The sequence below is a fragment of the Paraburkholderia youngii genome (assembly GCF_013366925.1).
GTDB lineage: Bacteria > Pseudomonadota > Gammaproteobacteria > Burkholderiales > Burkholderiaceae > Paraburkholderia > Paraburkholderia youngii.
The window spans coordinates 747,941-805,611 of record NZ_JAALDK010000003.1; the positions used below are offsets into that span (position 1 = coordinate 747,941).

The following is a 57,671-nucleotide window of genomic DNA, read 5'->3' on the forward strand; positions in this document are numbered from 1 at the left end:
CTTGAGCATGCCGGCCATATCGAGGATCGCCTGCTCGAATACGACCGTGCGATCGCTGAGATCGCGCGTGAGGACGCGCGTAGCAAGAGGCTGATGCAGTTGCGCGGCATCGGCCCAACCACGGCAAGTGCGCTGCTCGCCAGTATTGGTGCCGGGCACGACTTCAGAAACGGCCGACAGGTGGCAGCCTGGATCGGACTTACGCCCGGTCAATATAGCAGCGGCGGTAAGGCGCGGCTGGGCAGCATTACGAAAGCAGGTGACGCCTATCTGCGCGGCCTGCTGGTCAACGGTGCCCGCGCTGTCATTGCTAACCTCGGCGAGAAACAGGATCGCTTCAGCCGATGGGCCCGAACCCTAGTCGAGCGCCGGGGCTACTGGCGGGCAGCCATCGCGATAGCCGCAAAGAACGCGAGATTGGCGTGGGCTGTGCTGAAATATGGTGATGACTTCAAGCTCGAACCAGTGGCAGACTGACTCCGATTCGAGGCTGTCGGCCAACCTGCAACGGGAAACGGGCGCAGACATCATGAGCACATAGAAACGATCACTTTGCACTGCCAGCGGTGATGTGAAGCGGGTTGGACCCGCGCGGAGCGTACCTGAATAACACGGCGGGGATATCCATTCCCGGCTAGAGAATGAGGCCTCTGCGCGCGTCTTTCATCAGGGTCCGGACCATTGGTCCAACATGACCGGTTGTAGAACCGCAGTCCTTCACCTTCTCACACGCACCAGCGCGGCATTGCAGCATGTATCAACAGCGAACCTCGATTGAGCTTGTGCTCAACGGGGAAGCCCTTGTAGCGTGTTAGGAACTTCGATTGAGACCTGGTATCCTGGCGGGATGAAAACAACCGACCGCAAAGGGTATCCGACTGATGTGTCGGATGAGGAATGGAGTTTCGCGGCGCCGTATCTGACGCTGATGGACGTTGACGCGCCCCAGCGCAAATACGAACTGCGCGACATGTTTGATGCATTGCGCTGGATGGCTCGTGCCGGCGCGCCGTGGAGGATGCTGCCCAATGATTTCCCGCCGTGGGAGCTGGTGTATCAGCAGACTCAACGCTGGTTGCAGGCTGGCTGCTTTGAGAGCATGGTGAGTGACCTGCGCTCGGTGATACGCGTGGCACAGGGCCGTCGGGGACAGCCCAGCGCGGTCATCCTCGATGGCCGCACGATACAGTCGACCTGCGAGAGCGGCCCGCGTGCGGGTTATGACGGTTATAAGCGCAAGCGCGGTAGTAAGGTACATATTGCAGTAGACACGCTGGGACAGTTGCTGGCGGTGCACGTGACCCCAGCCAATGAACAGGAGCGCGCACAGGTAGCGGAGCTTGCGCGGCAGGTCCAGCAGGTAACGGGACGAACGGTCAAGGTGGCATTTGCCGATCAGGGATACACGGGCAAAGAGCCAGCGCAGGCTGCGTTCGACGAGGGCATTGACCTTCAGGTGATCAAACTCGAAGAAACGAAAAAGGGTTTCGTTCTGCTCCCCCGCCGGTGGGTGGTCGCGCGCAGCTTTGGCTGGCTCAACCGTTTCCGGCGTCTCGCACGTGACTATGAACGGCTCCCCGAAACTCTCGCTGGGCTTCATTTCGTCGTCTTCGCAATGCTTATGCTTGTCCACGCCGTGTCAGTACTTCAAAGTTCCTAACACGCTCTAGCATCGGGCCGTGAACAGGACGATAAGTTTCTCCTTGGCGTACCAGCACCCCTGATGCTCTAGCTTGTTCTTGCACTGAGCGAATCACACATCCAGATTCGCCCCTAAGGGGAATCGAGACGGTTCACTTCCTCAGTCGCCTTCCGTTGCTTCCCGCGGCGACGGTCCGCATTCACTGTGCAGACTTCTACCCCACGAGCTTGTCGACTTTTTTTCACGATCATGAGCTACCTCAAGTACTACTGCCCGTAGATGTGCGACTGATGCAATTGGAACACCCGCTCGCACTACGGTGCGACGGTACTGCCAAGGCCTGCGAGAAGTTGGTGCAGGCGGACAGCGTACAGGCGGTGGCTGCCTTCTACGATCTGGGCTGGCAGACGTGGACCATGGCAGTTCTCGCACCAAACCCGGTGGCGCGGCACATGCAGCACCACCCGGTACTCGAACGGCGGGAGATCGCGGACGCACCGAACCGTCGTCTCATGGATCTGCCGGCACCACGCTCCACACTGCTCGCGATACATAACCTTGCTTCACCGGCTTCAGTTACAGCGATAGCGTCTGGCCTTCACCTTGCGGCCATTCCACGCGCCCCAACGATAACCCGTCCAGCACGCCAGTGCCTGCAGTGCCATGCGATCGAACAACCCCGCCTCCTGCGCTCCTTAAACTCAGGTCTCAGGCTACGCAATCGCTCCCTAAAGCTCCACGGCTTCCTTCGATGAACCTTTTATCTTCAAAGGTTTGAAGCAAGTCGCGCGTTCCGGCTCAGCCAGCGCTCAGGTCAGTAATCGGGCCGAAAGCAGTCCTCAGTCGGCGACCGGTGAACGCGAGCGACGCATGCGTGGCTTCCGCGATCCTGAACGCACGCAGACTTTCTCATCGAGCTTCGGTTCGATCTCACAGCACTTCACGCTCAAGCGACATCTGCTACGCGCCTCACCCTACCGCAAACAGCTCGGGGAACGTTTCGCCGCATAGCTGCGTTTCACAGAGATCACCCAAGTTCCGTCCGTTTTCTGAACAAGCGCTTTCCCTCCCCGCTATTGCGTCGCGAGCAATTTAACGTGACAGTGCTCCTTGAGGCTACCTACATAGAACGTATCCTGCGCGCCGCAGTAGCGCTGGACATTCGCACTCGAGTTCATCGTGCACTTCCTGCTCGTGCTTGGCGCGTTCGAGCGCGACGAACTGTGCCATGGTCATCACGAACCCCCTCCTGGGCGGATTTGGCTTCCATGGCCTTCAGGCGCTTCGGCATCGTCTGCAGATCGTGGCGCAACCAGATACTACGGACGCCTTGGGGCGAGGCGGAGAGGACATGCCGCTTGAGGACATCACTCGCTCGTAATGCTGCGATCATCGCCGTCACGAGTGAAGCGTCGCGCCCGGTACACTCGAGCTCAACGAGATCCCCATTGGGCAGCGTCGCCGACAGGCCCGCCAGCGATGCCGGGCGCGGCGAAGGACGAGAAGGTTCACGCTGTGGCGTCGATTCCGATGCGGGTGGCACAGCTCCCCTTGGGACCAACGCCGGGGCCGCGTCGTCGATTGTGACGACTGTCGCGAATGCCGATGGTGCTTGCCCAAGATCGGCATTTGCGACAGCAGTACATTCACGCTGCTCTTCCAGGCGCACCCACTTGTGCAACTGATTCGCATTCACCCCGGCCTTCAGCGACAAGCCAGCCAGCGATGCGCCAGGCAGGCGGCAGGCCTCGATCAGCTTGCGCTTGCCCTCCGGGTTGGATCCATGCTTGCCATCAGCACATGTCCGGATCACCCGCAGGGGGAAAAAGTCAAAGTCAGTGTCGGTCATTATCTGCGTCCGCAATCCAAGTCTGCGGGCGCAGCTTGCATCTTCCCGACTACGGAGGCTAGGTGCGCCTTATTTCGCGCTTACTTTACACCTTATATCGTCGCGCCCGGTTTATCAGGCTTTCTTTCAAGTGGTGGCGACGCTGGTAATCGACTGCTTCCGTATATCCAGACTGTCAAACGAGCCAGATGAACTCTAGGCCTTCGATGCAATCTGCTGTCCGGGTTCTAGTTGAACTCTCGGGCTCGAACGTGTGGTGCGTGGGGTGATTCAGGATCTCCTGGCCACGGTCTAACCTAGCGGGGCGGGAAAACGCTGGCTCAGAAAGCGGACGGAACTTCGTGACGTCTGCCAAACGCCGCCACGCGGTGAAGCGTGCCGCGAGCTGTTTGCGGTAGAGCGAGGCGCGTAGCAGATGTCGCTTGAGCTCAAAGTGCTGACGGATGGGACCGAAGCTTGATAAGAAAGTCTGCGCGCGTTCAGGATCGCGGAAGCCACGCATGCGTCGCTCGCGTTCACGGTCGGCTAATTACCATTTTCGGCCCGGCTATTGAGCCGCGCGCTGTCTTTGACAAAGACGTGCTTGACGTAAGCCGGTTCGGGAATCTCGGCAGGCCAAACGGTCATCCCGGCCGCCGCTCGTTTTACCGTCAACTTGGTGGAATCACCCTTGGACAGTATCGAAGCGCTGCATTATCTAGCGCCACTCGGCGACATAGCGCCATCGTGATACAGGTCAAACGCGTGACTGAGCTTGACGGACGCTATCGGACTTTCGCCGATCACCGCTGGAGCAAGCAAAGGCTTACCGGTCCAAGTCAATCCCAATTCCCTGGAGCAATATCTGTAGGAGCGGAAAAATCGATTACCCGGTCGCGAAATGTGAATCGCCGGCAGATACTTCTTACAATGCATTGCGCCAGCCATCCTTAGCGCGCTCAAAGTCGCCCGCGCGGCAAGAGAAATGCGTGCGAACTCGCTGACGACCACTCGTAACTTCATTTCATCAGGCGATTGCCAGCATCCTTCTACTCGACGATCAGCCCATGCCGGATCGCGTATCCAATCAACTCGGCGTTGTTGGACAGCCCGAGTTTGCGCATTAATCGCATCTTGTGTGTACTGATAGTTTTCGCACTGAGCGTACATGTCTCGGCGATTTCATTGATGCTCCTGCCCGCCCCGAGCATCTGCAGCACCTGGAATTCGCGATCCGACAGTACTTTATGAGGAGGCACGTCGTCGCGCTGAGTATCGAAGACCATTGCATCGACAAGCTCCGGGTCGAGGAAACGCCCGCCCTCCGCGAGCTTGCGGATCGCTGCGAGCAGCACTTCCGGGTCACTGTCCTTGGTCAGATACCCCGTCGCTCCCGCGCGCAGTGCGCGGGACGCAACTTGAGGCTCATCGTGAATGCTCAGTACGAGCGCCGGCAATGAAGGATGTTCCGCCCGTACTCTGCGAATCAGGACGATACCGCTGATGCCTGGCATCGTCGTGTCGAGCAACAAAAGGGCGACTACCCGCGAGCGCAACCCATCGATCACTTCTGACCCCTGTGCCGCTTCCGCCACAACGACGATATCGCTCGTAGTAGCTATGATTTGTCTGAGTCCACCACGGACGATTGCATGATCGTCTGCGATGAGTATCCTGATCATGTTCGAAGTCCGCCATCGAGCGGAATGTGAATTGAAACCATGGTGCCCGCGCCCGGCGCACTTTCGATTGAAAGCGATCCGCCAATCAGCCGCGCGCGTTCGTTCATGCCGAGCAGGCCATATGAATAGTCGCCCCTCACGACTTGCTGGTCGAAGCCGCGGCCATCGTCACGCACCTGCAGCAGGAGCTTCGCCGCCGTCGAAACAAGCGTCACCTCGACATGTGTGGCGTCGGCATGCCGCGCGACGTTCGTCAGCGACGCCTGTGCGATGCGGAACAAGGCCGTGGCATGTGAATCGGACAGCGAGGGTTCTCCGCCTTCGATGCGCAATTCACACACAATAGCATTCCGGAGGTTGAACTCGTCGACAAGCCATTCAAGGGCAGACGCAATTCCGAAGTTGAGCGCGGCGGGCCGCAAATGGCTCGCGACATTTCGCACCATCGAGATCGTGCCTTCGACTAGTTGGCGCATATCGTCGGCTTTTTTTGACGCTTCCGCGTCGTACGCTATACGCATTTTGAGCAGGGACACGTCCATCTTAAGCGCAGTCAGCAATTGCCCCAGTTCGTCGTGAATTTCCATCGCAATGCGCCTTCTTTCTTCTTCGCGAATCGCCTCCATATACGCGGACAGTTCGCGCTGCTCCTCGCGCGATTCGACGAGTTCCTGCTCCATTTGCTTGCGCCCAGTGATGTCGTTCAGGCCAACATAGATCGCCGGAGAATCGTCGTAAGTCGCAACGCGTGCCGTCACCATCGCCCAGAATCGTGTACCGTCAAGACGCCGCAATTTGACTTCTGTATTGCGCAAGCCACCCTTCGTTTGTAGATGCTCGATCAGACGCTCATGCTCGCCACGTTCGGCATAGAAATCGTCGATATTGGCGGACGAGGCTTCTTCCATACCGAAGAGCTCACGCAGCGGCCGGTTTGTGTACAGGATGTGTCCGTCAGGCATCGACGTGATGCACAGCGGCACCGGACTCGTTTCGACAATCGCGCGAAAGCGAGCCTCGCTTTCCTTGAGACGAGCGTCTGCACGCCTCCGCTCGTCGATCTGCGCCAGCAAGCTCGTGTTGGCATGCGCGAGCTCTTCGGCGCGCAACGAGACGCGGTGCTCCAGATCGTCGCGCGCTGCCGATAGCACCGCTTCCGTCTTCTTTCGCACGGCTACTTCCGCGAGCAGCAGGTGGTTCTGCGCGAGCACCTGCTTGTGCATCATCCGCAGCTCAAGGTGCACGCCAACGCGAGCCAGCGTCTCATCGACACGTAACGGCTTGGTTACATAATCGACGCCGCCCACCAAAAAACCTTCGACGCGGTCCGCGTTGCCTGTGAGCGAGGTCATGAATATGACCGGGATGTCGCACGTGCGCTCATCGTGCTTGAGGCGTCGACAGGTCTCGAAGCCGTCGATGCCTGGCATCTCCACTTCGAGCAGGATCACGTCCGCCTGCGCAAAGACCGCACGCTCGACCGCTTCAGTACCATCGAGCGCCGTCAGCACCCGAATGCCGTGCGCCTCGAAGCTGTCGACAATCACACCAAGATTCCCCGGCGTATCGTCGACGATAAGAATCGTGCCCTTGTGCGCGACTAAAGCGGCCAAATCGGTCATGATGCGGTGTTTCCTTCGAGATACCGCTCAACGAGTTGCAAGATCGCTTTCCACTCACAGGTTCACGCGAACCGGCTCCTATCCCAAATATTCGCGCGAGTGCCGCCATGTGGGAGTCCAATATTTGGACCTCGATCCAGAGCCTAGCCTACGCGCCCTCGCCGACTTCAAGGTCCGCTGCGACAACGCGCACCGCTGCGTCAAATCCGCCGCACGCTCCACGAATTTTGCGCTTATGCTTGCATTTTCTCTCCCTACTCCGCTCGCGCCATCTGCGTGACTCTGCGCGGCACGGCCACTTCGTCGATCAGATCTGCCACTTCGCAGAGCGCGCGGAAGTCACAGTCGTCGATCCGATTCGCGTGATTCCGCCGCAAATCGCGAAGTGTTTCGCCAAGGCGCCTGAGCGCGCTGGGGCTACTGTCGCGCAATGGCCAGCAATGCATCAGATACGCAAGCGCCGTCAAGCTGCGCGTCTCGCACCAAGTGTCGAACAGTCGCAGACATATCGCGTCGATCTGCGAGACGACGTTCTCCCTCTCCGACAGATAGCCCATCATAATTCGTCAAGTCGACGTTGCATGTCTTCATGTCCATTATCGACTAGCAGACTTCCTACCGCATTCAGCGCTTACTGCAAAATCAGGGTATGAGATCCTGAATCACGCATCGGGAAATCCTGAGGCCATTAGCGCAGAAAGCCCGCCGATAGGTAAACCTTCAATTTCCGCCGCACAAGGGCGATCCGATTCAGGAAGTCCTGACGGCCGCAACCAGCGCTTCCTGAGACAACATTCGTCCGGCTCCGATTGGACGCGCGCTCCGATCGCCATACCATCGAATCATCGTAGATCGAGGGGAAAACCATGGCGGCCTACACATCGCTGCGCTCTCAACACGAAAAGCTCGTTGGCCCGACGCGCGATTACTGGGCGCTTGTCCGCCTGCTGGACCGCTTCGTTTCACGTGGGAACATGCCGCGCGCGCATACAGATGGATCGGCCGACCGGTGCGTGCTCGGTCTACCTCTCTCGCCATGCCAACGCCACGTGGCACGTCTTCTCACCGCCGCCTCATCGTTCAGCGAGCCGGGGAAAGAAATATGCACGACGATGCCTTGAGCATTCTGCCGAAGGAAATGACCCAACTTCGCGCGTGGCTCAGCGACTGGTACGACCAGGCATTCGCCGCGGGCTACATTCACCCGCCCTTCATTCTCGACGAAGTGACCGCCGACCGGTTGGAAGGCTACTTCAAGGCGGGCCTGACGCAGCCGAAGGCGCAATTTTGTTCTTCGGCGTCGTGCATTGAGCGCAAGCGATGATGTTCGAAGAACTCGGCTGGATGTGCTTGTCGACCGCGAGTGCCGGATGTCGACGTCCGAAGCGTGGTCACGGCTTTTCGTCCGGTAAGGCCTTGATCAAGCATGCCGCCTGGCTAATCATAGGCCTCACCATTGGCCGGTTCTCAGGGGCGCGATGCAAATTGCTCCGTATATCTTTCACCTTGCTCGCGTCGCTTCAGCACCCCGACTTCACTTCTAGCTAAAGTACTGTCATTAACAGCGCAAGCAGGGCGACTAAGCCTTTGGTCCCTGAAAAGTGCCGACAAAAACCGACGATTGCGAACCGAACCCGCGCCATTCACTCGCCGCCGCTCGAAACGGACGGGCCATAACTCGCTTGTTTAGAGCGTGTTAGGAACTTTGAAGTACTGACACGGCGTGGACAAGCATGAGCATTGCGAAGACGAAATGAAGCCCAGCGAGAGTTTCGGGGAGCCGTTCATAGTCACGTGCGAGACGCCGGAAACGGTTGAGCCAGCCAAAGCTGCGCGCGACCACCCACCGGCGGGGGAGCAGAACGAAACCCTTTTTCGTTTCTTCGAGTTTGATCACCTGAAGGTCAATGCCCTCGTCGAACGCAGCCTGCGCTGGCTCTTTGCCCGTGTATCCCTGATCGGCAAATGCCACCTTGACCGTTCGTCCCGTTACCTGCTGGACCTGCCGCGCAAGCTCCGCTACCTGTGCGCGCTCCTGTTCATTGGCTGGGGTCACGTGCACCGCCAGCAACTGTCCCAGCGTGTCTACTGCAATATGTACCTTACTACCGCGCTTGCGCTTATAACCGTCATAACCCGCACGCGGGCCGCTCTCGCAGGTCGACTGTATCGTGCGGCCATCGAGGATGACCGCGCTGGGCTGTCCCCGACGGCCCTGTGCCACGCGTATCACCGAGCGCAGGTCACTCACCATGCTCTCAAAGCAGCCAGCCTGCAACCAGCGTTGAGTCTGCTGATACACCAGCTCCCACGGCGGGAAATCATTGGGCAGCATCCTCCACGGCGCGCCGGCACGAGCCATCCAGCGCAATGCATCAAACATGTCGCGCAGTTCGTATTTGCGCTGGGGCGCGTCAACGTCCATCAGCGTCAGATACGGCGCCGCGAAACTCCATTCCTCATCCGACACATCAGTCGGATACCCTTTGCGGTCGGTTGTTTTCATCCCGCCAGGATACCAGGCCTCAATCGAAGTTCCTAACACGCTCTAGGCGAAACTGCAAGCGATCAACCAAATAGGCGAATAGGTGTACGGATCGCATGGCAGAGGAACATATTCCTGATGCGATTCTGTTGCGTGGAGCGGAATCGGCGTTTCGCGGGCAGCCAGGTCGCATGGAAGTGGGTGCGGGGCTAGTGCATGTCCGGCGCCGGAAAGCAAAGCCCGCAGGCAACTGACTAACGCGACATCATCAGCATCTCGACATTCCGCATCACCCAGACCGTGCCGAGGATCAGAAACGCAGCGGCTAGTATGGTGTAGCAGAGTGAAAGCACGTTCCATCCCTGCCCAGGCGAGAGGGTCAGATGTAGGAAGCACACAAGGTGCACGACGACTTGCAAAAAGCCGAGTACGGCGATCGCGATCATGGCCGTAGTTGCATCGATGGCATCGTACAGCCCGACACCGAATGCGCCGGCCGTAAGTAATACCGACAAAAAGAAGCCCGCGAGGTACCTAGTGAGGCTGCCATGCAACCCCGCGTGAGTCTGTGCATAATCCATTAGAGCATGCTCCCCAGATAGACGAAAGAAAACACGAAGATCCATACTACGTCGAGGAAGTGCCAGAATAGGCTCAGGCACGTTAGCCGCCGGACCTCCTGCTCACCAAGCTGAGGCACCCGCAGCACTTGGATCATCAGTACGAGCATCCACAGCAGGCCGAAGAAAACGTGAATTCCGTGCGCAGTGACGAGCGTAAAGAAGGCTGAGAGAAACGCGCTGCGCTGCGGACCCGCGCCTTCCGCGATCAGCTGCGAGAACTCGCAAAGTTCGAGCGCGAGGAACGACGCGCCAAGAATGAATGTGATCACGAGCCAACCGAGCACGACACCGCTCCTTGCCCGCGGCACACCCAACATCGCGAAACCATAGGTGATGCTAGAAAGCAACAGCACAGAGGTTCCCAGCGCCACGCCCGATAGATCGAAGAGATCGTGACCCGTAGGGCCACCGGCGAACTGGTGCCTCAGCACGCTGAACGTAGCAAAGAGCGCCGCGAACAGCATACAGTCGGTCATCAGATACACCCAGAAGCCGAACACCGAGTGCGATTGTGGATGATCTTGATAATCGACTTCTGAAAAATCTACGCCAACGGTTTTCTGTAACATCAGTAAGCCTCCTCGGCGACTGGACCGTTAATGCCCATCGGGACTCTGGTGCCAAACCGCCGTTCTTCGATCTCACGGACCATCGCCGCGGGAATGTAATATCCGTCGTTCTTGTCGAAGCTCTTTATGATGATCGTGAGGACGATCCCGATGAAACCTAGCAAAGCGAGCCACGCGATGTGCCATACGGCCGCGAAACCCAGCACCAAGCTGCACATCCCTGTGAAAAAACCCGCCGACGTATTGGATGGCATATGGATGTCCACGTACTTTGACGCCAGCCCAAGGCCGCGGCCCGCTTCTTTCATGTACGCGAAGGCGTCAATGTCCTCCACTTGCGGAATGAGAGCGAAGTTGTAGACCGCCGGCGGTGAGGAAGTTGCCCATTCGAGCGTGCGCCCATCCCATGGATCGCCTGTCATATCCTTGCACTCGGCCTCGTTGCGGTTCACGAATGCCATCACCCACAGCAGAACCTGTAACAGGATCCCCACCGCGATGATCGCTGCGCCGAGCGCCGCAACGATGAAGTATGGTTGCCATTCAGCCACATCATAGTGATTTGTGCGGCGCGTCGCGCCCATGAAGCCGAGCACATAAACAGGTACGAAGGCCACATAAAAGCCGACGAACCAGCACCAGAACGACGCCTTGCCGAGCTTGTCATCGGGCTTGACACCGAACACCTTCGGAAACCAGTACTGCAGGCCAGCTAAATAGCCAAACACCACACCGCCAATGATGGCGTTATGAAAATGAGCGACCAAGAAAAGCGAATTGTGCAGCACAAAGTCCGCGCCCGGGATCGCCATCATCACGCCGGTCATGCCACCGATAGAGAACGTCACCACGAAACCGATAGTCCAGAACACGGGCGCGGCGAATTGAACGCGCCCCCAATACATCGTGAATAGCCAATTGAAGATCTTGACGCCGGTTGGAATCGCGATAATCATTGTGGCGATGCCGAAAAATGCGTTGACGTCGGCGCCTGAGCCCATGGTAAAGAAGTGGTGCGCCCAAACAAGAAACGAAAGTAACATGATCGCGCACGATGCGTAGACCATCGTCCTGTAACCGAATAGCGGCTTCTTGCAGAAGGTAGCCATCACTTCCGAATAGATGCCGAAAGCGGGCAGCACCAGAATATACACTTCGGGGTGGCCCCACGCCCAAATCAGGTTCAAGTACAGCATGGCGTTGCCACCAAGTTCGTTCGTGAAGAAGTGCGTGCCAATATAACGATCGAGGCCGAGCAGCGCTACCGCGACCGTGAGAATGGGAAACGTCGCCATGATGAGGACATTCGAGCAGAGCGCCGTCCATGTGAACACGGGCATCTTCATGAGCGACATCCCCGGCGCGCGCATCTTGATGATTGTGACAAAGAAGTTCACGCCCGACATCAAGGTGCCGACACCCGAGAGCTGGATCGCCCATATATAGTAGTCCACTCCAACGCCAGGACTAAATTTCAGCTCGGAAAGCGGCGGATACGCGAGCCAGCCGACCTTCGCGAATTCGCCAGCTACGAGGGACAGATTGATCAACACCGCGCTGACTGCGGTCAACCAGAATGAAAGCGAGTTCAGGAACGGAAACGCCACGTCGCGCGCGCCGATCTGCAATGGCACGACGAGATTGAAGAAGCCTACCATGAGCGCCATCGCCATGAAGAAGATCATGATGACGCCATGCGCCGTGAAGATCTGGTCGAAGTGATCCGGCGGCAGATAGCCTGGCGAATTGAACGCGACGGCCTGTTGAAGGCGCATCATTACGGCGTCGGCAAAGCCGCGCACCAACATGAGCACGGCCACGATCATGTACATGACGCCGATGCGCTTGTGGTCCACGCTCGTGAGCCACTCGACCCAGAGGTACTTCCACTTACCTTGTAAGGTGACCAGCCAGAACACGCCGAGGACAACAAGCGCCATGAACACCGACGCCCCCATGATGATGGGCTGATCGAACGGCATCGCGTCTAATGTGAGTTTTCCGAACATGGCTGTTTACCCTTTGGTTACGCACGATGAGACAGTGAAATCCGCGACGTTGCCGTTGTTGTATTTGCCGACGATTTTGTCGAAAAGCCTCCGGTCGACCTTCGAAAAGTACTGCACGGGCGCGTTTGCCTGCGGCTGCGTGACCGTTGCGTACCGATCCATCGTAAGCTGGGTCGATGAAGCTTTTACCGTCTCCACCCACGCATCGAAGCCCTGCTGGCTCGTAGCCACCGTACGGAACTTCATGTCGGAGAAGCCTTTGCCGCTGTAATTCGACGAGAAGCCCGTGAAGTCGCCCGCTTCGTCGGCGATCAGGTGTAACCGGGTTTGCATGCCGGCCATCGCGTAGACTTGAGTGCCAAGTTGCGGGATGAAGAATGAGTTCATCACCGAGTCCGACGTGATGCGAAAATTGACCGGCGTGCTCACAGGCACCGCCAATTCGTTCAGTGTAGCGATGCCGAGGTCAGGATAGATAAAGAGCCATTTCCAGTCGACCGCGACGACTTCGACGTTGATGGGCATCACGTCTGATTCCAGGGGTTTATAAGGGTCGAGCTCATGCGTGGTACGCCACGTAAGGATGGCGAGGAACAGAATGATGGCAGCGGGTATGGCCCAGACCACCACTTCAATCGCCGTTGAGTGAACCCAGGTCGGGACGTAGCGTGCGCTGCGGTTCGACGCGCGGTAGCGCCACGCGAAGGTAAGCGTGAGGATAATAACGGGCACTACGATCAGCAGCATGGCCCATGTGGCCGAGGCGAGGAGTGATCTCTCCGCCGTGCCTACGCTACCCTTGGGACTCAGGACGAGAAACTTGGGGCTGCACCCAGCAAGGGAAACGAACAGCCAACCACCGATGGGGATTAACCACTCCTTAAAAGCTTTCCTATCTGTCATGCCCATCTTCTCCCAAGTTAACCACTGTACTAGGAGCGAAGCCAGCCGTTCACTGAACCGTCTGTCGCTTGAGATTCGCAACGTCTAGAACTTCACCCCGACGCCAATACCAATGACCACCGGATCGACATGCAAGGCGCCAATTGTCGAGCCGCTAAGCGATGCGTCAGTCTTCATCCATATCTTCTTGATGTCGGCGTTAACGAATAGACTCTTTGATGCCTGCACGTCAATCCCGACCTGCAGCGCAGGACCAAAGCTGTGATTCTTTATAGAGACGGGTACACCTCCCGCGTGCAATCCGTTGTTATAGAAGAGCGTGTAGTTGAGTCCGGCACCAACGTACGGTCGAACGCGTCCCCCATGATTAAAATGATATTGCAATAACAATGTCGGTGGCAGCACGTTAACGCCACCAAGGTCGCCGAGATTCGACGTCAGGTGATGACGTGAGGTACCAAGAATCAACTCCACGCCGATGCTGTCCCGTACCATATAAGTGAAATCGACCTCTGGGACCAGCGCGTTGCTTACGCCGACATCGAGCGCGGAAAGCGTGTCAGTGCTGCGAACTTGCGGTTCAATGCTTATCGCGCGGAGGCGTACCAACCAATCACCTGCGTAGTTTCCGACGACTGCACTGTCGGCGGCGTTAGCTGCGTGCGGTCCAAATGGTGACATAAGGAGTAGTGCAGCAGCCACATTGCGGAGTTGCTTTATCATTGTCATTACCTTTAGCCATTAACCTTCTGCAGTGTGTCCGAATTCGTGGCCGATAGCGTTGATCGCAATCAACTGATGTTTTACGCAGTGCTTGTGTGCGTTACCGCGTCGCAGGCCATATAAATTCTTGCACTTGTCCATCCGCGCTCCGAATTGCGCAATGCGTCCCGAAATGCTTTGCAGCCGTTCGTGAGATTGCGATATGCCGTGTGGCTCTCCGTAGCACTAAGAAGCCTTAACAAAATGATTGCTTTGGTCTGTTAAAGGAAGGTCTGCATAACCCGCATTTCGAGCGCTGACCTTCTATATTTTTCGCAGTGGCGGTGATGAAAATTTGTTGAGTCGTTAAGGCGCCTGCGGTTTACGCCGCTCCGTGCAGCGCTACTGAGGCGCAAGACACGGCGCCTCGGTTATCAAGCCTTGCGCAAAGCTCTACGCGCCATCCATAGATTGCTCAGAGCAAACAACGTCGTGATCTGGGCTGTGTTCTTCATCAAACCTCGATATCGGGTCTTCGTGTAGGCAAACTGCCGCTTGAGGACGCGGAACGGATGTTCGACCTTGGCGCGGACGCCGGCCTTCAGCCGCTCGATCTGATCGTATATCGCGTCCAAACGATCACTCAGATCCAGCTTTTTGCGCTTGCCTGGTCTCATCGCGATGTGCCAGCGCACCCCGCCAGTCTCGCGACGCTTTTCGATCCCCTGATATCCCGCATCAGCGTACACGTCCGTTTCCTGGCCGTGCAATAGCGCATGAGCCTCCGTAATGTCGTGGACGTTGGCCGCCGTGCCGATGACGGTGTGGACCAGGCCCGACTCTGCGTCCACGCCGATGTGCGCTTTCATTCCGAAGTACCAGTTACCGCTTTTCTGCGTCTGACGCATCTCGGGATCGCGCGTTCCGGAGTTGTTTTTCGTCGAACTGGGCGCCGGAATCAACGTGGCATCGACGACCGACCCGGTCTTGAGCATCAGGCCTTTGTCCACCAGGATTTCATTGACCATCGCGAGCATCTGCGCAGCCAGTCCATGCGCTTCGAGAAGGTGACGAAACCGTAGAATCGTGCTCTCGTCCGGCAAACGCGTCATGCCGCCGTCAAGTCCTGCGAAGTCACGATACAGCGGCACGTCATATAACGCTTCTTCCATCGCTGGATCGGACAGACCAAACCACTGTTGCATAACATGAATGCGCAGCATCGTCGCGATCGGGAACGGCGGCCGTCCAGTCTTGCCAGTCGGATAGTGCGGTTCGATCAGCGCAATGAGCTTCAACCAAGGCACAACGCGTCGCATCTCATCGAGAAATTCTCGCTTACGCGTGCGCTTCGTTGTCAGATCCAGGTCAAGTCCAAGTTGCGTCATCTGGGCTCTCCTCAACTCACTCCCTTCATCCCAAGATAGTTCACCGAAATCTCAATGCCAGGACTTTTGCAGACCTTCCTTAACGCCTCTAAGTAGCGCTATGAATGGCAAAATGCAGCGCGGAGGAGTCGATCGTCATCTTCTGGTCGACTAACCGCCGACGCTTCGCGAAAGGTCCGGCGCAATCGTCGCGCCGCTCCTAATGTCGATTCTTGCCTTCGCGCTTCGGTCTTGAGGATGCTATTGGAACAGCAACGCGGACGAAGCCAGCGATGTCGAGCAATTAGAGCGTGTTAGGAACTTCGATTGAGGCCTGGTATCCTGGCGGGATGAAAACAACCGACCGCAAAGGGTATCCGACTGATGTGTCGGATGAGGAATGGAGTTTCGCGGCGCCGTATCTGACGCTGATGGACGTTGACGCGCCCCAGCGCAAATACGAACTGCGCGACATGTTTGATGCATTGCGCTGGATGGCTCGTGCCGGCGCGCCGTGGAGGATGCTGCCCAATGATTTCCCGCCGTGGGAGTTGGTGTATCAGCAGACTCAACGCTGGTTGCAGGCTGGCTGCTTTGAGAGCATGGTGAGTGACCTGCGCTCGGTGATACGCGTGGCACAGGGCCGTCGGGGACAGCCCAGCGCGGTCATCCTCGATGGCCGCACGAGACAGGCGACCTGCGAGAGCGGCCCGCGTGCGGGTTATGACGGTTATAAGCGCAAGCGCGGTAGTAAGGTACATATTGCAGTAGACACGCTGGGACAGTTGCTGGCGGTGCACGTGACCCCAGCCAATGAACAGGAGCGCGCACAGGTAGCGGAGCTTGCGCGGCAGGTCCAGCAGGTAACGGGACGAACGGTCAAGGTGGCATTTGCCGATCAGGGATACACGGGCAAAGAGCCAGCGCAGGCTGCGTTCGACGAGGGCATTGACCTTCAGGTGATCAAACTCGAAGAAACGAAAAAGGGTTTCGTTCTGCTCCCCCGCCGGTGGGTGGTCGAGCGCAGCTTTGGCTGGCTCAACCGTTTCCGGCGTCTCGCACGTGACTATGAACGGCTCCCCGAAACTCTCGCTGGGCTTCATTTCGTCTTCGCAATGCTCATGCTTGTCCACGCCGTGTCAGTACTTCAAAGTTCCTAACACGCTACAAGGGCTTCCCCGTTGAGCACAAGCTCAATCGAGGTTCGCTGTTGATACATGCTGCAATGCCGCGCTGGTGCGTGTGAGAAGGTGAAGGACTGCGGTTCTACAACCGGTCATGTTGGACCAATGGTCCGGACCCTGATGAAAGACGCGCGCAGAGGCCTCATTCTCTAGCCGGGAATGGATATCCCCGCCGTGTTATTCAGGTACGCTCCGCGCGGGTCCAACCCGCTTCACATCACCGCTGGCAGTGCAAAGTGATCGTTTCTATGTGCTCATGATGTCTGCGCCCGTTTCCCGTTGCAGGTTGGCCGACAGCCTCGAATCGGAGTCAGTCTGCCACTGGTTCGAGCTTGAAGTCATCACCATATTTCAGCACAGCCCACGCCAATCTCGCGTTCTTTGCGGCTATCGCGATGGCTGCCCGCCAGTAGCCCCGGCGCTCGACTAGGGTTCGGGCCCATCGGCTGAAGCGATCCTGTTTCTCGCCGAGGTTAGCAATGACAGCGCGGGCACCGTTGACCAGCAGGCCGCGCAGATAGGCGTCACCTGCTTTCGTAATGCTGCCCAGCCGCGCCTTACCGCCGCTGCTATATTGACCGGGCGTAAGTCCGATCCAGGCTGCCACCTGTCGGCCGTTTCTGAAGTCGTGCCCGGCACCAATACTGGCGAGCAGCGCACTTGCCGTGGTTGGGCCGATGCCGCGCAACTGCATCAGCCTCTTGCTACGCGCGTCCTCACGCGCGATCTCAGCGATCGCACGGTCGTATTCGAGCAGGCGATCCTCGATATGGCCGGCATGCTCAAGCAGATCGCTGATACTGCGCTTTGCCCAGCCAGGCAATGTGTCCAGATGTTCCGTGATGTACCTGCGCAATTTGTCCGGGCTCTGTGGCAGCACCACGCCGAATTCCCAGAGCAGGCCTCGCAACCGGTTGTAGGTCGCTGTCCTCTCTTCGACGAAACCTTGTCGTGTCCGATGCAGGCAAAGCGTTGCCTGCTGATGTTCGTCCTTCAGCGGCACAAAACGCATGCTCGGGCGCGTCACCGCTTCGCAGATTGCAGCAGCATCCGCCGCGTCGTTCTTGCCGCGCTTGCCCGACATGCGATAAGGCGCGACAAGATTGGGCGCCATGAGCTTGACCGTATGGCCGTGCCGCTGGAACATGCGGGCCCAGTGATGCGCGCCGGAGCACGCTTCCATGCCAATGAGGCACGCAGGCAACTGTGCGATCAACGTCGCCAGCTGATCGCGCGGAACACGCGGCTTGATCAGCATCGCCTTACCGGTCTCGTCCACACCGTGAACGGCAAATACATTCTTGGCAAGATCGATTCCGACAGTGATAATAGCCATGGACTTCCCCTCTCGCTGGTGTCGATGAACGTTCGCAACTTCATCCTGGCACATTGATGCCGACTCGCGGCTTCCGCCGCAGCCTCGGGACGGGGAAGTCCCTTTCATTCTCTAGGGAGACCCAATACGCATGCTTTCCGGAGGGTTGAACTGCCCCTTTTAGCACTCAACACTGAGCCCAGCCCCGAACGGCCCCACCCCTCACCGGATGATGTCATAGCTGTAATCGGTCTTCGAGATGCCAATCGTGCTTGCATCGAGTGTCTCGAAGAATTCATCCAGCAGCGCTAATAGAACGCGTAATGCCCCCGCATACCCCCACGTCGGATAGCGGTGGTAATGGTGGCGGTCGAAAATCGGAAACACGAGTCGGACGAGCGGCGTACCAGTGTCGCGCTCCAAGTACTTTCCGTGTGTATTGCCGATCAGGAAATCCACTGGTTCCGTAAATAGCAGCGAGCGCAAGTGCCATAGATCGCGCTTTGGATAGACCTTGCATCCTTCACCATATGGCGACGCGTCCAGCAATGCCCTAACCTTTTCCGCCCACCCCTCGTTACCGTTCGTCGAGAGCACGTGCACCGGCTCCGCGCCCAACTCGAGCAGGAAGTTCGTGTAACCGAGCATCTGATCTGGATCGCCATAGAGCGCATACCGCTTGCCGTGCAGACTCGCCTGACTGTCTGCCATCGCATCAACTAGTTGCCCACGCTCCTTTTCAAGTTCAGCCGGGATTGGTCTTCCCGTCACGCGCGAAATCTCCATGAGGAAATGATCTGTACCTGAAACGCCGACAGGCGCATTCAGTGACACGACTTCGTGGCCATGATCGGCGAGGAACTTGCTGGTCTTCTCACAGCAATACTCCTGAAAGACGAACGTTGCCTTGGCGTTCAGCGCACGTTCGACCTCTTCTTTCGTAGTCCCGCCCTCGTACATCCGAAATTCGCCATCAGTCGGCGTGTTCCATGTTCCCGATGGATCGCAAATAATATTCACGCTTACGCCAAATAAATCGAAGATACGCCGAATCTCCTTCATGTTTCCGACCACGAAGCCGTCGAACCCTCCGATAAAGTTCACGCTCTCGTCAGGAACTCGCAAAAGTGGTGCAGTAGTGCCCGCCTTGCCGTCCCAAAAGTACTTCAGGATGCCCAGGAGCGCATTGTCGTAGCCGGTCACGTGGCTGCCGACAAACGCGGGCGTATGCGCGAACGGCACGTCGTAATCTTGTGGCACGCTGCCCTTCTGCTTGCTATTCTTGATGAACGCGTCGAGGTCGTCGCCAATCACCTCCGCCATGCAGGTCGTGGATACGGCGATCATGTCGGGCTTGTAGAGATTGTACGCATTCGCGAGACCGTCGATCATGTTGTTCAGACCACCGAACACGGCCGCGTCCTCTGTCATGGACGAACTGACGCACGACGTCGGCTCTTTAAAATGTCGCGAAAAATGCGAACGGTAATAGGCCACGCAGCCCTGCGAGCCATGCACGAAAGGCAGTGTCTTATGGAATCCGTTCGCGACGAATACGGCACCAAGAGGCTGACACGCCTTGGCTGGATTTATGGTCAGGGAGTCACGGGCGAAGTTCTTCAGTTTATAATCTTCTGTCTTCGTCCATTCGGCAACCCGCTTTATCGCCTCGTCGGAATGGTTGAACTCGAAGTTATCTTTCTTATTGCGAAGGAGCTCTTGATACTCCGGCTCGCGAAACAGCAGTTCGTGATCGAGAATTTTGTCGCTTGATTGGGGCATGATTCGCTCCTGTATTGATGTTCTATGCAACCGGCAATCGGCGCGGCCATGCCGCTAACAGCGCTCACGCCGCCTTCTTCCACGGTGCTTTCGACAGACTCCAGACAGGACTCGAGATCGCCATGTCCATGTCCCGCGCGAAGATAGCGAAGCCGTCGTAGCCATGATATGGGCCAGAATAATCCCAGCTGTGCATCTGGCGGAATGGGACGCCCATCTTCTGAAAGACGTATTTTTCCTTGATGCCGGAGCCGACGAGGTCTGGTCGCGTATGTTCGACAAACTTCTCGAATTCGTAGCCAGTCACGTCGTCGTAAATCAGAGTGCCTTCTTTTATGTGATGCGTTGTGCGCTGGTAGTCGTCATTGTGAGCAAACTCGTAGCCGGTACCGACAACTTCCATCCCAAGATCCTCGTACGCGCCTATTACGTGGCGTGGGCGAAGGCCACCTACAAATAGCATCACTTTTTTCCTCTGAAGCCGCGGCTTATATTTGGCTATGACGGCATCCATCAACGGACGGTATTTTGCGATCACCTTCTCGGCATTTTCCATAATGGTGTCGTCGAATCGGCTTGCAATCTCGCGCAAGCTTTTTTCGATCATTGTCGGGCCGAAAAAATTGTATTCGACCCACGGAGTGCCATACTTCTCCTCCATGTGCCGGCTGATGTAGTTCATCGAACGGTAGCAGTGAAGCAGGTTGAGCTTAGATCGCGGCGTATTCTCAAGTTCTGCGAGAGTGCCATCGCCTGACCACTGCGCGATGACCCGCAGGCCCATTTCCTCGAGGAGAATGCGGCTCGACCACGCATCACCGCCAATGTTGTAGTCGCCAATGATCGCGACATCGTACGGTGTGGACTCCAGCGCGGATCGCTGTCTCGGCTCGGCGCGGTCGAATACGCAGTCGCGAATCGCATCGTTTGCGAGGTGATGACCGAGTGACTGCGATACGCCTCGAAAGCCCTCACAGCGCACCGGTACGATCGTGTGCCCGCCGTACTGCGCGCTCTTCCTTTTAGATACTGCCTCAATATCGTCACCGATGAGGCCGATTGGGCATTCGGTTTGGACGGATATGCCCCTGTTCAGCGGAAACAGCTCCTGAATCTCGTCGACGATCTTATCGAGTTTCTTGTCACCGCCGAACACAATGTCCTTCTCTTGGAAGTCGGACGTGAATTGCATCGTGACAAACGCATCGATTCCTGTCGTCCCGACGTAGTAGTTGCGGCGCGATCCCCACGAGTACTGCCCGCATCCGACAGGTCCGTGACTGATGTGAATCATGTCCTTGATCGGCCCCCAGACGACGCCCTTCGAGCCCGCGTAAGCGCAGCCCCGAATCGTCATCACCCCCGGCAAAGACTTGATGTTTGACTTCACACCACAGTCAGGCTTGCCCTGTTCGAAGGAACCCAAATGCTTGGCCCGCCGTTTAGCCATTTTTTCAGGGTAAGCTCGCAGCACTTCGTCAATCAAGGCCTTATTAGCAGCTTTGCGTTCTTCAACCGTCGCGGTCATTGAATATCCTATAAGTGAAGACTGTCATTGGCGGAAACGGTAGCCGCGCGCCGCACGGCAACCGTCGTCCAGCACTCGTCAGGCGGTGAGCTCAGCGGCGGTCTTGCCGACTTGGGACTCATCGACTTGCACCATAATTCCTTTTTCCATCAATAAGTCTTCGAGCTGATCCATCGTGATCGGGGTTGGGATCACGCCATTGCCGCCGTTATGGTGAACCTTCTCCGCAAGCGCGCGATATTGCCCAGCCTGCTCGCTGTCCGGCGCGTACTCGATCACGGTCATCCGACGAAGTTCCGCATGCTGCACAATGTTGTCGCGCGGGACGAAGTGAATCAATTTAGTGCCTAGCATCGCTGCGAGTGATTCGGCCAGTTCAAGTTCCTTGTCGGTTTTGCGCTCGTTGCAAATGAGTCCGCCCAAACGCACACCCCCACTGTTCGCATATTTCAAGATTCCCTTCGAGATGTTATTAGCGGCGTACATCGCCATCATTTCTCCCGACATCACGATGTAAATTTCCTGTGCCTTGTTCTCGCGAATAGGCATTGCGAAACCACCGCAAACGACGTCGCCGAGCACATCGTATGACACGTAATCGACTCCGTCGTAGGCGCCATTCTCCTCAAGGAAGTTGATCGATGTGATGACACCCCGACCCGCACAGCCGACGCCTGGCTCAGGCCCGCCCGACTCGACACAGCGGATATTCTTGTAGCCTATCTTCATAACGTCATCGAGTTCGAGGTCTTCGACCGAACCGGCTTCCGCCGCGAGAGAGAGGATGGTGTCCTGAGCTTTCGCGTGCAATATAAGACGTGTCGAGTCGGCCTTGGGATCGCACCCCACGATCAAGATCTTTTGCCCAAGCTCGCTAAGCGCTGCAAGCGTATTCTGCGACGTGGTCGACTTACCGATGCCCCCCTTTCCGTAGAAGGCAATTTGTCGAAGTTGAGACATTGTTGTACTCCATTGAGATTAGAAGATAAAACCATAGGTGCGAATCAGCACTGAAAAGCCACGACCAAGTTCTCAGCCTGCTGCGTCTATATGGTCTTCTTCTAGAGTCACGCATCGGCCGGAGTGTGTCCGCGCCCTTCGTCCCTGCAACGTCCATGCCACAAGCCCCTGAATCGGCCAAATGCTTGCTCAGCGAGGCCATCCGCAAACTCTCAAATTTCGGCCACCGACAATTTCGACGTCGTCTTCCTGACAAACCGCACGCCGCTTTGCCCCAAATGGACATCCACGTGCAGAGTTGTTGCCCGCTTGACCCGGCTTACCGCAGTATTGGCCAGCATGCAGCATTGGTACGGATGTTGCGAGTTTCCGGCTGCCCGCTGAAAAGGCACGATCCAGCACCAGATTAACGATGCCAATCTATTTCTCCAATTAGGATTACATAATGCCTGATACGCTAACCGCCTCTGCACTCAGTGGGACACCATTTGCCCGCCTCGATCGCGAGGGGCGCCTCCTCAACCCCGTCTTTAAAGGCTGCACAAATGCGGCTGACAGGATCGGCTTTCGCGGCGAGCTGGCGCTACGATTTGGGCCTCACCTCGCCGACGAGGCCCGTCCGCCCGAGCTCTCTTGCGAGCAGGTGATGGCTGTCGCGAATGCTGGCGACCCACACGTCCAATTCTTCGCAGGTTGGTTACTGAGTTTTGAACACTTGACGAATGTCGGAGAAGTACTCGGCGAGGCCCTGTCGCACCACGGCAAGTACTTCCTGTTCTGTGACAACATCGATCTGTCCAGCCGCTTTCAGGTGCCGTACAAAGAAGCGACGTTTTATGTTCTGCCGATACTCGAATCGACAGTCTACAACGAGATGCTCGAACTCCTTTACCTGGAGAAGGGCGAACTCAAGAGGAAAGACACTGCCGGGAAGCTCGATGCTATCGTCGATGCGGCGATGCAATTTAGCTTTTCCTTTGACACGATAAGTTACGCGGAAGGCCTCAAACTGATGGGACCGATTCGCGATCCAAATGAAAACAGGCCCGTCTGACGACAGCGTCACGGCAGGTCGCCCGCATGTAATCGCTGCCTCTCGTTTCAGAATGTGACGGCGGTTCCAATCACCTCCACCGGAGTTAAAGCATGTCACTGCGCACCAAGACCGCATCACGTCAAACCGCGTCACTCGAGACTCCCCTACTCGAAAACCCGAGCCACACGCACACGGATATCGCGAACGCCGACGCAGATCTTCATGCACCTCCGTGCGTGGCGGTTGCGAAATGGCTCGATGCTCACGACTTCCCGGACACTCAATCGCGCAGCATTGACGGCATTACGCCCTTAATGCTGGCGGCGCTGCACGGCGAAGACTACATTGTCGCTGCGCTACTCGAATCAGGCGCACGCATCAGCGCCCTCGACGACGAAGGAAACCATGCGCTGTGGTATGCATGTTTGGGCGGCGCACCAGGACCGATCCTTCGGTTGGTCGGTGCAGGACTCGCTCTTGATCACCTAAACGCGGACGATATGACGTGTCTGATGCAGGCGGCCGCCACCGGTCGAATTGAGGTTATGTGGCTGTTGCTGTCGCTCGGCGCGAATGACAGTCTCGTTGCGCCAGACGGCCGTGACGCCCTCGACATGGCTGCCGATTTGGGACTCCAGTTACTGCACGCGGCACACGAACGCAGGAGCCCCAAATTGGTCTCAGCCGGCGAATCGCCTTATTATGGCCCGGGGAGCGCGCGCGGCGTCTTCTCCGATAATGTTTCCCGCTGACCTGCCCCTCGTCATGCCGCTCTACGACTATGTATGTCGCAACTGCAGGTTGCGTTTCGAAACTCTCGTGCGCACGGACTCGCCCGTGGCCTGCCCCCGCTGTCAGAGCACCGAACTGGAGAAGCAGGTCAGTGCGCCGTCCGCCCCAGCGCGCAGCAGGGCAATCATCGCTGCGGCCCGCCGTCAAGCGGCGCACGAGGGACATTTCAGCAACTACTCGACGGCGGACCGCAGCAAACTGTTGCGTGAGGGTTAATAAAGGCGCAGCGACAACATGGCCGATGTTACCTTCTTCTCTCTTTCCGTTGTTCTACCTAGAGATAGATCGCGGCCCCCGCACCGACGTTGGTCGCCGTGTCCTTCAAAGTTTTGACGATGTACTTCACATCCTGAACAGTAAGCTGAGTGTGCAGCGGCAACGCGAGTGCTCGATCGCCAATCCGCTCGGTATCGGGCAGACAGCCTCGTCGACCTCCAATAGCATCGGCGGCCTTCATGTAATGAAACTGCTCATGCAACGGATGGCTGTAGGCTGCCGTTTCTACCCCGCAAGCCAGCATGTCGTCGATCATTTGAGCACGCGCGCTCTGAGTAAACCTCTTGCCCAGATGCACGACGTAAAGCATCCAATTCACTTCGTCCACGTCCTCCGCCTGATACGGTGGTTTGATGCCTTCGAAGCTCTCCATCGCTTCATGATACCAGGCTTCGACCCGCTTCCGTTGGGCGAGCCGCTCCTCGAGCCCTGCCAGTTGTGCGAGGCCGAGCGCGGCGGTGATTTCACTCATACCCGCCTGCAGCGGCACCCGGGCACCGAGGGAGACCGACTTTCGATCGGCGCTCAGACGTCGCCTTAAGTAACGCAGTTCGTGCGCCAAGCTGTCGTCGTCCGTGACGAGCATTCCGCCCTCTCCCGCACACAACGCGGAGGGTGGCGAAAAGTCAAAAACCGTCACCTTACCGAACGACCCCACGCAGCGCCCACGGTAGCGTGATCCGAGCGCCTCAGTGCTATCCTCGATCAGGCTCAGACCGTTCAGATCGGCAAGCTCGCGCAACGATTGCCACGCGGCAGGATGTCCGTTCGTATTTCCCGCAAGGATTGCACGCGTCCGATCTCCAATCTTCTCTTGTGCCTTCATCGCGTCGAGGCAACCGCTCCAGTAGTCGATATCGGCAAACACCGGTGTCGCGCCGGCGAGGGTGATCGCATGCGCGATCTGATGCCATGTATGCGATGCGCAGATGACTTCATGGCCTTGACCGATGCCGAGCGCACGCAGCGCAATCCAAGTGCCGAGCGTCCCGCTCGCCACTGCGACCGCATGGACACGGCCGCTCCAGCCTGCGAATGCAGTCTCAAAAGAATCGAGCATTGGTCCGTCGCTCCAGCACGACGATTGCAGGACCGCGTGAACCAGCTCGATCTCCCGCGGCCCGCACGCAGGCTCAGTAAGTGAAATTCCCTCAGTTTCCATCGTAGACTCCGTCTTCTGCAAGGATGAGCATATTGGCCTTACTTGCGTCTGTTGTCACGGAGACACAGACACCTGTCGACGTCGCGAGATAAACGCGGCGGCCCCGAAACTGGAGGAGGGGTTTTTCATTGACAAGCTCGACCGCGCTAATCCGAATGACTCGCACATCGGGATACGACTTCCGCCAGGTTGCGGCAGCCTCCGGCAGCGTCGGTTCGCTCAGAATTAATTCGGCGATAGTACTGATCTGATCTGCTGTAAGTGCCATGTCAGTCGCGCTCACCCGCGACGCGACGCGCCTCTACGGTGACAGGAAGCGTTGTATCGGCCGCCATCTCCGGCAGCTGGAATCGCCAGCCGTTCGCAAGCGTTATCACCCCGCCCCACATCTTCTTGCCATCGATGCAAACGATCTGCTCCTCGAGATCCTTCTTTGGCACGTAGGCGCTGAGTATGCCTTTCCTGTCCATGCGGATCATTAGTTTCACGTTGAGAGTTCCAAGGTCGGTTAAAATATTCGCACTTCAACAAGTAATTCCAATAAATCTAACGATCGGGCCGAGAAGCACAGCGCTCGTCGTAGGTGGCTCTTGTACTGCGACGAGTGCCTCCCAGCTCTGATAGGCCGATATCGTCCTTCCTCCCTTACGACCGTCCAGCCGGGCGCGATCTCGCCCTCAGTGCAGCGACCGCCTGCCCGTCAAAATTGACTGATTGAGCGCATCGCAAGACTCGCCGGCACCACGTATTTATGGCCATTTCGGCAAGCCTCCAAGCCTTAACGAAAAAGCCGCTCCCGCACCAGCCTCAATAGACGTCACCGTTGCAAAGGTCCCGCAACTCCGTGACGCGGATTGCCGACGACTAGACGGGCTCCGTTGACTTGCGAACCGTCCGGTGCATCGTCACCATGCGCGTTACACGAGCCGCGTCCGACGGGTCCATTGTGGTCAGTCCCCTCGGGGCTACGAAGACCTATCCAGCCTAGATCGGCCGCATGCTCGCCCAAACGGGCGAGCACGTCATGGGGAAGGTGGTCAAGCGTGCATAGCTCCTTGGCGCGCATGCCGACGCGATGGTCGATTTCGACGAAGTGAACTGCATAGATGTAGAACCGTTGCAGGAAGGTTTCGATTCCGATCACATACCCCACGTCGCCTTTGCTGACGAGCGATTCACCCATAGCCTTACCGGCGTAGGTGCCGTCGTTACGGATGGAGAAGCGCGAAGCGACGCGCTCACCAATGCTGAAGCGAGGCGCAAATGTGAGCTCAATGAGGTCATCGCTGTCAATTCCAGTCATACTTATCCTCCGTGACATACCGAACTGCTAGCTCAAGACAACTGCGGTGGAGGAAGGGGTCACCCGCGTCCGATCGCGCTAACATCAATCCGAGCGACATTGGCACTGACCGCGACGACCGACCGTTGGTCTTCCTTAATAAATGCGAAACCTGACCGATCTGGCGTTTCGATGAAGTCGATCTTCAGACCATCTAGCAAAACGCGGCTTTCTGCCGGCAAGAAAATTCGCAGTCCGTGGACCTCGATGGTCTCGTCGCCGGTCCGAGCCTCTACTTCGGCACTGAATTCGGCGTCATATCCAGAGCATCCGCCGGTCCTGACAAGAAGACGAAAACCAGCACTTGATGGCAAGCCGGAAAAACGCACCACACGGCGCATAAACTTTTCCGCGGCAGCGGTAACAGCAAATTTTGTCAACATGATGTCGGCATGGTAATAGTTAGTAATCCTTTGACGATTCGTCAATGTGCTGCCCGCGGCTAGCGATGCTAGCTCACCACAATGCACCCGTCCACGGGACAAACCGCCAAGCACTGCGGACTATCAAACTGTCCTTCGCATACGGTACATTTCTTCGGATCGATTGCGAATACGCCAGCTTTCTCGCTTATGGCGACATTCGGGCACTGCGGCTCGCAGGCCGAGCAGCCGGTACAGGTTGAGGCAATGATCTTCAGGGGCATAATGGCACTCCTTGTAAGATGGTTTGTATAGCGCGCGGGCAGCCGATCCATTTGTCCGTGTGCCGCTCAATCAGCAGCAGCCGTCGCAGTGATCGACGTCTTCTGCCGGATCCCGGGGGCGCCACGCTCCACGTGCACGGTCACGCCTTTCGTGATGCGGCTGCAATATTCGATGAACCATATCAGCGCGGCTTTTTCGATTGTTTCGTACGCGTACTGGTCCACCGGCTCAATGCCCGCCTGCGACAGCTCCTTGCGCGGACACAAACCGACCTTCGCAACCAGTACAGCGTGGCAATCGCTGATCGCGTGTATGAGCGGTGGCAGGCGATCTTCATCATCATGGCCGCCCCGACAATACGACTCCACGCGGCGGTGTCCCACAAAGATCGCTCCGCCAGCGCTGACCTCGAAAATCTGGAACTCGGAGACATGCCCGAAATGTGCGTTCACGCGGCCGTCTCCCTTCGTCGCGACAGCGATCAGCACCTTCAGGTCGGTCGGCACTTCGCTCGCCTTCACCAAAGCCATTGCAGTCTGTTTCGCGTCGCGCTGCGCATTGCGTTGCACTTCCACTCGGCGCTGAAGTTCCCGACGGTAATTAGCGTCGGACCTAGTTTCCATGTCGTCGATCCCGTCGAGCTTGAACTCGTCGCGGCGGTCCTCACTCAGTAGACCTACTGCGTCCGCACGGCACTGACGGCAATGGCGCATTAACGTAGCGCCTCCCTTGCAACGGTCGTGCACGACCATTAACTCGCTAGCAGTAGGGCCACGCTGTCCGTGCAGTCCGAAATACGTGCCATGCTCAGCGTCCGAGATGAGCGGCATGATATTGTGCAGGAAAGCACCGCGCTTCTTCACTTCGCTGTTCACCTCGATCAGGTGTTCGTCATTTATGCCCGGAATCAACACCGAGTTGATCTTCGTCAACACGCCGCGCGCCGTGAGCATTTCGAGCCCTTGCATTTGCCGCTCATGAAGGATCTGCGAGGCCTCCTTGCCCCTGACGCGCCGGTGGTCCCAAAAAATCCACGGATAGATCAATTCACCGACGTTGGGGTCCACCATATTGATGGTGATCGTCACATGCTCAACAGCGTTGCTGCAAATCTCATCGACAAAGTCCGGCAACGCTAGTCCGTTCGTTGACAGACATAGTTTGATGTCCGGAGCGCGCTCGCGGAGCATACGGAAAGTGTCAAAAGTCCTCTTCGGATTGGCGAGCGAGTCACCGGGACCCGCAACGCCCAACACCGTCAACTGCGGAATCTTGGCCGCGACGGCCAAAACCTTATTCACGGCCTGCTCCGGCGTCAGCTTCTCCGACACGACGCCGGGTCGCGACTCATTGGAACAGTCATATTTACGATTGCAGTAGTTGCATTGGATGTTGCAGGCGGGCGCCACCGCCACATGCATTCGCGCGTAATGGCGATGCGCTTCTTCCGAAAAACAAGGATGCTTGTTTATCCTTTCCCATACTTCTGCCGGCTCGCGCTCAGGCTCGTCCGACGAACTGCAGCCCGACTTGTCTGCGCGGCCGTGGGTGTCGCAGCCGTCGATCTGAACAAGCGCATGTCCGGTCACCCTCAGGGTTAGTGTCTTTTGGATACCGACAGGCGCAGTCGAGGACAGCGTGCTGGCATTCGCGCAATCTTGCATGGATGTTCTCTCCAAAGCCTCCAGTGGTTCGCCGGCTTTACCAGCGAAATCCATGCCACTCACTCGAACTCCATTGGTATCGGTACGTGAGTTGGCCAACCAACTCAATCTTCTTGCTACGCGTCTTGACCAAAAGCCGACAACCAAGCCGTATTCTGTCGCTGTCACGACAAAAATAACGCACTCGTCGTGAGCACAAGTTGCTTTTGGTAGGCCACTATCCGCTCTCTATCACCCGGCACTGCCGCATTGCGCGTGGGGCATCCGCGATGCCTCTCCGCCTGAAGGGCAAGCTTCGGCCGCTCGTGTGGCGCCGACAGGGTACCGCGAAGCGTTGCTTTGACCTGTAGACCATCACCTGGCACAACGTTTGCGATACGTGGCCAACAGCTGAAGGGATCCGACATGAGCAACCCAATCATCAATGACACGACACTCCGCGACGGCGAGCAAACCGCTGGCGTCGCATTTCGCACGGAAGAAAAGTGCGCGATTGCCGCCGCACTGTCGCAGGCTGGCGTCGCCGAACTCGAAATCGGCATTCCAGCCATGGGCGAAGACGCAATGGCGTGCATTGATGCGATTGTCGACATGAACCTCGACGCTCGTCTGATCGTTTGGGGGCGACTCACCGACGAGGACCTCAGCGCGGCATTACGCTGCGATGCCGACATGATTCATCTTTCGGTCCCGGTATCGGATATTCACTTGCAACACAAGCTACGGCAGTCGCGTAGTTGGGTGTTAGCGCGGATCGCACGCGTCATTGGAAAGGCTGCGAAAAGCCACCCCAAGATCTCCCTCGGTATGGAAGACGCCTCGCGGGCGGACCCCTCGTTCATCTTAGAAGTTGTGCGATGCGCAGAGCAGCATGGGGCTCAGCGCGTACGATTTGCGGACACCGTGGGCATATTGGACCCTTTCAAGACATTCCACGCTATCGCAGCAATCCGCGTCGCCGTGGACCTGGAGATCGAAATCCATTCGCACGACGACCTCGGACTCGCCACCGCCAACACGCTGGCGGCCCTCTCAGCAGGGGCGACCCACGCCAGCACTACCGTCAACGGCCTGGGTGAGGGGGCCGGCAATGCAGCGCTTGAGGAGGTCGTCATGGGCACGCGACATCTGCTCCGACGAGACACAGGCATTGACGCAACTGCGTTACGCGACATCTCATCGCTGGTCGAACGGGCGTCTGGCCGCGCTATTTCCTCCAACAAGAGCATTGTTGGTAAGGACGTCTTTATGTACGAGTCAGGCATTCCTACCGACGGCCTTTCGAAGCTCCCCACGACCTACGAGGGATTCGATCCCGCAGAACTAGGCCAGCAACGGTCGACGATACTCGGCAAGCATTCTGGATCTCAAAGTGTACGTGACGTCTACGACGCTCTTGGCGTCACAGTGTCCGAGCGGCTTGTGCCTCAGTTGCTTGCACGTATCCGGTCATTTTCCACACAGTACAAACAGGCGCCGGGGACAGCCGATCTGCATCGCTTCCTGACGCAAGCACGTGGCACCCGAGTTAAGGTGTCTTGAGGCCGTCATCGGGTGCGCATTGGTCCAATAGGAGAAACGACGTGCAAGAGGTTACCGAACAACTGCATCGCCTGTCGTCCGCGGAAGACTTCCTGCGATTCTTTGACATTTCATTCGACGAGAAGGTAGTGAACGTCAGCCGCCTGCACATTCTCAAGCGTTTTTTTCAGTACATCGAGGAACAGAAGGGGCTACCGCGTAACAACGCGGCGGCTGTGTTCTCTATCTATCGATGTTTACTGAATAAGGCCTACAACGACTTCGTCGTGTCCACGCCCGCAGAGCAAAAGGTTTTCAGAGTCTTTCAGGAAGCGGATGGACGGCGGGTCGTCTCAATTGACCAGCTGCGCGCGTCGCTGCCAGCACGCGGCGACGCCTGACCCGGAGTACCCAATGCATATTGTCGTTTGCATCAAGCAGGTACCGGACTCGGCACAGATCCGCGTTCACCCTGTCACCAACACCATCATGCGTCAAGGCGTCCCAGCCATCGTCAACCCTTACGATCTGTTCTCGCTGGAGGAAGCGCTGAGGCTAAAGGACCGCTTTGGCGGTACTGTAACCACACTCTGCATGGGGCCGCCGCAGGCTGAAGACGCACTTCGCAAATGCGTCAGCTATGGGGCCGACGAGGCTGTACTCGTCACCGATCGCGCTTTCGCTGGCGCCGACACGCTGGCAACGTCATATGCGCTGGCTGCCGCGATCCGACAAATCGCCAAGGAACAGCCGGTCGATATGATCTTTACTGGCAAGCAGACTATCGACGGCGACACTGCCCAGGTCGGCCCCGGCATCGCTACACGCATGGGCTTCCAGTTGCTCACTTACGTGTCCAGGATCGTGGAAATCGACCTCGCCGCACGCTCGATCGTCGTCGAGCGTCGCGCAGAAGGCGGCGTACACGTACTCAAAACTCGATTGCCATGCTTGGTGACGATGCTTGAGAACACCAACGAACTTCGCTTCGCGACGCTGCCCAGAATGATCCACGCGGCAGCTTTTCCGGTACGGAAATGGAATCGCGAGCAGGCTGGCATCGAGGACGTTAGCAAAATTGGGCTGAAAGGCTCACATACCGTAGTGAGCAAAGTGTTCGGCCCAACACCGCGCGAGCAAAAAGCCGAGATGCTCACACTGGATATGGCGAGCCTGCGCGGCGTCTCGTTGGATCTGGTGCATAGGATGTTCGCTCGCCATCCGACTTTGGAGGCAGACGTGCTAATGAAGAGGACCTTATGAACTCGACCGTTGCCGCGAAAAAGCAGCCGGCCTTGAATGCCAGAGGCCGCAACCTGGAGCTACCCGAACATCTAAAAAACTACACCGGTGTCTGGGTCTTCCTTGAGCACGACCGCGGCCACGTGCATAACGTGTCGTGGGAGCTGCTCGGCGAGGCCCGCAAGCTTGCAGACAAACTTGGCAGCAACGTCTGCGTGGCGGTGCTCGGCGGCACGGATGAGCCCCTCGAAAAGTTTTCAACTGAGGCGTTCAGCCTTGGAGCAGACAAAGCCTATGTCATTCACGACCCAGTGTTGCGTGGCTACCGCAATGAGCCATTCACGAAGGGGCTGACCGATCTGGTCAACAAGTACCGCCCTGAAATTTTACTGCTCGGCGCGACCTCGATGGGCCGGGATCTCGCCGGCTCCGTTGCTACAACCCTGCTCACCGGGCTCACCGCCGACTGCACCGAACTGAACATCGATCCGACCTCCCGGGCACTGGCGGCCACTCGTCCGACGTTTGGCGGCTCGCTGCTCTGCACGATCATGACGCTTGCATATCGACCGCAGATGGCGACGGTACGCCCACGGGTCATGGCGATGCCCTCAGCGCAAGAAGGCCGCGTCGGCGAGATCGTGCAGGAAACACTGGGGCTCGTCGAAGCCGACATTGTCACCAAATTGCTCGACTTTGTCGCTGATGCGACGAGCTCTCGGATCAACCTTCCGTATGCGGATGTGATCGTCAGCGGCGGCAAGGGTCTCAAAACTCCGGAGAATTTTCAACTCGCGTTTGATCTGGCGCGCGTACTCCGTGGCGAAGTCGGCGCTACGCGCCCGTGCGTGCAGGCAGGTTGGGTCGCGGCGGATCGACAGGTCGGGCAAACTGGCAAAACCGTGCGGCCGAAACTTTATATCGCAGCCGGCATCTCGGGGGCAATCCAGCATCGCGTCGGCATGGAAAGCTCGGACGTGATTGTCGCAATCAACACCGATCCGAACGCACCTATTTTCGAATACGCGCATTACGGCATCGTCGGAGACGCACTGCAGTTTCTGCCCGCGCTAACGCACGCCTGCAAGGAACACTTGGCACTTCGGCAAATGCGAGACACCAGGAGAGTTAGATGAGAGAATCGTCGCAATTCGACGCGATCGTCGTGGGTGCCGGACCGTCGGGCAACGCTGCGGCCTATGTTATGGCTAAGGGTGGACTGAAAGTACTTCAAATCGAGCGCGGCGAATATCCCGGTAGCAAGAACGTTCAAGGCGCGATTCTTTACGCCAGTGCACTTCAAGAAATCATCCCAGACTTCCGTGACGACGCGCCACTTGAGCGCCACATCATTGAACAGCGCATGTGGATGCTCGACGATACTTCGTTTGTAGGCACACACGCGCGTAGCGACGACTATAACAACCCCCCGTATAACCGCTACACGATCATACGGGCGCAATTCGACAAGTGGTTTTCGTCGAAGGTCCGTGAGGCCGGTGCCTTACTGATCTGCGAGACCACGGTGAATGACCTGATTCTGGACGGAGACCAAGTTGTCGGCGTCCAGTGCGACCGCGAACACGGCGAAGTTTATGCGGATGTCGTGATTCTCGCGGACGGCGTCAACTCAACTTTGGCCCGCAAAGCGGGCTTCCATGGTGAGATCGAAGCGCGCAACGTCGCACTAGCCGTGAAAGAGATCCTCTTCATGCCCGAGGAGACAATTCGCGAGAGGTTTAACGTTGCCGATCAAGAAGGCGTTGTAATAGAGATGGTTGGACGAATCACAGATGGCATGGCAGGAACTGGGTTTCTTTACACGAACAAGGAGTCGCTGACGATCGGCGTCGGCTGTATGCTGAGCGACTTCAAGAAAAACTCTAATCGCACAACCCCGTATCTGCTTCTCGAGAAAATGAAGCGTCACCCGTCCATCGCTCCCCTTATCGCGGGTGGCGAGATGAAGGAGTACTGCGCGCATCTCATTCCCGAAGGAGGGTTTAATGCGATCCCGCAAGTATACGGTAACGGCTGGATGATCGTCGGTGACTCGGGCGGCTTCGTCAACGCCGCGCACCGAGAAGGCTCGAATCTCGCAATGACGACGGGGCGCCTCGCTGCCGAGACAGCAATAGCCGCCAAAGCGGCCGGCCGCCACGGCTACCGTGCCAGCACGCTGTCAGCGTATAAGGCCGCGCTAGACAAGAGTTTCGTGATGAAGGACTTGCACAAGTACCGCGATATGCCGAAGGTCTTACACCATAATCCCCAGTTCTTTACCACATACCCTGATCTCGTCGCGAAAGCGGCCCGCACTATGATGACGGTCGATGGCATCGACAAGAAGACCAAGAAGCGCGAGGTCATAACCAGCTTCCGTAAAAGTCGCTCGGTGACAGGGCTGATCGGCGACGCATACAAATTCTGGAGGGCTTTCCGATGAATAATACGACCACTGCCAACATCGACGAAAAGCTGTTTCAAAATCGCTACCGAGTGGACGTCGGGCGGCCGCACGTCCGCATAAAAGACGTGGACATTTGCACAAATGATTGCACAGAAAAGAGCTGTACATTCGTGTGTCCCGCCTCCTGCTATCGGAACGAGAACGACGGCTCAGTCACGTTGGTCACCGACGGCTGCCTCGAATGCGGTAGTTGCCGCATTTTGTGCACCGAACACCATAATGTTGAATGGGCCTATCCGCGCGGGGGATATGGCATACAGTTCAAATTCGGCTAAACGAACAAGCTCAGTATCGCTCCGCGGCTGAGCGCCTTATCACATCCGGAGAAACTTTGATGAATCTCATTACTGGTATCGAGTCGACGGATCTGTTCGGCGGTGAAGTCCCGGCCGGCGTACTACAGCTGATCGAGAGAACCCGCCGCGGCAGCGATGACGATGTGGCCGCCGCGTTGTGGACCACCATCCTGTCCTATCCGCGCTGCCTGCCACCCTACTATCTGCTATATAAGTTCCATGCAAACCGGGGAGAACTTGGCGAGGCGCATAGAGTTGCAACGAGGGCTTTGGCGGTCGCTGCCTGGGAAGCGTCGATCAGCAGTGATTGGTGCGCGGTGCAGCCGGGCGACGCGGACTTCTCCATTCCCGGGCCGCCGCGCTTTTGGCTCTTTACGCTGAAGGCGCTTGCGTTCATCAGCGTACGGCGTGGCGAACGGGCCCTTGCACTGAAGCTGATTGCCAAACTACGCTGGCTGGACCCGATTGATTGCATCGGTTTCGAGGTCGTCGAAGCCTTACTCGCGCAGTCAGAACACGGCAATCGCAAACTGACGAATTGACAGACAGCAATTCGTCACTAGAAGGGGAACTCCCACGATTCATTGGAGCTTTTCCGCTGCCCAATCGAAATGCGCGGTCAGCTTTGTGATGCTCAATCCTTCCGGCACGGTGCATAGCACCTTCTCAACAACATGCAGACCATGACTTCGTGCGTGTTCGGTGCGGAAGGCAATCCCGGTATCGTCAATGTCGCGTCTACCTTCATGCAGGCGTGCACATCAATCCGTGCCGAAGGTTGCGAGCGAGTTCCGGACCTCGCCGCTGACGGCGTCGCAATCCCCGAACAGCTAATGCAATTCTAGTTCGAAAAGCATGAGTACAACGGGCCGCCAGCGGAGTTGAGCATCCTTTCGTGCGATGTTGGGGGCGGCTGTTCTGCTCGTATCAGTAGCAATCCAGTTGGCCGGATGCAATGGAGACGATGTGGCACCGCCGCTTACTGACAAGGAGCCAAGTCAACCATTCGCATTCGGCCAGTCTACACCGCCCGGTACCGTTACTCCATCGACCGCACCATCGCGGCCACCCCCGACGTCGACGACCGAAGTGGGCGCAAAGTAGACGCGCTCGGGTGGCCACGCGTGGGTAGTGCAAACCGGTCGACCCGACAGCTACAGATTATGTCGTCGTTGACGCTCGGGCCGTCATGCCCGGGATAAAGCGATGCGCGCGCCATTGAGGCAAAGCGTGATGCAGACGCGTGGACACCGTCAGGACGGCAAGCCCGACTGGATGCCTGCTCGTCGTGCAACCTGCCGAAGTGGCGGAGGGCGTCAAGACGCCAACCGTCGTGCGGGCGTCGGTTTATTACGCAGATCCGACCACCCCAACCCACGCACGACATTTGTCGGCGAGGCGGAAACATTCGAACGGGCTACACGATCGTCCACTCTCGATTCAATCGAGCCAACCAGTCGGACTGGTTGCATCGCCACATTCGGACAGAACCTGCCGGGCAATCGGTACAAGCTGATACGCTTCACACCGTGCTCTTCGCAATGCGGTTTTTGTTAAGGTCATGTCACTCATCCCTAGCTGGCAGGTTGACGACCATCGTCAACGGGATAACGCCCCGTTCACGTCAGCCTCATCGCAAGGGCTTCCACACCACTACGGACGGCTTCCCCTCGTTGCGGCATCGGAGTTTTTCGTCATGGTGTTTGTCCTTTGTCATTTCCAGCCGTCAGGTCCGTAAGTCGGACCGGTTCGCAACTAACGATACTCTTACTTGAACAGCAGCGCTTTGATATCACACAGACTGAATCGAACCCTGAAGCATAGGACATCGCGCAACTGATGACCGCCGCTGGGAAGCGATGACTGTGGGTCACGGCGATCTCGCATCCTAAGCACGCGATCGTACTCGGTCAATTCAGCAATGTCACAGTGACTCTCTGACTGCTCAGAGCCCAACTGATAGATTAGGTTCCATTCTCATTCTCCTTCGCGAATACGCGTGGATACTTCTGCGATTGTCATTTCACCAATGTGACGCGAAAGCGAATGAAAGAACATTTCATCAAAGAGCTCTTCCGATTCTTTGAAAGCTCTTGCTGGATTCTCCTCAACGAAAGCGTAGGCTTCTTCGTGAGCAAGGTCGAGAAGTTTATGAATCTGTCTTTTATGCATCGTGAACAGCATATCAACTAAAAATAAAGGCGCACACTGATTAAATGGCTGCATTTCTGCGTTCTAATACGTGCGAGCATTGCCACCAGCCACCTCGCTCGTAGTTTGAGCGCCCCGTTTCTTCGGTACGCATATGAGCAATTTCTGTATGGCTTGCAACGCAGTTCACCGCCGAAGCGACGCAGCAGCGTGGCCTCGCGGTTCAGCGCCAAGCCCGATTGGCGCATGCGGGACCTTGCAAAGGTTGCAGAACGGACAAGCGTGTATACCCGGCTCGCGCTGCGCCATAAGCACATGCTCGGGGGTCAAGTCCACCTGTTCTCTTGTCCCGGTTTGCGAATCTACTCCGTACCGGCACTACAGCAGTAGGCGAGGAGGAATACATGGTTTCCGGTGTCGGTCCTGACGATTGAGCGGATATCCGCGTTGAGCTTCGCCATCGCCGCAGACACGTAGTCGGGGGCCGGCAGCTTGTCGGTATTGAAGTCGTGGACAACCACGGCAACGGCGTTGTTGTCCTTCGTCATTGGGTGAGCGAGAACTCGATCTTCTTCCGCGAACCTCTGTTCCCGCGTCGCTACTGCACCAACCCGTCCGCTGCAGTATCCGTGAGTACCTGACATCACATGAATCGTATTACCATCACCGCTCAGCCCCGCTGCGATCGTCTTGAGAGCGGCCGCGACGTCGTCCACGCAACACAGATCATGGAATCCCCAAATTTGCACGGCGTCGGGAGTACCGCTGGTAATGTTTACAAGTGTTGCCACGATGTTCTCCAAGGTTTCGAAAGGGCCCATTTGATGATCAACCAACAATGACGGCTAAAGTGAGATGTCACTGCCCCGCCATTCCGCGCACAGCGACTACACAAGAGCCGCGAAAGTAAGAGGCCTGTTCAAAAAGCTTGCTCTGCGCGACTTAACGCTTTCCAGTCGTCAAAAGAGCAACCGAATTCTAGTGCTTCATGAGTGTCAGCGGGACGCTTGAAGCGGAGGACGACGGGCGACGGCACCCCATAAACGAGTTCGCCACACCGCAATCTTTAGAAGTTAGGCCGACGATACATATAGCCCGCGCCCGACCGACGGCCATTCTCCGAAAGGTTGTCAAACGCGAAGTCACCTGGACGAGCATGTGCCTCATATCAATGAGTTTTGCTGCTTTGTCCGCTTCGTACCTGTGCCGTTGATCAGTACAGCAACAATCATGCTCGTCACCGGTTAAAAGCAACGCCCACTGACCCTCCGTCAAACGTTGCGCAGCGGTAAATCCCGGAAGGATTTTGCGAGACTGACAGGCCGCCGCGTACTCAGCAGGCGACCAGCGGCGCTATTCCGGCTAGTACTGCGGCCAGCCCCATCCAAACATGACCCTCTTGATTTTAGGCATGGAAACTCCTTATCAGAATAGCAGATGGCCATCGAACCCGCGGTTCATAGCACTGTTGCCACGATAACGAAACTAACGTCATGGGTGCCCGCCGCCCACCTCAACGCTGAACGCGCTCGAACTCTGCCACGTTTTAGCTGGAGTAGCGAAGGCTAGCAGACTATAGAACAAATTGGCATTCGACATTTCTTATGCTACTAGCCGCAAATTTTTATCGACCGCTTTCAACGAGGCATATCCTTCGCGTGCGAGTCGATATCGGAATCCGACACAGATGGGGCCACGCAAACCGTGCCAGAGCACCACATTCCTGCGGCGATTCGTTGGGACAACGGCTGACAATCGTCCAACCGCGCATGCTCGATGACATTGCGAGACGGATGAGACGCTTGTGCGCCGTGAGCGTACCACTGACGAGCCATGGAGGCCTGGAGTGCAGCAAAGCCGCCCAGGTAGAATAGCCGGGATCAGATCTAATCTATGACGGCGAGGCCGGGTTGCAGCTGCGCAAAAGAATCGGAGCAGCGACTATCAACAAGTGGCAGGAGCTACATTTTTGGCGACCGCGCGGACCACCACTTGACTGTTTGATTTGCGCGGCGCGCAAACCAGACAAAGAGTTCTATCGCATCCAAAGTGATTCAGAATTCAATCGGGGCTGCGTTGTATCGTCCTTCCAGACATCACAACATCGCAGCGCTTGGCGTTTCCTTGGTAGCACAGGCAAGCTATTGACAATGCGTTCAAGATCAGGCCAGATGCCGATCAGCGCGACACCTGATATTCATCTAGCTTGAAAATGCGGCGCAGCACCGGCACATCAATTCACCTTGCACCTAACGCTACGTCAGGCTTTAGCGTTGATGTACGCACCGGAGACGCAATGCAGTTAAAGATCGGTGAACTGGCAAAAAGAGCGGGGCTGAGCGTTCGTGCTTTACATCACTACGACGCGATCGGCTTGCTGTCTCCGTCGCAACGCACTGAGGGGGGAGCACGCCTGTACGGGCGTGGCGACCTGATCCGGCTGCATCGTATCGAGGCACTGAAACGGTTCGGTTATTCGCTTCCCGATATCAAAGTCAACCTTGACGACCAACCGGCCAGTGCCCCGATAAATATTCTTCATCGCCAGATCGCCGAACTGGACGCGCGGGCTTCGCGGGCGCAGCGGCTCAGTCGCCACCTGCGACGCCTCGCCAAGATGCTGGCCGCCGGCAGCGAAACGCTCGCGATTGATTGGCTTAACACCTTGGAGTTGATGAGTATGTATCAAAAGCACTTGAACGAAGACGAACTCGACACGCTGTTTGCAACGGGCCCGGACGCGATTGCGCCGATGGATCCAATATGGGACGAGCTCATCGTTGAGGTTCATAGCGCCATGCGGGAAGGGCTGTCTAGTGAAAGCAGTGTTGCCCAAGAGTTGGCTTGGCGCTGGGTTCGGCTCATGACCCGCATGACGAACAACGACCCGGCGCTCGCTTACAAGTTGATGAAGATTCAAACCGCGGAGCCACGCGCACAGCAGATTGTCGGCATTACGGCGGAGATGCTGGTTTGGATAGACGAATCGTTTGCGCACGCGCGCTGCACACTTCTCGCCAAACACTTGAACCCGGCGCAAATGGACGAAGTTCGACGCCGCCAGCTTAACGAAAAGAACAGGCGCGAATGGCCAACGTTGGCGCTTGAGTTGCGGGCACACATGCAGGCCGGCGTCGCGGCCGACGCTGCGCCGGTACAGGCTCTCGTCGAGCGCTGGCAACAGCTTTTCCGTGAAAGCTTCTGTGGCGATGACGTGGTCTTGGAAGTGCATGTTCGAGACGCCTTGAACCAAGAGCCGGACCTGCAACTTGGGGTGGGGCTCGACGAGGCATTGTTGGCCTATCTGCATAAGGCACACATCGTTGGGCACGATGTGACGCCAACCGACGCCGGGCCCAAGCCTAGCGCCTTGATCGTGGCTAGACAACGGGCGGCGCACCAACTACTGGATCGCCCGCTGGTGCTTGATGATCCGCTCGCATTGGCCGTGCTAGGCAAAGCCGAGGCACAGGACCTACGCAATGGCCTCGATCGGTTCCGCCACCCGATGTCGATGTGTAGGCGCAGCGCGCTGGTCGTACGCAGTAGGCTAGCTGACGACATTTGGACCGAGGCCGCCGAGCGGGGGGTGCGACAATACGTCGTGCTTGGGGCAGGACTCGACACCACCGCCTACCGGCAGCACGACACGCCCGGGAGCATCTTCGAGGTTGACTTGCCGGCCACGCAGGAATGGAAACGAGCGCACCTGAATGAGGCGGGCATCCGCTTGCCGCAATCGTTGCGGTTCGTACCGGTCGACTTCGAGCGCATCAGCCTTGCCGAGGGCTTGACGCGTGCCGGATTCGATCCACTCGCACCGGCCTTCTTCAGCTGGCTCGGAGTAACCATGTACCTCGACGAGGCTGCGGTCGTTGATACTTTGCGGTTCATCGCGCGCTGCGCCAGAGGCAGCGCCGTGCTGCTGGAATACGCATTGCCAGTGTCCAGCTTGCCGCCGATGATGCGTGTCTTCGTCGAACAGTTGATGGCGCAATTCGCCGAGGGCGGCGAGCCGTGGAAAAGCGCGTTCGATCCGGCTGAGTTGGCTCAAATTCTGGTTACACTGGGCTTCAGCAGTTCCCACACTTGGACTATAGACCAGTTGAACCAAAGGTACTTTGCGAACCGCTCAGACGGACTGCAAATCGCAACAACACCGTCACGTCTAACTCTGGCCACGGTCTAATCGTCAGACTATGCCTCGCAATTACTTGTTTATCCGCCCCAGTCCGCGCAATGGTCAGCGCTACAAACGGCAAGGGCATCCCACAATCGCAAGGCTATACGAGTAGCAATGCGCCAGCGCAGCGATGCCACCGAGCCAAGTACGGGTCACCGCGTGCGCCGGGGAGCCGAGCAGGAAATCCTCGGGTGCGAGATGCACCGAGGATTTCAGGTTGTTTGCAGCCTCGGTACAGTCGTGTGCGACGAGAAACCCGGAGGCGAACGCATAGGAAGACATGATGACATCCACGCTTAACACCTTGATCCGCGCTGAACGCAATCAGCTGGCAATCGTTAAAGTATCTCCTGAGCATTTGTAGCTCACCGTCACGGCGAATATGCCAAGGCCCCGCATGGCCACGTATCGTCGGTAGCCAGACCATCAATCTGGTCCGAAGCAATCCGCGAAATCGCCACACTCCGCGCAGTTTGAAGACTTGCAGACAAGCAACGCCTCACGCTCGCACAGTTGCTTGTAGAGGAATTTCTTCCACTTCATACCGTGAACGTTTTTTTGCGCCAGCCGCGGAAACCAATAGCCCAACAGCACCGGCAATTCGCTACGCGAGCGAAGGCGCAGCTCCTGCCACAGGTGTTTGTGCCCCGCACAGGCGCAGGCGAGCGCATGCGAAACGCAATGGATTTCAATCGTTGTGCCTGCGAGCGGATCAGCATGTGCCTTCAACAGGTTTGCGAGGTCTCCGACCTCGTCGTCGCACGATCGCTGGCGCCACGCTGCAGGCGAGGCGGCCAGTTGCAAGAAAAGGGCGCTGTCGACGCCGGGAAACCAATGCGCGAGCAGCCAGTGGGTTTCATCCAGATTCAACCCGCGGATGGGCAGTGTGTGCACGCCGGCTTGGCCGAACGCCGCCGAGAGTACCCCTGCGAGGGCAAGAACCGTGGAATCGTTGCTGTCCACAGCGTGACGCATCAACGTCGTGTAGAAGTCCATCACCGTCCTTTGTGGCTCAGACCATGGCCACCGCGTGCGTGTAGCACTTTTTTGGGCATATCCTCGCGCATGCCGTGCAACCGATACACAACTCCCGGCGCGCAATAGTCATAACCTTCTTTTCGTACTCGTCGTCGTCATCCTCGCCTACCGGGGTAACGTCGCCCCCCTCGTCTACACCGACGAGCTGCAGGACCCCACGAGAACACGACCGGAAGCATCGTCCGCAGCCGATACACTTCTCATCATCAAGGGCGGAGACAAAGGTAGGCGTCCACATCTCCCCGCTAGGTAGCTTTACGCAAAAAATCTCGCTCATCTCCGGCTCCCAGGCGCTTCGTCGAGAGCCGCAGCCGCGGCCTTGCGCGCGTCCATCAGCGCGGCGTGAGCTTCGTGACAGAGCTGCGCAACCGTCAATATCTCTTCCCACCTAGTCGGAAGATCCTCCGAAAGGTCGTGGAGATCCATCTTGGCCTGAATGGCCCGTGTATTGAGTGTCTTCAGGCGCACCTTCAGTTCATTCGGGTCACTCATGCCCCCTCCCGTGGTAAAAGGACGCGCCTCAGTTGTCGCTGTCCGCAAAGTGGCGGTCTTGTCAACAGTGGCTTTAGCCATGAGATACCTCGTCATCCTCGGCAAAGTCGAATGAGCGCACATTTCTGGTTAGCGCCTTGCGCATCCACGGCGGTGGCGTACCTTTCAGGACATCCCTAAGCTTGATAAGGATGTCCTCAATTGGCTCCAGCTGTGGCACCTTGACTGGATGCACCTTCAGCGCTACGACGCGCGCCGCTCCTGAACCACCGATTGCGGCAACGTACAGGATCGCGCAACCGCGGATCGCGTCCAGCTTCGGTGCAAGCTTATCTTCGTCGCCGTCCTCCTCTAACTTGCCGCCAAAATCGAAGGCTTCCACGAACGCGTACCCCTCCGCCGTCACATCGAAGATAACAATGCTTTTCGCCCAGCCAAAGTGCGCGTCGACATGCAGTTTGTCCTGCGTGGCAAATGCGATTTTCATGTAATGGTTCCCTCATGATTTGCATGCAATGGTCGCGACGACCGGAATTCCTTACTCCGCGTTAGCGACTGGCGCAGCGAGGTCGAGCGACGACTGCGGCAGAGCCCAGTCGGCCGGGCGGTGGTGCGTAACTCGATCGATTAATAGATTCGCGAGTTCGAAGACGAGGTTCATCGTTCCGCGATAGCCGACCTGGCATCGATGGGCATTGCCGACCCGGTCGAATACGGGGAAGCCTATGCGCAACAGAGGCTTGCCGAGACGCGCGGCCATCTGCCGGCCGTGCGAATGCGTAATAAGCAGGTCGCAATCCGCCGCGCCTCGTTCCATGTCCTCAAGGTCACCGAGCACGACCTCGCTCGTCGGCAGTAGCGCATGCGACGCCGATGTAGTCGTGCTGACGCAGACTGGCAACTCGGCGCCGATTTCGTGCAACAGCGAACCGATTGCAAGCAGCAAATCCGGTTCTGCGCCCAAGGCCACCTTAATGCCACCTATGTAAAAATGGCTGTCGAGCATTGCATCCAGCAGTTGGCTGCGCTGCCTCTGGTATTTGATCGGGACCTCCCGGTCTGACAATCGCGCAAGGCGATGCAAGAGCCGGTCGTTCGGTTCGAGCCCTGTGAGCCGCTCAAAAATTTCGAACGGGATGCCTGCGATAGTCTCCAGTGCCTGCGCACCGTCGCGCGTTTGCTCGCCCACGCCGATGGTGAATGTCGACGCACCTGCGGCGCGTATCTGGTCGAGAGAAGTTCCGCCCAGCGTGGTCCCGCGCCAGTCGGGAGCAATGTGGCCATCGAGCGAACCGGAGACGTCTGGCAATATGATCGGAACTAACCCGAATGCCTCAATGATCTCTCGCAACTCGTCGATATCGCTGGGTGACAGATGACTGCCGGGCAGCACGTTGACCTGTCGCTGCACGGTTGGCAGTGGCTTGACAAGCGCCTTCACGATTGCAACGATGGCGCGCCTGTAGCCGTCCTCGAATGCGCCAATGTAGTCTGGCGTCGATACGTACACGAGTTCGGTATTGCTCAACTCTGGCTTGCGTTTGCGCACCATCGCGAGATGACCGGCGACATCTTCCCCGTTGGCCTCAGTCAGCCCTGTCGAGCAAAGCACGATGATTTTCGGCGCCGCGCGCTTGCAGATGTTCAGTAGCGCCGTTTCGACGTTTTCAAATCCGCCCAGAATGGTAGTGACCTCATTCATTGCAGTGGTCTGCAACGGGATGGCCTCCTTGAAATGGCGCACCAAGAGGACGAGGCCGAACGACGTGCAGCCCTGCGAACCGTGCATCACCGGCATGCACGCATCGAGTCCCATGGCGGCATAACTCGCGCCAAGCGGCTGGCTCATTTTTAGCGGGTTGACCGTACAGGCTTTCCCTAGTTCGACGACGTTTGCCATTGTGTCTGCACTCCGCTATGCTCAGGCCGCGACGCTGGGTCGAAGGCCCTTCGGCCAATCCCGCGCGCTTGCACGCGGCGACTGTTCTGTCATGCGCTCCGTGAACTCCATTCGCTCGCCACAGAGCCCTTCGCCTTTGTCGTCCCACGGAGCTGGAATGCGCACCTGCTGCCAGACCGGGTTGCTGATTGCGCGGTCAATCTCGTGCACCAGCTCGACGATTCCCTCATACCCGGCATATGGATGATGGCGTTCCTGATTGACATCAAGCCAAGGCACCCGCGCCTTTAGCGCGACAAACTGCGAGCGCCCGCCGGACAGCATGATGTCGGCCTGCGACTCGCGGAGCATGCCGTACATTTCGCTTGCCGTCATATTGTCGACTATGCGCGCGTCATCGCCCATGATCTCCTTGATCCTTTCCTTGTCTTTCTCGGTGCTTTTCTTCACACTGGTGCCAACGATCTCGAGCCCCACCTCTTGCAACGCCGCAACAAGCGACCAGGATTTCACACCGCCTGTAATCAGCAGCACGCGCTTTCCATCGAGGCGCGCCCGGTATCGCGCAATGCGCGCCCACGCGCGCTCCTCTTCTGCTTCAATCAAGCGATCGGCGCGTTTGATCAGATCGTCGGGCGCACCCCTTTGCACCAGCAGCTTGGCGACTTGGCGCAACGCATCGCTCACATCGCCGATTCCGTAAAAAGAGCCCTCGAAATAGGGAATGTCGTATTGCCGCTGCATCTTTGTGGCAATGTTAATCATCGACTTTGAGCACACCACCATATTTACCTTCGCGCGGTGAGCGCTCGCGATGTCACTGTAGCGAGCATCACCAGAGATGCAAGCCAAGATACGGATACCCAGCGCGTCGAAGAGCGGCTTCGTCTGCCACAACTCCCCCGAGAGGTTGTATTCGCCGATGATATTGATGTCGAACGGCGTTGTGTGAGCGGGCTCACGCGAGCCGATTACATGATCGAAAATCGCCTCCCCACCGAGTTTATTGCCGAAGTTTTTCGACCCGGCGAAACCGGGCGCGTTGACCGGTATCACAGGTTTGCCGAATTTCTTTGACGCTTGCTTACACACTGCCTCTATGTTGTCACCGATCAGCGCGGTGACGCACGTCTGATAGACAAACACGGCAGGGGGATCATATTTTTGGATAATCTCGCGAATACTTCTGAACAGCCGTCTCTCGCCGCCATAGATTACATCGATCTCACTTAGATCAGTCGTGAACGCGGTCCGATAGAGCATCGACCCGGAGGATGCCGCAGGACGGTTATCCCACGAGTTGCCCTCGCACGCAATCGGCCCGTGCACAAGGTGCGCTACGTCAACCACGGGCTGAAGTGCAATCCGAGCTCCATCGAATGCACAACCGCCAGCAGTCGCTCCTGGCGGAAGTTGCTTGGCGCAGCCTTGTCTGCGCTCCGTCTCACTTTTCGCCCTATTCTTCGCGCAACCGGGTTCGTCGAAAATATCTGCAGTCCTAGCCTTGAACCACATTGGAGAATCCTGACGATATGAGGTCCACAACTAATTGCAAGTTCCATACCATCGCGCGAAGCCGCAGGCATCCGCAGCGTGGGGTATCGGGCACTGTAGTAACAGCGTCGACTTAAACCAGTGCTTTGTCGGAGTTGAACGGATTGCGACACAACATACTTATCGACCTTCTTTCAGACCATGCGCGTGCTGTGTTCCACGCGCGTCGCTTTGCATACCGAGCAGACGAAATATCGGAGCCGTCCAGGGCGTGACCTCAAGCTTCGCTTTCTTAGAAGCGGCGTAGTTTGATTCCGTGCTTGCGCAGTGCATAGCCGATCTGCCGCGCCGTAATGCCGAGCAGGCGTGCCGCCTTTGCCTGCACCCAACCGCAGCGCTCCATGGCCCAGAGCAGCCGCTCACGCTCGTCCTCAGGGATGTGCTCACCAGAGTGCATGCCGAGACCGCGGGCATCGCGCTCCGGGGCGCCGAATTTCGCGGGAACGTTCAGCGCGTTACTGACTGTAACGTCCGACGAGCGTGCCGGACGTACTGAGTCTTCTCGCTCCACATGATGCAACACCTTCGTGAGGCACCGGTCGATCTCGCAGAGAAACGAAGAACGACCAATCGTGTCATGATGCGCCATTGTCGCAGTCCGCTCAATGCAGTTTTCGAGCTCGCGCACATTTCCGGGCCAGTAACAACTCGACAGCACGCGCAACGCTTCCTCGTTGAAATGCAGAGCGCGACCGTTCTCACGATTAAAGCGGTTAAGGAAGTATTGCGCCATCTCGGGGATGTCTTCCCGGCGCTCGCGCAGCGGCGGCAACACGATGCTCACCACGTTGATGCGGTAGTAAAGATCCGCTCGGAATTCGCCCTCTCTCACCATTTGTTCCAGACTGCGATTAGTTGCAACGATGAGCCTCACGTCAACTCTCACGGGCGTTGTCCCTCCTACCCGCTCGAACTCCCGCTCCTGCAGAACGCGCAGGAGTTTCGCTTGGAACGACGGCGATATATCACCTATCTCGTCGAGGAAAAGTGTTCCGCCGTGCGCCAATTCGAAGCGCCCCTTGCGCTGAGTTTGCGCGCCCGTGAACGCCCCCTTCTCGTGGCCAAACAGCTCGCTTTCCAGCAGTGTTTCCGTGAGCGCCGCACAATTCACCGAGACGAATGGCTGGTCCTTGCGCGGGGACAAACGATAGATTGCACGCGCGATCAACTCCTTGCCGGTGCCGCTCTCGCCGCGCAACAGCACCGTCGTTCTCGCAGGTGCGACCTGATGGACCTGCGAGAATACGTGCTGCATCGACGCAGATCGGCCGATTGCCCAATCGACTTGAATAGGAGGGGCCGCGTTCCGTCGGCGACTAATCTCCTCCTGCACGCTTTTGCGGTTCGGATTCGCCTCACGCTCAAGCAGAAGTGCCCTGCCCATTGGCGCAGCAACAACTTCCAAAAGTTGGAGATCGTCTGCGAAAGCACGCTTCCCGCCCGGATTCTCACAAAGTGCTACGAGCACCCCGAGCGGCCGTCCTTCGTGCCGGATCGGTGTCCCAAGTAGAGCGACACGCTCGGCATTGGAAACACGAACAGCCCCCGTGCGGTCGTCGAACATTGGGTCACCATCCAACTCAGACACAACCACGGCGGACTCGCTTTCCTGTATCTGCCCTACGATCCCTTCACCGGAGGGAAAACGCATACCTTCTCGCCAGTCGTCTGACAGTCCCGTGTGACACAGGCCGCCAAGCTTTCCATCCGGCTGCTCGACGGCGATGAACGCGGACCGCCAGCCTCTCGCACGCGACAGAAACCACAGCGACCTCTTCAACGCGTGCTCCGCATTACGGGATGAGGCCAGCGTTTTTAGCACTTCGGCCACTACATCGAAATCGGGAGGGCTCTCGTTGATAAGAGAATGCGACATAGATTCGGGCTCCAGCGACAACTCGCCAACGTAGTGACGAGACGGCTCGGCACAACGGCAGAGCCAGTCGCGTTGGTGGCAGCCGAATTCGGGATGCCGCTGTGCTCAGGCATCGCCAAACTCGACAAAAATGACAAAAATGACAAAATCGCAGCAATGGCGTCGGGAAGCTGCAAACAGAGGCAACGAGGCCCCTCCGTTCGCGGCTAGCATACTAACCAAAAAAGACGTAGGTTTCACGACAAATTCGGGTCAACGGCAACCCGCACAGTCAGTCGAGGTTCCTAGTCTCGGTCGAACGCTGCCAGCGTTGAAGGAAGGCAGAAGCGGTTTCGTTATATGAAATTCAAATCGTAAGTGCCATAGGCCTCAAATGGCAGCTCAGGTTGCATTGCACGACTCCGCGCGAGTCCTTCCAAAATGCTGTGAGAGCTGTTCAGCAGCTTGCTCGAGTGCATCCGCCCAGTTGTTCGTCGTTTCTTTTTAGCGCGCGATCCAATGCAACGTTACACGCCTGCAACCGGTCGACACCTATGTCATTTCGCATCGAGGCCCGATGTTTCTCGATGACATAAGTCAAACGTCACTCAGTGGGCTCCTGAATTCCCAAAGCAACGCTGCCTGCCCGCGTCAGCGTCGGGGCTGTCCATCGAAAATACCCGGCAGCAACCGTTTTGACGCGCCGAAATATCATCTCTTCGACGCGACCACGGCGCGACGTCACCTAAACCTGACCACGCGTTGGCATCGCCGGCTGCTCTGCCGTGAATATTCCGTGCTCTGCCGAGCTCAGCTGCAGCGAGCGAAAGAGGAACCGTTGAAGTGCGGTAGCTGCGGATGTTCGGTCGTTCCAGTTCTCTTGAGTGAACAGACCGAATTCCGCCACTGGCGGCATCGGCAACCCGACAGCTTGCGGATCGATCGCGTGCATGGTGTCGCGGCGCACGTGCCAGTCGAGCAGCACTGCAATACCGAGTCCTGCCTCAACGGCCGACTGCACCGCCGACAGGCTTGTGCTCGTACACGCAACACGCCACGCGATGCCGGCGTCGAGTAACGTCGCGAAAAAAATCTCCTGCCACCGGCATGCGCCGCCGAATGCAACAATCGGAAGCGGGCCCTCGCCAAGGTCCGTGTTCCGGGTACGTGCGGCTGCCCAGCGAAGCGGATGCCGCCATGTAACTATCGGCTCCGAGTGAATCAGCGCAGGGTCGCCGATCGCGAAATCTAGTGTGTTGCTTGCGAGCCGCTGCGATAACGCCGGGCTCGCATCGACAACAATCTCCAGCGCTACGTCCGGATAGAGAGCCGAGAACTGCCGCAATGCATGGCGAAGGTGGCTCATTGCGATGTCTTCCGGAATGCCGACCCTCACTGTGCCAGAAACGTCGCCCTCAGTCAGGGCGGAGCGAGCCGCGAGGCCAATGTCGAGGAGCTTGTGCGCATATGGCAGTAGCACGTTGCCCGCGGTGGTCGGCTTTACGCCGCGCGGTGAACGTTCGAGCAAGCGTTGGCCAACCTCATCTTCGAGCCGCCGAAGGGCCATGCTGACAGCAGCCTGTGTCCGATGGAGAGCCATCGCAGCATTGCTCACGCTGCCGGCTTCTACAACCGTCACGAATGTACGCAGCAGCGTGCTGTCGAGATCGCGAATCATCAATTTCCCTCATGCAGACATAAAGATTATCAGCTTATACCACGCATACCCCTGCGGTTAATATCCTACCGTCACGAGTCAGGGAACATGGATGCGAAGAAAGTTGCACGAAAAACACGCCGAATACGCACTGCGGGGAATACCCGAGTCGCTGGCGCACCCGGCCCTTCGAGCTTCGCCGTGTACCTGATCGAACAGCCGCCACCGAACTGGCCAATGCTCCTTCCAGTGAAGGAGCGATACTGCAGAAAAGCACAGCTTGACGTTGTGGCCTCCAGTCACCTCGTGCCCACGTCATGGCGCTCCTCGATGAGGAGTTCTAGGCACGCCGGCCTATCTGAGCCCGGATACGTCCACTTAACTGCAATTAGCAAACAATAGGTTGAAGCATTGCGTTCAGCAGGTTGCACGAACCCTCTCTCGCTATGCCAGCCGAAAAAAATGCCTAGGAATGTTTGACAGTGCTGCCCTCTCATCGCACGACCACCGCGGTCGCGGTTCGAGTCTAGAAGCTCGCGGGACTCCCGCGAGCCTGATGTACGCATCGAAGTTTCCCGCAAGAACGCGTCAAGGTGCCCGGCTGATCTCCTCGACGCGTTTATAGCAGCCCGGTTCGCTCGTTTCTTTGCCTTTTCAATTTCTAAACGGAGGTCACATGAGTACAGCCAACGATCGCATTTATTTTGAGCAAGTCGCTCAACAAGCTGTGGAGCAGATGTTCGCAACTTCGCCCGAAACCGCAGCGTTCCACCGTGGCGATTGGATCGACAGTGAGTACTATCGCCGCCACCTCGTAGAAACTGTATTGCGAATCCGACTCAATAACGAGGTCGACGCGTTCGCACTCTACAAAATCGGCTCCAAGGACAACACGCTCGCACAGATCCTCGCGCAATACTTGGCAGAAGGATACGGGCATGAGGGGAAATTCCTCCACGACCTTAAGAAATTCGGCGTATCTGCCAATGACGTCGACCGGATTGCCCCCCTCCACAGCACCGACAAACTGATCGGCTACCTCTATCTGAGCATTGGTCGCAACGGTCCGCTGCCGACGATGGTCTGGAACTGGCTGCTCGAATGGTATACCAATCGCTACAGCAAGAGCATTACAGAAGCCGCCAAGCGGGCGTTCGGCCACGATCACGTTAAAGGTTCACTCGACCGCATTCAGTACGCAGAATCGCACAAGCACTATGACATCATTTGGATTGCCCTTCAGCGGGCAATAGGCGGCTGGGGCAGCATTGAGAGCGCGGAAATGTATCTCCGCAACTTCGTCGGCCTGATCCATGAATATTTCGATGAGTTGCGTGTGACGACCGTGCCCCGGACGGAAAGCATAACGTCGCGGGAAGCAGCCACATGACCGCCGTCGTCTTGGTTGCGCCTGCGTCATCCGGTACCGCAGTTTTCGCCGCCACAGCTCGTCAAGGTATCGCGGCCCTTGCATTTGCGCGTGCCGCGACCCTTCGACTGCGAGCGTCTGTTGCGTCCTTCGCGGTGGTGGGCGCTGCGCTCGGCGTCTTCCCATGCACAGGCGAGTCACCGTGGACAGTTCAGCGCTCGCGGAGATTGCCGGGCAGCAGTGTAATGGACACATATACCCACTGGTTAAACTGAACAAGTCGATCTTGTTGTCGAAACTGATGATACGCGGCCATATTTGCAATCCAAACCCACGCAGCTCCAGCAATGCGAACGTGGCGATGCGACGTGCCTAACCATCGTACGGTTCGTCAAATCCATATCAGCGGACTTCGCCAGCGGCGCCGAAGTGGCGAGTGTGCGCCACAATCCGGTCTCAAAGGAGACGAAGCTCCCACGCCCACCCGCCCTCCACTATCGCGAGACTGACTGCTCTCTTAAACCCCTACCAGACATGTCCGGCTCACCGCCGCAGATCGCCCCGACGCCGGGCCCGGACATCGCCAAAACGCTCTGTGCGCTCAAATTTGATCAAGCCGAAAAAATATCTGAACAAGTTGCTTCCACATGAAAGCCAATCATCCTGCTAAGGGTAACCGCATAGTCGTGCTTAACCGGTGGTCCGACGGTTTCGCCGCCTATCAGCGCTACATTGATCATGCGGCGAACAAGATCGCATACGTCTGCACGCCCAATAGTGTCGCCGCGCTTGACACCTCTCGCATTGCACACGTCGAACAGCTATCTGACATCCTCGATGAAGAAGCGCTGCATGCGGCCGTGCGCGCCTGTAGTTCAGCGCTCGGCGGCATCGACAGGCTAGTCGCCTTATCCGAATTCGACCTTTTAGCGGCCGCGCGACTGCGCAATTCGTTCAATATCCCCGGCGACCTTCCCGAGACAGTCGTGCGCTTTCGAAATAGGGCCGTTACGAAGAATACTATCGCCGCAGCTGGCCTGCGTGTACCGCGGTTTGCAGCCCTAGAAGATCTGGTCGTTGCCAAGGCGGCGACTACCACTGTGATGCGTTTTCCGATAATCGTGAAACCGCGATCAGGTAAGGCGAACATAGGGTCACGGCGCATCGAGACCCGTCCTGAGTTCGATGCACTGTGGCCGACACTACCGCTTGCCGAGTACGATTGCGAGGAGTACATCGACGGTCCGGTTTATCACGTTGACGGCTTCCTTCTGAATGGCACATTGGTTATCGCGCGCGCGTCTCGCTACATCAACACTTATGTCCAGTTCGCTCAAGGTAAACCACTCGGCTCGGTGATGCTCGACCCAGGTCCTCTAAATGAGGCGCTGACCGCATTCTCCGTAAAATGTCTGCGCGCCCTGGATTTCAGAAATGGGCCATTCCATCTTGAGATAGTCCGGGGCTGCGATGGATTGTATTTCCTTAAGGTTGGTGCCCGCGTCGGCGAAGGAGAAATCCCATTCCTCTTTCACGATCTGTACGGTGTTGACCTGTTCGCCCTCTGGGCCGCGCAGCAGTCAGGTGACAGGGCGCGGTTAGCCACTCAGGTGCAAGCAGCACTAGACGCGTCGGCATCGTCCGCCCGCGGTGGATTCCTCATGTTGCCGGAGCCAGTGGGCAAAGTATTCGTCGATGCAAAATTGCTACGAGAGATCCCCGCGCTTTACGATGCGGTTTTCCCCAAGCCACATCATTTCTTCGACGGCACCGGCGGCTACGCCACCCTCCTCGCGCGCTTCCGCTACCGCGCTGCATCGGAGCACGAAATCGCCACAGCAATTCACACGACATTAGACAATTTCCAATACACGCTCGCCGAGATTGCCGCGCCCCCCTTCACTGCGGAGCCAGCGGCTCCAATGGTTCATCCCGGAAGGCATTCCCCGCCGCTTCTGCCTTGCTAGACGTAGTTTCGCGCCTCCTCCAGCAGGAGCTCACGCATCCAGATGCTCGCAGGATCACCGTTATGCAGGGAAGGCCATTGGATCGCTTCAGTGAAACAGGAAAGTGGCAACGGGACGTCGACGATCCGCAGCGGGGCGACTTCTGCGAAATACTTTGCCAACCTCAGAGGAATCGTAGCGATACGGTTAGTATGAAGCAGGACTCGCGGGATCAAGTCGAAGGTAGGCACGATAACCTCTTCGCGCCTCTTGAGACCTAGATCGAGTAAGAAGAACTCCTCGATCGAAGGTCTCCGTGCACGCCCAAACCTCACTGTTACGTGTCCCATCGACATATACTTCTCGAGTGGCAGGCGGCGGGACAACTGTTTGTTCGTCGGACAGCCTACACACACGAGCTTCTCCTCAAAGAGCGGTGCTTTAGGATGAGCATCAGCCAACAACAGCTCCGGCAGGATCAAAAAATCGGCGTCCCCACGCCGAAGCAGCTCACCCGGGTCGTCATCAGGGAAAAGCAATTCGAAACCAACCGAAGGAGCCTCGCGCGCTACACGCTCAATGACATTCTGAAAATAGACCAGCGTCATAAAGTCGGACAGGCACACCCTGAAGCGGCGATTCGACTTGTCCGGTCGAAACACGTCCCGCGAGATGATCGAAAGCTGGATGTGCGATAAGGCTTCTCGAACAGGTCCAGCGAGCTCCGTCGCTCGCGCAGTGGGGACGAACTCACGACCTCTCAATACAAACAGGTCGTCGCCGAAATAATCGCGTAGTCGAGCGACGGCGGCGCTCATGGCAGGCTGGCTCAGATTGACGCTTTGCGCCGCAGCCGTCAAGTTGCGCTGCGTCATCAGCGCATCCAGCGCGACGAGAAGATTCAGATCAAGGCCTTTGAATCGCATGTTCCGGTATCCGCCTTATGGATGAGACATATCGAAACAATCGATTGTACAAATTATTTGCGATAACGCAAAGTTGCGACAATTCAAATTGAATAGGGAACGTCGAAGCCCGTCTGTCGTAGTGCTGATTGATCCACAAAATCCCGCATAGTGATCCGCAGTTGGCGATCGAACCTATCGGCAGATCAAACGATACAAGGCATGCGTCGGACGCGATGGAAAGGCTATGAACCACCCAGACTATTTGACAGAAGTGCGCAGCGGCAGTGATTGTGCCGATCTTCGCCCTAAGGTTTACCTTACATTTGATGACGGACCTCATCCAGTATGGACGCCGAAAATACTTGACATATTGGCATATGAGCAAGCGGCGGCAACTTTCTGTGTCATTGGCGCGTACGCAGCGGAGTATCCAGAACTGATCAAACGGATCGCCGCAGAAGGTCATGAACTCGCTAACCACACCATGACACATCCAGACCTTTCGAAATGTGAGCCGGACCTAGTTCGCCGTGAAATATGGGAGGCGGATACGCTTATCAAGGAGACGTGTCCTGCGGCGAAAGTGACGTATATCCGCGCGCCATACGGAATCTGGACGAAAGACGCAATCGGGGAAACGGGGAAGGCTGGACTGATCGCGCTTCACTGGTCAGTAGACCCGCGGGATTGGTCTCAACCGGGTGTCAATGCGATTGTTGATGCGGTGATGGCATCAGTCCGGCCAGGCTCGATTGTGCTGTTGCATGATGGAAGCCCCCCCGGAGAGTCGAACTCCGATGTTCACACGACATCCCGCAGACAGACGGCCGAGGCTCTCTCGCGTCTAATTCCTGCATTGAAGGCGCGCAGGTTCGTGATTAGTCGACTTCCTGATCGTCGATCCCAAACACTGGGCGAATGAGCGCACATCTGTAACCACTAGCCTGCTTGGACTATTGGCTGGCCCACTCATTGCAAACGGTTCCCTATAGTCACATCGAGAGATCGTGCACGATTCTGGCGCGCAATCAAATGAAGATGTCAGGAAAAACTGACCCCCGAAAAAAGGATCCACTGATATAACTTTCCGTGTGCGCCGATGGAGGTGTTGTTGCTTACCTCGATACCATGGAACGCATTGAAGGAGGTTATTAGTCGGCCGAAAGTGACAGATTAATACGATTGCATCAACAAACGACGGTACACGACAGCACGCAGTCAACTCTTTCTACGGTATCGCAGTTTCACGCAGGGTCTGTCGTCGATGTGATCGCGCCAAGCAGGCGTATTGACGGATCCTAGCAGGCCTGTAATCAGATCATTTTTTGACACCACTTAGCAAACTGACCTCGATGAACATTCCTGCCGCCATCAATACGACCTCCGTTTTATTGTACGCACTTCTTTCTGCCGTTTATAAGACAGCACAGGTTCTACATTCCTTACCCGCTCCAGCTGAGCATAGCAGCCAATCTGCCACGAATTTTCTTCCCGACGTCGACGTCATCGTTCCGTGCTTCAACGAAAACCCCGATACTCTGCGCGCGTGTCTCGCCTCTATCGCAACGCAGGAATACTCAGGAGCTTTAAAAATCCACGTGGTCGATGACGGATCCGCCAACCGCGATGCGTTGGAACCCGTTTATCGCGACTACGAGCACGATCCAAGATTCAATTTTGTTCTTCTCCCCCAAAACGTGGGAAAACGCAAGGCCCAGATCGCCGCAATACGGGCTTCATCCGCAGAACTCATACTCAACGTCGATTCCGACACGACCTTGGCGCCTGACGTTATAAGCCAACTCATACTGACAATGAGCGATGCAGAGGTCGGCGCCGCCATGGGTCAATTGACCGCCAGCAATCGCAACGATACATGGTTAACCCGTCTGATTGATATGGAATACTGGCTCGCGTGTAACGAGGAGCGCGCAGCTCAGGCCCGGTTCGGCGCCGTGATGTGCTGCTGCGGACCGTGCGCGATATATCGTCGCTCCGCGCTTCTCTTGCTGCTTGACCAGTACGAGACACAGATGTTCCGGGGAAAGCGAAGCGATTTTGGGGAAGATCGTCATCTAACAATTCTCATGCTGGCCGCGGGCTACCGAACAGAGTACGCTCCAAATGCGATCGCTTCGACCGTGGTTCCAGACAGACTGGGGCCGTATCTTCGCCAACAATTGCGCTGGGCGCGAAGCACGTATCGCGACACGCTGTTGGCGCTACGGCTTTTACCCCGCCTAGATCGGTATCTTACGCTGGACGTCATTGCGCAGAATGCAGGCTCCCTATTGCTCGCGATCGCAATGCTCTCCGGCTTTTTACAGATCGTATTGACAGAGACGGCCCCATGGAAGGCGTGCTTCTTGATTGCGTCAATGAGCATGCTCCGCTGCTCCGTGGCAGCCGTGCGCTCTTGTGAGCTTCGATTTCTTGGGTTTTCCGCGCACACGCTGGTCAACCTACTGTTCCTACTACCTGTTAAGGCGTACGCCTTGTGTACACTCAGCAACAGCAACTGGCTGTCCCGCGGCGTGGCCGCCGGCGGTTGTAGCGCACACGTCGACCCGCCGGGGCACGACACTGAAACGGGCACCACTATATCCACAAATGGCGGGGCTCAGCGTGACAAGCCCCGTCGACACTGGGATGAGCAGGCATTCACGGAATCTGATGACGTTTTCCGAAACAAATGATCGTGTTCGTCACGAGATCTTCCTGAAGAGAACAACCATTTGGATTTCCATGTCAATGCCAACCGCAGCAATCACGTTTACAGGTGTCAACAAGTCCTACGGCGGGAAGCTCGCTGTCAATGGACTGTCCTTCCACGTAGAGCCGGGCGAATGTTTCGGCCTTTTGGGGCCCAACGGCGCAGGCAAGAGCACGACCGCGCGGATGGTCCTCGGGATGGCGCTACCTGACGCGGGTACGATCACAGTCCTCGGAGAGCCAGTGCCTGGACGCGCGCGACGGGCACGTGCACGAATTGGCGTCGTTCCGCAATTCGATAATCTTGAACCCGGGTTCACAGTGCGTGAGAACCTAGAGATATTCGGGAGCTACTTTGGCATGAGCGCAGGTGAGGTCTCGGTTGTGATTCCCTCTTTGCTCGAATTCGCGCGTCTGGAAAGCAAGGCTGATGCGCGCGTTGTCGAATTATCAGGCGGCATGAAACGGCGTCTGACGCTCGCTCGCGCGCTCATCAACGACCCCCAACTACTTGTAATGGACGAGCCCGCGACGGGCCTTGATCCGCATGCGCGCCATCTCATCTGGGAACGCCTGCGCTTGCTACTCGCGCGCGGCAAAACAATTCTTCTCACCACTCATTTCATGGAAGAAGCGGAGCGACTGTGCAACCGTCTCTGTGTGATTGACGAAGGGCGCAGCATTGCCGAAGGTACTCCTAGTGCGCTAATCGAAGAGCAGATTGGGAGCCAAGTGATTGAGATATATGGCGGCAATTCACATGAACTGCGGCCGTTACTCGAACCCTACACACAGCGAACCGAAGTGAGCGGCGAAGCATTGTTTTGCTATGCCGCTGATCCCGAGCAGGTGCGTTTGCAGTTGCGGGGGCATGCGGGTCTGCGAATTCTCCAACGCCCCGCCAACCTGGAAGACGTGTTTTTGCGGCTAACCGGCCGCGAAATGAAGGATTAGTGATGCGTGATGTATTCATGATAACTCTGCCCGGCAACGCGCTGAACTGGCACACAGTATGGCACCGCAACTACCTTGCATGGAGGAAATCTGCGCTTGTGTCGCTCCTCGGGAACCTTGCGGATCCGATGATGTACCTGTTTGGTCTTGGCCTAGGTGTGGGAATAATGATAGGCCGCGTCGACGGCACGTCATACATCGCGTTCTTGGCCGCTGGAATGGTTGCGACGAGCGCAATGACTTCTGCCACCTTTGAGACGATTTATGCGGCCTTCTCGCGAATGCATACTCAGCGCATGTGGG

54 protein-coding genes and 5 pseudogenes (2 of these 59 running past the window's edge) are annotated in these 57,671 nt (G+C 57.3%); 22 read left to right on the top strand and 37 right to left on the bottom strand.

Features of this window, described 5'->3' with window-relative positions; genetic code table 11:
- On the top strand, positions 1-477 hold the end of the coding sequence (locus G5S42_RS41855) for an IS110 family RNA-guided transposase (protein WP_176112039.1). Its footprint begins 549 nt before the window's first position; 477 of the gene's 1,026 nt are visible here — the last part of the coding sequence; the start codon falls outside the window, past its left edge; its stop codon occupies positions 475-477.
- 370 nt (positions 478-847) lie between these two features.
- Positions 848-1,660 carry an IS5 family transposase gene (locus tag G5S42_RS41860; RefSeq protein ID WP_176112410.1) on the top strand — a complete coding sequence of 271 codons (813 nt, stop codon included), beginning with the start codon at positions 848-850 and terminating at the stop codon, positions 1,658-1,660.
- A 386-nt stretch (positions 1,661-2,046) separates the two neighbouring features.
- Here the strand turns inward: G5S42_RS41860 and G5S42_RS41865 are convergent.
- Positions 2,047-2,319: pseudogene (locus G5S42_RS41865) on the bottom strand (ISL3 family transposase); the annotation flags it as partial.
- Between the two features lie 124 nt (positions 2,320-2,443).
- Between G5S42_RS41865 and G5S42_RS44975 the strand changes: the two are divergent.
- Positions 2,444-2,653 (top strand): annotated as a pseudogene (locus G5S42_RS44975) (IS6 family transposase); the annotation flags it as partial.
- A 98-nt stretch (positions 2,654-2,751) separates the two neighbouring features.
- Here G5S42_RS44975 and G5S42_RS41870 read toward each other — a convergent pair.
- The 6 genes and pseudogenes from G5S42_RS41870 to G5S42_RS41895 form a co-directional block, all read right to left on the bottom strand.
- Positions 2,752-3,017, bottom strand: a pseudogene (locus tag G5S42_RS41870) (IS481 family transposase); the annotation flags it as partial.
- A pseudogene (locus G5S42_RS41875) lies at positions 3,015-3,491 on the bottom strand (transposase); the annotation flags it as partial. The pseudogenes G5S42_RS41875 and G5S42_RS41870, both read right to left, overlap by 3 nt.
- A gap of 337 nt (positions 3,492-3,828) precedes the next feature.
- Positions 3,829-4,103: pseudogene (locus tag G5S42_RS41880) on the bottom strand (IS6 family transposase); the annotation flags it as partial.
- 416 nt (positions 4,104-4,519) lie between these two features.
- On the bottom strand, positions 4,520-5,152 hold the full coding sequence (locus tag G5S42_RS41885) for a response regulator (RefSeq protein ID WP_176112411.1): 633 nt from the start codon (positions 5,150-5,152) through the stop codon (positions 4,520-4,522).
- On the bottom strand, positions 5,149-6,774 hold the full coding sequence (locus G5S42_RS41890) for a response regulator (RefSeq protein ID WP_176112412.1): 1,626 nt from the start codon (positions 6,772-6,774) through the stop codon (positions 5,149-5,151). Before G5S42_RS41890 ends, G5S42_RS41885 begins: the two co-directional genes overlap by 4 nt.
- 254 nt (positions 6,775-7,028) lie before the next feature.
- Positions 7,029-7,334, bottom strand: a complete 306-nt coding sequence (locus G5S42_RS41895; RefSeq protein WP_176112413.1) for a hypothetical protein — start codon at positions 7,332-7,334, stop codon at positions 7,029-7,031.
- Positions 7,335-7,876: 542 nt separating this feature from the next.
- Between G5S42_RS41895 and G5S42_RS41900 the strand changes: the two genes are divergently transcribed.
- Entirely contained in the window at positions 7,877-8,098 is a 222-nt protein-coding gene (locus G5S42_RS41900) for a hypothetical protein (RefSeq protein WP_376777290.1), read from the top strand.
- A 372-nt stretch (positions 8,099-8,470) separates the two neighbouring features.
- Here G5S42_RS41900 and G5S42_RS41905 read toward each other — a convergent pair whose 3' ends face one another.
- From G5S42_RS41905 to G5S42_RS41935, 7 genes are all read right to left on the bottom strand, one after another.
- Positions 8,471-9,280, bottom strand: coding sequence for an IS5 family transposase (locus G5S42_RS41905; protein ID WP_176112414.1), 810 nt, complete (start codon positions 9,278-9,280; stop codon positions 8,471-8,473).
- A 233-nt stretch (positions 9,281-9,513) separates the two neighbouring features.
- A complete protein-coding gene (gene cyoD / locus G5S42_RS41910; protein WP_176112415.1) occupies positions 9,514-9,840 on the bottom strand; it encodes a cytochrome o ubiquinol oxidase subunit IV in 327 nt (108 codons plus the stop codon).
- Positions 9,840-10,451, bottom strand: a complete 612-nt coding sequence (gene cyoC, locus G5S42_RS41915) for a cytochrome o ubiquinol oxidase subunit III (RefSeq protein ID WP_176112416.1) — start codon at positions 10,449-10,451, stop codon at positions 9,840-9,842. The genes cyoD and cyoC overlap by 1 nt, the downstream gene beginning before the upstream one ends.
- On the bottom strand, positions 10,451-12,460 hold the full coding sequence (cyoB, locus tag G5S42_RS41920; RefSeq protein WP_176112417.1) for a cytochrome o ubiquinol oxidase subunit I: 2,010 nt from the start codon (positions 12,458-12,460) through the stop codon (positions 10,451-10,453). Before cyoB ends, cyoC begins: the two co-directional genes overlap by 1 nt.
- A 6-nt stretch (positions 12,461-12,466) precedes the next feature.
- Positions 12,467-13,363 carry a ubiquinol oxidase subunit II gene (gene cyoA, locus G5S42_RS41925; RefSeq protein WP_176112418.1) on the bottom strand — a complete coding sequence of 299 codons (897 nt, stop codon included), beginning with the start codon at positions 13,361-13,363 and terminating at the stop codon, positions 12,467-12,469.
- 84 nt (positions 13,364-13,447) lie between these two features.
- Complete coding sequence (locus G5S42_RS41930) at positions 13,448-14,086, bottom strand: OmpW/AlkL family protein (protein ID WP_176112419.1); 639 nt, start codon at positions 14,084-14,086, stop codon at positions 13,448-13,450.
- 413 nt (positions 14,087-14,499) lie between these two features.
- Positions 14,500-15,453, bottom strand: coding sequence for an IS5 family transposase (locus G5S42_RS41935; protein ID WP_176112420.1), 954 nt, complete (start codon positions 15,451-15,453; stop codon positions 14,500-14,502).
- A 329-nt stretch (positions 15,454-15,782) separates the two neighbouring features.
- Between G5S42_RS41935 and G5S42_RS41940 the strand changes: the two genes are divergently transcribed.
- On the top strand, positions 15,783-16,592 hold the full coding sequence (locus tag G5S42_RS41940) for an IS5 family transposase (protein ID WP_176112421.1): 810 nt from the start codon (positions 15,783-15,785) through the stop codon (positions 16,590-16,592).
- Between the two features lie 334 nt (positions 16,593-16,926).
- Here G5S42_RS41940 and G5S42_RS41945 read toward each other — a convergent pair whose 3' ends face one another.
- From G5S42_RS41945 to nifH, 4 genes are all read right to left on the bottom strand, one after another.
- Positions 16,927-17,952, bottom strand: a complete 1,026-nt coding sequence (locus tag G5S42_RS41945) for an IS110 family RNA-guided transposase (RefSeq protein ID WP_176112039.1) — start codon at positions 17,950-17,952, stop codon at positions 16,927-16,929.
- Positions 17,953-18,153: 201 nt separating this feature from the next.
- Complete coding sequence (gene nifK, locus G5S42_RS41950) at positions 18,154-19,713, bottom strand: nitrogenase molybdenum-iron protein subunit beta (RefSeq protein ID WP_176112422.1); 1,560 nt, start codon at positions 19,711-19,713, stop codon at positions 18,154-18,156.
- Between the two features lie 64 nt (positions 19,714-19,777).
- Complete coding sequence (gene nifD, locus G5S42_RS41955; RefSeq protein ID WP_176112423.1) at positions 19,778-21,241, bottom strand: nitrogenase molybdenum-iron protein alpha chain; 1,464 nt, start codon at positions 21,239-21,241, stop codon at positions 19,778-19,780.
- A gap of 78 nt (positions 21,242-21,319) precedes the next feature.
- Positions 21,320-22,201 (bottom strand): nitrogenase iron protein, encoded by an 882-nt coding sequence (nifH, locus tag G5S42_RS41960; RefSeq protein ID WP_176112424.1) that lies wholly within the window; start codon positions 22,199-22,201, stop codon positions 21,320-21,322.
- Positions 22,202-22,646: 445 nt separating this feature from the next.
- Between nifH and G5S42_RS41965 the strand changes: the two genes are divergently transcribed.
- The 3 genes from G5S42_RS41965 to G5S42_RS41975 all read left to right on the top strand — a co-directional run bounded on the left by G5S42_RS41965 (position 22,647) and on the right by G5S42_RS41975 (position 24,245).
- A complete protein-coding gene (locus G5S42_RS41965; RefSeq protein WP_176112425.1) occupies positions 22,647-23,255 on the top strand; it encodes a hypothetical protein in 609 nt (202 codons plus the stop codon).
- Positions 23,256-23,347: 92 nt separating this feature from the next.
- A complete protein-coding gene (locus G5S42_RS41970) occupies positions 23,348-23,989 on the top strand; it encodes an ankyrin repeat domain-containing protein (protein WP_176112426.1) in 642 nt (213 codons plus the stop codon).
- A gap of 13 nt (positions 23,990-24,002) precedes the next feature.
- Positions 24,003-24,245 carry an FmdB family zinc ribbon protein gene (locus tag G5S42_RS41975; protein WP_176112427.1) on the top strand — a complete coding sequence of 81 codons (243 nt, stop codon included), beginning with the start codon at positions 24,003-24,005 and terminating at the stop codon, positions 24,243-24,245.
- A 58-nt stretch (positions 24,246-24,303) separates the two neighbouring features.
- Here the strand turns inward: G5S42_RS41975 and G5S42_RS41980 are convergent, their stop codons facing one another.
- The 7 genes from G5S42_RS41980 to nifB form a co-directional block, all read right to left on the bottom strand.
- Positions 24,304-25,467, bottom strand: a complete 1,164-nt coding sequence (locus tag G5S42_RS41980; protein WP_176112428.1) for a DegT/DnrJ/EryC1/StrS family aminotransferase — start codon at positions 25,465-25,467, stop codon at positions 24,304-24,306.
- On the bottom strand, positions 25,457-25,735 hold the full coding sequence (locus G5S42_RS41985; protein WP_176112429.1) for a hypothetical protein: 279 nt from the start codon (positions 25,733-25,735) through the stop codon (positions 25,457-25,459). Before G5S42_RS41985 ends, G5S42_RS41980 begins: the two co-directional genes overlap by 11 nt.
- Position 25,736: 1 nt before the next feature.
- Positions 25,737-25,955 (bottom strand): putative nitrogen fixation protein NifT, encoded by a 219-nt coding sequence (gene nifT / locus G5S42_RS41990; protein ID WP_176112430.1) that lies wholly within the window; start codon positions 25,953-25,955, stop codon positions 25,737-25,739.
- A 329-nt stretch (positions 25,956-26,284) separates the two neighbouring features.
- A complete protein-coding gene (locus tag G5S42_RS45625) occupies positions 26,285-26,770 on the bottom strand; it encodes a nitrogen fixation protein NifZ (RefSeq protein WP_176112431.1) in 486 nt (161 codons plus the stop codon).
- 59 nt (positions 26,771-26,829) lie between these two features.
- Positions 26,830-27,192: a HesB/IscA family protein gene (locus G5S42_RS42000; protein ID WP_176112432.1), complete on the bottom strand. Its 363-nt coding sequence runs from the start codon at positions 27,190-27,192 to the stop codon at positions 26,830-26,832.
- 68 nt (positions 27,193-27,260) lie between these two features.
- Positions 27,261-27,455 carry a 4Fe-4S binding protein gene (locus tag G5S42_RS42005; RefSeq protein WP_176112433.1) on the bottom strand — a complete coding sequence of 65 codons (195 nt, stop codon included), beginning with the start codon at positions 27,453-27,455 and terminating at the stop codon, positions 27,261-27,263.
- A gap of 66 nt (positions 27,456-27,521) precedes the next feature.
- The gene (gene nifB, locus G5S42_RS42010; RefSeq protein WP_176112524.1) at positions 27,522-29,120 is read right to left on the bottom strand and encodes a nitrogenase cofactor biosynthesis protein NifB; all 1,599 of its coding nucleotides are present in this window, start codon (positions 29,118-29,120) and stop codon (positions 27,522-27,524) included.
- A gap of 405 nt (positions 29,121-29,525) precedes the next feature.
- Here nifB and nifV point away from each other — a divergent pair, with 405 nt between their 5' ends.
- The 7 genes from nifV to G5S42_RS42045 are packed head-to-tail and all read left to right on the top strand — an operon-like array spanning position 29,526 to position 35,191.
- Positions 29,526-30,662, top strand: coding sequence for a homocitrate synthase (nifV, locus tag G5S42_RS42015; protein WP_176112434.1), 1,137 nt, complete (start codon positions 29,526-29,528; stop codon positions 30,660-30,662).
- 41 nt (positions 30,663-30,703) lie between these two features.
- Positions 30,704-31,042: a nitrogenase stabilizing/protective protein NifW gene (nifW, locus tag G5S42_RS42020; protein ID WP_176112435.1), complete on the top strand. Its 339-nt coding sequence runs from the start codon at positions 30,704-30,706 to the stop codon at positions 31,040-31,042.
- A gap of 13 nt (positions 31,043-31,055) precedes the next feature.
- Complete coding sequence (locus G5S42_RS42025; protein WP_176112436.1) at positions 31,056-31,904, top strand: electron transfer flavoprotein subunit beta/FixA family protein; 849 nt, start codon at positions 31,056-31,058, stop codon at positions 31,902-31,904.
- A complete protein-coding gene (locus G5S42_RS42030) occupies positions 31,901-33,019 on the top strand; it encodes an electron transfer flavoprotein subunit alpha/FixB family protein (RefSeq protein ID WP_176112437.1) in 1,119 nt (372 codons plus the stop codon). The genes G5S42_RS42025 and G5S42_RS42030 overlap by 4 nt, the downstream gene beginning before the upstream one ends.
- Entirely contained in the window at positions 33,016-34,329 is a 1,314-nt protein-coding gene (locus tag G5S42_RS42035; RefSeq protein ID WP_176112438.1) for an FAD-dependent monooxygenase, read from the top strand. Before G5S42_RS42030 ends, G5S42_RS42035 begins: the two co-directional genes overlap by 4 nt.
- The gene (locus tag G5S42_RS42040; protein ID WP_176112439.1) at positions 34,326-34,628 is read left to right on the top strand and encodes a ferredoxin family protein; all 303 of its coding nucleotides are present in this window, start codon (positions 34,326-34,328) and stop codon (positions 34,626-34,628) included. The genes G5S42_RS42035 and G5S42_RS42040 overlap by 4 nt, the downstream gene beginning before the upstream one ends.
- Positions 34,629-34,687: 59 nt before the next feature.
- Positions 34,688-35,191, top strand: coding sequence for a hypothetical protein (locus tag G5S42_RS42045; RefSeq protein ID WP_176112440.1), 504 nt, complete (start codon positions 34,688-34,690; stop codon positions 35,189-35,191).
- 1,435 nt (positions 35,192-36,626) lie between these two features.
- Here G5S42_RS42045 and G5S42_RS42050 read toward each other — a convergent pair.
- Positions 36,627-36,875, bottom strand: a complete 249-nt coding sequence (locus G5S42_RS42050) for a hypothetical protein (protein WP_176112441.1) — start codon at positions 36,873-36,875, stop codon at positions 36,627-36,629.
- Positions 36,876-37,162: 287 nt separating this feature from the next.
- Positions 37,163-37,591, bottom strand: a complete 429-nt coding sequence (locus G5S42_RS42055; protein ID WP_312883734.1) for a hypothetical protein — start codon at positions 37,589-37,591, stop codon at positions 37,163-37,165.
- Between the two features lie 1,505 nt (positions 37,592-39,096).
- On the opposite strand from G5S42_RS42055, the gene G5S42_RS42060 reads away from it, so the two are divergent.
- Positions 39,097-40,989: an SAM-dependent methyltransferase gene (locus G5S42_RS42060; RefSeq protein ID WP_176112443.1), complete on the top strand. Its 1,893-nt coding sequence runs from the start codon at positions 39,097-39,099 to the stop codon at positions 40,987-40,989.
- Positions 40,990-41,049: 60 nt separating this feature from the next.
- On the opposite strand, the gene G5S42_RS42065 is transcribed toward G5S42_RS42060, so the two are convergent.
- From G5S42_RS42065 to G5S42_RS42105, 9 genes are all read right to left on the bottom strand, one after another.
- Positions 41,050-41,277, bottom strand: coding sequence for a hypothetical protein (locus G5S42_RS42065; protein WP_176112444.1), 228 nt, complete (start codon positions 41,275-41,277; stop codon positions 41,050-41,052).
- 132 nt (positions 41,278-41,409) lie between these two features.
- The gene (locus G5S42_RS42070; RefSeq protein WP_018435008.1) at positions 41,410-41,979 is read right to left on the bottom strand and encodes a nitrogen fixation protein NifQ; all 570 of its coding nucleotides are present in this window, start codon (positions 41,977-41,979) and stop codon (positions 41,410-41,412) included.
- Positions 41,980-41,995: 16 nt separating this feature from the next.
- Positions 41,996-42,298, bottom strand: a complete 303-nt coding sequence (fdxB, locus tag G5S42_RS42075) for a ferredoxin III, nif-specific (RefSeq protein WP_176112445.1) — start codon at positions 42,296-42,298, stop codon at positions 41,996-41,998.
- Positions 42,295-42,513, bottom strand: coding sequence for a CCE_0567 family metalloprotein (locus G5S42_RS42080; RefSeq protein ID WP_026228605.1), 219 nt, complete (start codon positions 42,511-42,513; stop codon positions 42,295-42,297). The genes fdxB and G5S42_RS42080 overlap by 4 nt, the downstream gene beginning before the upstream one ends.
- 73 nt (positions 42,514-42,586) lie before the next feature.
- Complete coding sequence (nifX, locus tag G5S42_RS42085; protein ID WP_176112446.1) at positions 42,587-43,000, bottom strand: nitrogen fixation protein NifX; 414 nt, start codon at positions 42,998-43,000, stop codon at positions 42,587-42,589.
- 51 nt (positions 43,001-43,051) lie between these two features.
- On the bottom strand, positions 43,052-44,413 hold the full coding sequence (gene nifN / locus G5S42_RS42090; protein ID WP_176112447.1) for a nitrogenase iron-molybdenum cofactor biosynthesis protein NifN: 1,362 nt from the start codon (positions 44,411-44,413) through the stop codon (positions 43,052-43,054).
- Positions 44,414-44,434: 21 nt separating this feature from the next.
- Positions 44,435-45,928, bottom strand: coding sequence for a nitrogenase iron-molybdenum cofactor biosynthesis protein NifE (gene nifE, locus G5S42_RS42095; protein ID WP_176112448.1), 1,494 nt, complete (start codon positions 45,926-45,928; stop codon positions 44,435-44,437).
- Positions 45,929-46,199: 271 nt separating this feature from the next.
- Positions 46,200-47,843 (bottom strand): nif-specific transcriptional activator NifA, encoded by a 1,644-nt coding sequence (nifA, locus tag G5S42_RS42100; protein WP_176112449.1) that lies wholly within the window; start codon positions 47,841-47,843, stop codon positions 46,200-46,202.
- Between the two features lie 724 nt (positions 47,844-48,567).
- On the bottom strand, positions 48,568-49,500 hold the full coding sequence (locus tag G5S42_RS42105) for a LysR family transcriptional regulator (protein WP_176112450.1): 933 nt from the start codon (positions 49,498-49,500) through the stop codon (positions 48,568-48,570).
- Positions 49,501-50,155: 655 nt separating this feature from the next.
- Between G5S42_RS42105 and G5S42_RS42110 the strand changes: the two genes are divergently transcribed.
- Positions 50,156-50,869 carry a hypothetical protein gene (locus G5S42_RS42110; protein WP_176112451.1) on the top strand — a complete coding sequence of 238 codons (714 nt, stop codon included), beginning with the start codon at positions 50,156-50,158 and terminating at the stop codon, positions 50,867-50,869.
- Positions 50,870-51,495: 626 nt separating this feature from the next.
- Entirely contained in the window at positions 51,496-52,815 is a 1,320-nt protein-coding gene (locus tag G5S42_RS42115) for an ATP-grasp domain-containing protein (RefSeq protein WP_176112452.1), read from the top strand.
- Here G5S42_RS42115 and G5S42_RS42120 read toward each other — a convergent pair.
- Positions 52,812-53,720 carry a LysR family transcriptional regulator gene (locus tag G5S42_RS42120; RefSeq protein WP_176112453.1) on the bottom strand — a complete coding sequence of 303 codons (909 nt, stop codon included), beginning with the start codon at positions 53,718-53,720 and terminating at the stop codon, positions 52,812-52,814. The two genes, G5S42_RS42115 and G5S42_RS42120, sit on opposite strands and share 4 nt — an antisense overlap.
- 226 nt (positions 53,721-53,946) lie before the next feature.
- On the opposite strand from G5S42_RS42120, the gene nodB reads away from it, so the two are divergent.
- From nodB to nodJ, 4 genes are all read left to right on the top strand, one after another.
- Positions 53,947-54,624 carry a chitooligosaccharide deacetylase NodB gene (nodB, locus tag G5S42_RS42125; RefSeq protein ID WP_176112454.1) on the top strand — a complete coding sequence of 226 codons (678 nt, stop codon included), beginning with the start codon at positions 53,947-53,949 and terminating at the stop codon, positions 54,622-54,624.
- Between the two features lie 430 nt (positions 54,625-55,054).
- Complete coding sequence (gene nodC / locus G5S42_RS42130; protein WP_176112525.1) at positions 55,055-56,398, top strand: chitooligosaccharide synthase NodC; 1,344 nt, start codon at positions 55,055-55,057, stop codon at positions 56,396-56,398.
- A gap of 55 nt (positions 56,399-56,453) precedes the next feature.
- Complete coding sequence (gene nodI, locus G5S42_RS42135; protein WP_246392608.1) at positions 56,454-57,368, top strand: nodulation factor ABC transporter ATP-binding protein NodI; 915 nt, start codon at positions 56,454-56,456, stop codon at positions 57,366-57,368.
- A 2-nt stretch (positions 57,369-57,370) separates the two neighbouring features.
- Positions 57,371-57,671, top strand: the start of a protein-coding gene (gene nodJ, locus G5S42_RS42140) for a nodulation factor ABC transporter permease subunit NodJ (protein WP_176112455.1). It continues 488 nt past the right edge of the window; 301 of the gene's 789 nt are visible here — the first part of the coding sequence; its start codon is at positions 57,371-57,373; its stop codon lies beyond the right edge, outside the window.

Coding starts and splice junctions, on each gene's coding strand:
- G5S42_RS41860 (WP_176112410.1), top strand. CDS start 848: ATGAAAACAACCGACCGCAAAGGGTATCCGACTGATGTGTCGGATGAG.
- G5S42_RS41885 (WP_176112411.1), bottom strand. CDS start 5,152: ATGATCAGGATACTCATCGCAGACGATCATGCAATCGTCCGTGGTGGA.
- G5S42_RS41890 (WP_176112412.1), bottom strand. CDS start 6,774: ATGACCGATTTGGCCGCTTTAGTCGCGCACAAGGGCACGATTCTTATC.
- G5S42_RS41895 (WP_176112413.1), bottom strand. CDS start 7,334: ATGATGGGCTATCTGTCGGAGAGGGAGAACGTCGTCTCGCAGATCGAC.
- G5S42_RS41900 (WP_376777290.1), top strand. CDS start 7,877: ATGCACGACGATGCCTTGAGCATTCTGCCGAAGGAAATGACCCAACTT.
- G5S42_RS41905 (WP_176112414.1), bottom strand. CDS start 9,280: ATGAAAACAACCGACCGCAAAGGGTATCCGACTGATGTGTCGGATGAG.
- cyoD (WP_176112415.1), bottom strand. CDS start 9,840: ATGGATTATGCACAGACTCACGCGGGGTTGCATGGCAGCCTCACTAGG.
- cyoC (WP_176112416.1), bottom strand. CDS start 10,451: ATGTTACAGAAAACCGTTGGCGTAGATTTTTCAGAAGTCGATTATCAA.
- cyoB (WP_176112417.1), bottom strand. CDS start 12,460: ATGTTCGGAAAACTCACATTAGACGCGATGCCGTTCGATCAGCCCATC.
- cyoA (WP_176112418.1), bottom strand. CDS start 13,363: ATGACAGATAGGAAAGCTTTTAAGGAGTGGTTAATCCCCATCGGTGGT.
- G5S42_RS41930 (WP_176112419.1), bottom strand. CDS start 14,086: ATGATAAAGCAACTCCGCAATGTGGCTGCTGCACTACTCCTTATGTCA.
- G5S42_RS41935 (WP_176112420.1), bottom strand. CDS start 15,453: ATGACGCAACTTGGACTTGACCTGGATCTGACAACGAAGCGCACGCGT.
- G5S42_RS41940 (WP_176112421.1), top strand. CDS start 15,783: ATGAAAACAACCGACCGCAAAGGGTATCCGACTGATGTGTCGGATGAG.
- G5S42_RS41945 (WP_176112039.1), bottom strand. CDS start 17,952: ATGGCTATTATCACTGTCGGAATCGATCTTGCCAAGAATGTATTTGCC.
- nifK (WP_176112422.1), bottom strand. CDS start 19,713: ATGCCCCAATCAAGCGACAAAATTCTCGATCACGAACTGCTGTTTCGC.
- nifD (WP_176112423.1), bottom strand. CDS start 21,241: ATGACCGCGACGGTTGAAGAACGCAAAGCTGCTAATAAGGCCTTGATT.
- nifH (WP_176112424.1), bottom strand. CDS start 22,201: ATGTCTCAACTTCGACAAATTGCCTTCTACGGAAAGGGGGGCATCGGT.
- G5S42_RS41965 (WP_176112425.1), top strand. CDS start 22,647: ATGCCTGATACGCTAACCGCCTCTGCACTCAGTGGGACACCATTTGCC.
- G5S42_RS41970 (WP_176112426.1), top strand. CDS start 23,348: ATGTCACTGCGCACCAAGACCGCATCACGTCAAACCGCGTCACTCGAG.
- G5S42_RS41975 (WP_176112427.1), top strand. CDS start 24,003: ATGCCGCTCTACGACTATGTATGTCGCAACTGCAGGTTGCGTTTCGAA.
- G5S42_RS41980 (WP_176112428.1), bottom strand. CDS start 25,467: ATGGAAACTGAGGGAATTTCACTTACTGAGCCTGCGTGCGGGCCGCGG.
- G5S42_RS41985 (WP_176112429.1), bottom strand. CDS start 25,735: ATGGCACTTACAGCAGATCAGATCAGTACTATCGCCGAATTAATTCTG.
- G5S42_RS45625 (WP_176112431.1), bottom strand. CDS start 26,770: ATGACTGGAATTGACAGCGATGACCTCATTGAGCTCACATTTGCGCCT.
- G5S42_RS42000 (WP_176112432.1), bottom strand. CDS start 27,192: ATGTTGACAAAATTTGCTGTTACCGCTGCCGCGGAAAAGTTTATGCGC.
- G5S42_RS42005 (WP_176112433.1), bottom strand. CDS start 27,455: ATGCCCCTGAAGATCATTGCCTCAACCTGTACCGGCTGCTCGGCCTGC.
- nifB (WP_176112524.1), bottom strand. CDS start 29,120: ATGCAAGATTGCGCGAATGCCAGCACGCTGTCCTCGACTGCGCCTGTC.
- nifV (WP_176112434.1), top strand. CDS start 29,526: ATGAGCAACCCAATCATCAATGACACGACACTCCGCGACGGCGAGCAA.
- G5S42_RS42025 (WP_176112436.1), top strand. CDS start 31,056: ATGCATATTGTCGTTTGCATCAAGCAGGTACCGGACTCGGCACAGATC.
- G5S42_RS42030 (WP_176112437.1), top strand. CDS start 31,901: ATGAACTCGACCGTTGCCGCGAAAAAGCAGCCGGCCTTGAATGCCAGA.
- G5S42_RS42035 (WP_176112438.1), top strand. CDS start 33,016: ATGAGAGAATCGTCGCAATTCGACGCGATCGTCGTGGGTGCCGGACCG.
- G5S42_RS42040 (WP_176112439.1), top strand. CDS start 34,326: ATGAATAATACGACCACTGCCAACATCGACGAAAAGCTGTTTCAAAAT.
- G5S42_RS42045 (WP_176112440.1), top strand. CDS start 34,688: ATGAATCTCATTACTGGTATCGAGTCGACGGATCTGTTCGGCGGTGAA.
- G5S42_RS42050 (WP_176112441.1), bottom strand. CDS start 36,875: ATGCAGCCATTTAATCAGTGTGCGCCTTTATTTTTAGTTGATATGCTG.
- G5S42_RS42060 (WP_176112443.1), top strand. CDS start 39,097: ATGCAGTTAAAGATCGGTGAACTGGCAAAAAGAGCGGGGCTGAGCGTT.
- G5S42_RS42070 (WP_018435008.1), bottom strand. CDS start 41,979: ATGGACTTCTACACGACGTTGATGCGTCACGCTGTGGACAGCAACGAT.
- fdxB (WP_176112445.1), bottom strand. CDS start 42,298: ATGAGCGAGATTTTTTGCGTAAAGCTACCTAGCGGGGAGATGTGGACG.
- G5S42_RS42080 (WP_026228605.1), bottom strand. CDS start 42,513: ATGAGTGACCCGAATGAACTGAAGGTGCGCCTGAAGACACTCAATACA.
- nifX (WP_176112446.1), bottom strand. CDS start 43,000: ATGAAAATCGCATTTGCCACGCAGGACAAACTGCATGTCGACGCGCAC.
- nifN (WP_176112447.1), bottom strand. CDS start 44,413: ATGGCAAACGTCGTCGAACTAGGGAAAGCCTGTACGGTCAACCCGCTA.
- nifE (WP_176112448.1), bottom strand. CDS start 45,928: ATGTGGTTCAAGGCTAGGACTGCAGATATTTTCGACGAACCCGGTTGC.
- nifA (WP_176112449.1), bottom strand. CDS start 47,843: ATGTCGCATTCTCTTATCAACGAGAGCCCTCCCGATTTCGATGTAGTG.
- G5S42_RS42105 (WP_176112450.1), bottom strand. CDS start 49,500: ATGATTCGCGATCTCGACAGCACGCTGCTGCGTACATTCGTGACGGTT.
- G5S42_RS42110 (WP_176112451.1), top strand. CDS start 50,156: ATGAGTACAGCCAACGATCGCATTTATTTTGAGCAAGTCGCTCAACAA.
- G5S42_RS42115 (WP_176112452.1), top strand. CDS start 51,496: ATGAAAGCCAATCATCCTGCTAAGGGTAACCGCATAGTCGTGCTTAAC.
- G5S42_RS42120 (WP_176112453.1), bottom strand. CDS start 53,720: ATGCGATTCAAAGGCCTTGATCTGAATCTTCTCGTCGCGCTGGATGCG.
- nodB (WP_176112454.1), top strand. CDS start 53,947: ATGAACCACCCAGACTATTTGACAGAAGTGCGCAGCGGCAGTGATTGT.
- nodC (WP_176112525.1), top strand. CDS start 55,055: ATGAACATTCCTGCCGCCATCAATACGACCTCCGTTTTATTGTACGCA.
- nodI (WP_246392608.1), top strand. CDS start 56,454: ATGCCAACCGCAGCAATCACGTTTACAGGTGTCAACAAGTCCTACGGC.